34 protein-coding genes and 1 pseudogene (1 of these 35 cut by a window edge) are annotated in these 41,373 nt (G+C 68.5%); 20 read left to right on the forward strand and 15 right to left on the reverse strand.

Annotated features, from left to right (window positions below):
* Positions 1–292, reverse strand: the beginning of a protein-coding gene (locus tag ACZ7L6_RS33505) for a TetR/AcrR family transcriptional regulator (RefSeq protein WP_471930468.1). 356 nt of this gene lie to the left of the window's left edge; only the first 292 of its 648 coding nucleotides appear in the window; its start codon is at positions 290–292; the stop codon falls past the left edge of the window.
* Positions 293–390: 98 nt separating this feature from the next.
* Here ACZ7L6_RS33505 and ACZ7L6_RS33510 point away from each other — a divergent pair, with 98 nt between their 5' ends.
* Positions 391–1,044: a CatB-related O-acetyltransferase gene (locus ACZ7L6_RS33510; RefSeq protein WP_471930470.1), complete on the forward strand. Its 654-nt coding sequence runs from the start codon at positions 391–393 to the stop codon at positions 1,042–1,044.
* A 419-nt stretch (positions 1,045–1,463) separates the two neighbouring features.
* Here ACZ7L6_RS33510 and ACZ7L6_RS33515 read toward each other — a convergent pair whose 3' ends face one another.
* Both ACZ7L6_RS33515 and ACZ7L6_RS33520 read right to left on the reverse strand, forming a co-directional pair.
* Complete coding sequence (locus tag ACZ7L6_RS33515; protein ID WP_471930472.1) at positions 1,464–3,071, reverse strand: sodium/solute symporter; 1,608 nt, start codon at positions 3,069–3,071, stop codon at positions 1,464–1,466.
* Positions 3,071–3,562, reverse strand: a complete 492-nt coding sequence (locus ACZ7L6_RS33520) for a DUF485 domain-containing protein (protein ID WP_471930474.1) — start codon at positions 3,560–3,562, stop codon at positions 3,071–3,073. The genes ACZ7L6_RS33515 and ACZ7L6_RS33520 overlap by 1 nt, the downstream gene beginning before the upstream one ends.
* A 568-nt stretch (positions 3,563–4,130) precedes the next feature.
* Here ACZ7L6_RS33520 and ACZ7L6_RS33525 point away from each other — a divergent pair.
* Positions 4,131–4,268 carry a hypothetical protein gene (locus ACZ7L6_RS33525; RefSeq protein ID WP_471930476.1) on the forward strand — a complete coding sequence of 46 codons (138 nt, stop codon included), beginning with the start codon at positions 4,131–4,133 and terminating at the stop codon, positions 4,266–4,268.
* Between the two features lie 189 nt (positions 4,269–4,457).
* Here ACZ7L6_RS33525 and ACZ7L6_RS33530 read toward each other — a convergent pair whose 3' ends face one another.
* From ACZ7L6_RS33530 to ACZ7L6_RS33545, 4 genes are read right to left on the reverse strand one after another with little or no spacing between them, the layout of a single operon-like run.
* Complete coding sequence (locus ACZ7L6_RS33530) at positions 4,458–5,294, reverse strand: carbohydrate ABC transporter permease (protein WP_471930478.1); 837 nt, start codon at positions 5,292–5,294, stop codon at positions 4,458–4,460.
* Entirely contained in the window at positions 5,291–6,268 is a 978-nt protein-coding gene (locus ACZ7L6_RS33535) for a carbohydrate ABC transporter permease (RefSeq protein ID WP_471930480.1), read from the reverse strand. The genes ACZ7L6_RS33530 and ACZ7L6_RS33535 overlap by 4 nt, the downstream gene beginning before the upstream one ends.
* 2 nt (positions 6,269–6,270) lie before the next feature.
* Positions 6,271–7,572, reverse strand: a complete 1,302-nt coding sequence (locus ACZ7L6_RS33540) for an ABC transporter substrate-binding protein (protein WP_471930482.1) — start codon at positions 7,570–7,572, stop codon at positions 6,271–6,273.
* A 17-nt stretch (positions 7,573–7,589) separates the two neighbouring features.
* Entirely contained in the window at positions 7,590–8,810 is a 1,221-nt protein-coding gene (locus tag ACZ7L6_RS33545; RefSeq protein ID WP_471930484.1) for an aminotransferase class V-fold PLP-dependent enzyme, read from the reverse strand.
* Between the two features lie 225 nt (positions 8,811–9,035).
* Between ACZ7L6_RS33545 and ACZ7L6_RS33550 the strand changes: the two genes are divergently transcribed.
* The 4 genes from ACZ7L6_RS33550 to ACZ7L6_RS33565 all read left to right on the forward strand — a co-directional run bounded on the left by ACZ7L6_RS33550 (position 9,036) and on the right by ACZ7L6_RS33565 (position 11,766).
* On the forward strand, positions 9,036–9,737 hold the full coding sequence (locus ACZ7L6_RS33550) for a FadR/GntR family transcriptional regulator (RefSeq protein WP_471930486.1): 702 nt from the start codon (positions 9,036–9,038) through the stop codon (positions 9,735–9,737).
* Positions 9,738–10,033: 296 nt separating this feature from the next.
* Positions 10,034–10,165 (forward strand): hypothetical protein, encoded by a 132-nt coding sequence (locus ACZ7L6_RS33555; protein WP_471930488.1) that lies wholly within the window; start codon positions 10,034–10,036, stop codon positions 10,163–10,165.
* Complete coding sequence (locus tag ACZ7L6_RS33560) at positions 10,162–10,989, forward strand: class I SAM-dependent methyltransferase (RefSeq protein WP_471930490.1); 828 nt, start codon at positions 10,162–10,164, stop codon at positions 10,987–10,989. The genes ACZ7L6_RS33555 and ACZ7L6_RS33560 overlap by 4 nt, the downstream gene beginning before the upstream one ends.
* Before the next feature lie 150 nt (positions 10,990–11,139).
* A complete protein-coding gene (locus ACZ7L6_RS33565; RefSeq protein ID WP_471930492.1) occupies positions 11,140–11,766 on the forward strand; it encodes a glyoxalase in 627 nt (208 codons plus the stop codon).
* Between the two features lie 508 nt (positions 11,767–12,274).
* Here the strand turns inward: ACZ7L6_RS33565 and ACZ7L6_RS33570 are convergent.
* The gene (locus ACZ7L6_RS33570) at positions 12,275–13,699 is read right to left on the reverse strand and encodes a Gfo/Idh/MocA family protein (RefSeq protein ID WP_471930494.1); all 1,425 of its coding nucleotides are present in this window, start codon (positions 13,697–13,699) and stop codon (positions 12,275–12,277) included.
* A 738-nt stretch (positions 13,700–14,437) separates the two neighbouring features.
* Between ACZ7L6_RS33570 and ACZ7L6_RS33575 the strand changes: the two genes are divergently transcribed.
* A complete protein-coding gene (locus tag ACZ7L6_RS33575; RefSeq protein ID WP_471930496.1) occupies positions 14,438–14,605 on the forward strand; it encodes a hypothetical protein in 168 nt (55 codons plus the stop codon).
* 1,123 nt (positions 14,606–15,728) lie between these two features.
* Positions 15,729–16,223: a hypothetical protein gene (locus tag ACZ7L6_RS33580; RefSeq protein ID WP_471930498.1), complete on the forward strand. Its 495-nt coding sequence runs from the start codon at positions 15,729–15,731 to the stop codon at positions 16,221–16,223.
* 471 nt (positions 16,224–16,694) lie between these two features.
* On the opposite strand, the gene ACZ7L6_RS33585 is transcribed toward ACZ7L6_RS33580, so the two are convergent.
* The gene (locus ACZ7L6_RS33585; protein WP_471930500.1) at positions 16,695–17,282 is read right to left on the reverse strand and encodes a hypothetical protein; all 588 of its coding nucleotides are present in this window, start codon (positions 17,280–17,282) and stop codon (positions 16,695–16,697) included.
* A 736-nt stretch (positions 17,283–18,018) separates the two neighbouring features.
* Here ACZ7L6_RS33585 and ACZ7L6_RS33590 point away from each other — a divergent pair.
* Positions 18,019–18,774 (forward strand): annotated as a pseudogene (locus ACZ7L6_RS33590) (IS5 family transposase).
* Between the two features lie 132 nt (positions 18,775–18,906).
* On the opposite strand, the gene ACZ7L6_RS33595 reads toward ACZ7L6_RS33590, so the two are convergent.
* The 4 genes from ACZ7L6_RS33595 to ACZ7L6_RS33610 all read right to left on the reverse strand — a co-directional run bounded on the left by ACZ7L6_RS33595 (position 18,907) and on the right by ACZ7L6_RS33610 (position 27,268).
* Positions 18,907–19,740: a hypothetical protein gene (locus ACZ7L6_RS33595; protein WP_471930502.1), complete on the reverse strand. Its 834-nt coding sequence runs from the start codon at positions 19,738–19,740 to the stop codon at positions 18,907–18,909.
* Positions 19,741–19,917: 177 nt separating this feature from the next.
* On the reverse strand, positions 19,918–24,795 hold the full coding sequence (locus ACZ7L6_RS33600; protein WP_471930504.1) for a hypothetical protein: 4,878 nt from the start codon (positions 24,793–24,795) through the stop codon (positions 19,918–19,920).
* A 23-nt stretch (positions 24,796–24,818) separates the two neighbouring features.
* Positions 24,819–26,228 carry an esterase/lipase family protein gene (locus tag ACZ7L6_RS33605; protein WP_471930506.1) on the reverse strand — a complete coding sequence of 470 codons (1,410 nt, stop codon included), beginning with the start codon at positions 26,226–26,228 and terminating at the stop codon, positions 24,819–24,821.
* Positions 26,229–26,926: 698 nt separating this feature from the next.
* A complete protein-coding gene (locus tag ACZ7L6_RS33610; RefSeq protein ID WP_471930508.1) occupies positions 26,927–27,268 on the reverse strand; it encodes a hypothetical protein in 342 nt (113 codons plus the stop codon).
* Positions 27,269–27,475: 207 nt separating this feature from the next.
* Here ACZ7L6_RS33610 and ACZ7L6_RS33615 point away from each other — a divergent pair, with 207 nt between their 5' ends.
* The 7 genes from ACZ7L6_RS33615 to ACZ7L6_RS33645 are packed head-to-tail and all read left to right on the forward strand — an operon-like array spanning position 27,476 to position 33,175.
* Positions 27,476–27,922, forward strand: a complete 447-nt coding sequence (locus ACZ7L6_RS33615; RefSeq protein ID WP_471930510.1) for a hypothetical protein — start codon at positions 27,476–27,478, stop codon at positions 27,920–27,922.
* Complete coding sequence (locus tag ACZ7L6_RS33620; RefSeq protein ID WP_471930512.1) at positions 27,919–28,818, forward strand: hypothetical protein; 900 nt, start codon at positions 27,919–27,921, stop codon at positions 28,816–28,818. Before ACZ7L6_RS33615 ends, ACZ7L6_RS33620 begins: the two co-directional genes overlap by 4 nt.
* Positions 28,818–29,846, forward strand: coding sequence for a hypothetical protein (locus tag ACZ7L6_RS33625; RefSeq protein WP_471930514.1), 1,029 nt, complete (start codon positions 28,818–28,820; stop codon positions 29,844–29,846). Before ACZ7L6_RS33620 ends, ACZ7L6_RS33625 begins: the two co-directional genes overlap by 1 nt.
* Complete coding sequence (locus ACZ7L6_RS33630; protein WP_471930516.1) at positions 29,818–30,180, forward strand: hypothetical protein; 363 nt, start codon at positions 29,818–29,820, stop codon at positions 30,178–30,180. The genes ACZ7L6_RS33625 and ACZ7L6_RS33630 overlap by 29 nt, the downstream gene beginning before the upstream one ends.
* Before the next feature lie 7 nt (positions 30,181–30,187).
* A complete protein-coding gene (locus tag ACZ7L6_RS33635; protein ID WP_471930518.1) occupies positions 30,188–30,520 on the forward strand; it encodes a hypothetical protein in 333 nt (110 codons plus the stop codon).
* Positions 30,517–31,638, forward strand: a complete 1,122-nt coding sequence (locus ACZ7L6_RS33640) for a hypothetical protein (RefSeq protein WP_471930520.1) — start codon at positions 30,517–30,519, stop codon at positions 31,636–31,638. The genes ACZ7L6_RS33635 and ACZ7L6_RS33640 overlap by 4 nt, the downstream gene beginning before the upstream one ends.
* 4 nt (positions 31,639–31,642) lie before the next feature.
* The gene (locus tag ACZ7L6_RS33645; RefSeq protein ID WP_471930522.1) at positions 31,643–33,175 is read left to right on the forward strand and encodes a hypothetical protein; all 1,533 of its coding nucleotides are present in this window, start codon (positions 31,643–31,645) and stop codon (positions 33,173–33,175) included.
* Positions 33,176–33,788: 613 nt separating this feature from the next.
* Here the strand turns inward: ACZ7L6_RS33645 and ACZ7L6_RS33650 are convergent.
* Both ACZ7L6_RS33650 and ACZ7L6_RS33655 read right to left on the reverse strand, forming a co-directional pair.
* Complete coding sequence (locus ACZ7L6_RS33650; protein ID WP_471930524.1) at positions 33,789–36,239, reverse strand: ABC transporter permease; 2,451 nt, start codon at positions 36,237–36,239, stop codon at positions 33,789–33,791.
* The gene (locus ACZ7L6_RS33655; protein WP_471930526.1) at positions 36,236–36,928 is read right to left on the reverse strand and encodes an ABC transporter ATP-binding protein; all 693 of its coding nucleotides are present in this window, start codon (positions 36,926–36,928) and stop codon (positions 36,236–36,238) included. The genes ACZ7L6_RS33650 and ACZ7L6_RS33655 overlap by 4 nt, the downstream gene beginning before the upstream one ends.
* A 220-nt stretch (positions 36,929–37,148) precedes the next feature.
* Here ACZ7L6_RS33655 and ACZ7L6_RS33660 point away from each other — a divergent pair, with 220 nt between their 5' ends.
* From ACZ7L6_RS33660 to ACZ7L6_RS33675, 4 genes are all read left to right on the forward strand, one after another.
* A complete protein-coding gene (locus ACZ7L6_RS33660; RefSeq protein WP_471930528.1) occupies positions 37,149–38,447 on the forward strand; it encodes a sensor histidine kinase in 1,299 nt (432 codons plus the stop codon).
* Positions 38,444–39,133: a response regulator gene (locus ACZ7L6_RS33665; RefSeq protein WP_471930530.1), complete on the forward strand. Its 690-nt coding sequence runs from the start codon at positions 38,444–38,446 to the stop codon at positions 39,131–39,133. Before ACZ7L6_RS33660 ends, ACZ7L6_RS33665 begins: the two co-directional genes overlap by 4 nt.
* Positions 39,134–39,262: 129 nt before the next feature.
* Positions 39,263–39,973 carry an MOSC domain-containing protein gene (locus ACZ7L6_RS33670; protein WP_471930532.1) on the forward strand — a complete coding sequence of 237 codons (711 nt, stop codon included), beginning with the start codon at positions 39,263–39,265 and terminating at the stop codon, positions 39,971–39,973.
* Positions 39,974–40,689: 716 nt separating this feature from the next.
* Positions 40,690–41,226, forward strand: coding sequence for a hypothetical protein (locus ACZ7L6_RS33675; RefSeq protein WP_471930534.1), 537 nt, complete (start codon positions 40,690–40,692; stop codon positions 41,224–41,226).
* Positions 41,227–41,373 lie beyond the last annotated feature (147 nt).

A 41,373-nucleotide genomic window follows, 5' to 3' on the forward strand; every position in this document is an offset into this window, starting at 1 on the left:
TCTCCTGATTGAGGGCCGTCAGATCGCCGCGCAGTGAGCCGGTGTCCGGCGGCTGCCAGTCGATCTCACCGGCGGCGTGGATGACGTCGACGAGCAGGCCGCCGACATCGCGCCAACGCCGGTAGACCGTCGCGCGGTGCACTCCAGCCCGCGTAGCGACACCCTCCATCGTGAGTCCTTCGTGACCGCGTTCGGCGAGTTCGGCGCGCACCGCATCGAGAACCTGGGCGCGGATGCGGGCGGTGCGACCGCCCGGACGGCGGTCCGACGTCGTCTCCAGTGGGTCTGTCATCGGCAATCAGTATCCGGTTGATCAAGACGGCAGGGCTGTGCCAGCATCTTAACGCGACAGTTGTCGCTCTAAGTCCACAGAGAGGAACTGCCGCCGCGATGCCGCCCGTTCCCGCTGACCCCACCGTGCTCCACCCGATGCCCGAGCACCCGCGCGTGGTTCTGCTCAAGCCGTTGGTGAAGTCGCCGCTGATCGAGGTCGGTGACTTCTCCTACTACGACGATCCGAACGACCCGACCGCGTTCGAGACGCGCAACGTGCTCTACCACTACGGCCCAGAGCGGCTCGTCATCGGCAAGTACTGCGCGCTGGGGACCGGCACCCGGTTCATCATGAACGGCGCCAACCACCGCATGGACGGGCCTTCCACCTTCCCGTTCCCCACCATGGGCGGCTCCTGGGCGGAGCACTTCGACCTGATCACCGACCTGCCCGACCGGGGTGACACGGTCGTCGGCAACGACGTGTGGTTCGGCCACGGCGCCACGGTCATGCCCGGCGTACGCATCGGTCACGGCGCGATCATCGCCGCCGGCGCCGTGGTCACGGGCGACGTCCCCGACTACGGCATCGTCGGCGGCAACCCCGCCCGGCTCATCCGCACTCGCTACGACGCTGCGGACATCACCCGGCTCCTCGCCGTGGCGTGGTGGGACTGGCCCGTGGAGCACATCACCAGGCATGTACGGACGATCATGTCGGGGACGGTCGCCGGCCTGGAGGAGGCCGCCGCGCAGATCGACCAACCTTGACACCGCGTCCTGACCACACCTCCCGCGCCAGAAACGAGTGATGGCCCATGCCCCGTCGCAGCGCACATATCGCGATGGTCGGCGTCCCCATGCCGGGCGCCGACGCCTACCGGGGCAGGTTCGCGCGGTGGCTCGCCGACTGGGGTGCGACCTGAGAGTGTGTCAGGCTCCAGGGGAGGGGGAGCTTGGATCCGCAGCATCAGACTTCACGTTGTGATGGGACGCTGAGCTGAGCTTCTGGCAGGTTCGAGGCAGCAGATGGCGGGTTCCCGCCGTTACCGGTTCGGCCTTGCTGGCGCACGACTGGCCGGCGTACGCGGCCCTCGCCGACGCGGTGGGGGAGCGGACCCAACGGACAGGCGGACGGGGCGCCGACCGGCGCCCCGTCCGCCTGTCCCCATACTGCAGGGCAGGACCGGTCAGTGTCTCTCGGGCGCCGGAGCCCCCGCCAGGATCGTCGGCTCCACCGCCTCGTAACGGCGCAGCTGCATCGAGGGGTCGTGCTGGGGCAGGATCGTGCCCAGCCAGCCCGCGAGGAAGCCCACCGGGACCGACACGAGGCCTGTCGTGGTGAACGGGAACCAGGCGAAATCGCTGTCCGGGAAGACCGACTGCGGTGAGCCGGAGACCAAAGTGGTGCCGGTCATCAGGACGAGCACGCTCACGGTGCCCGCGATGAGCGTGCTCAGCAGGCCCGTACGGGTGTAGCGCCGCCAGAAAAGGCTGTAGACAAGGGCCGGGCCCACGGCGGACGCGCCGACGCAGAAGGAGAGAGTGACCATCACCTGACCGTTGAACTCCCGGGCGTACGCGGCTGCGACGATCGCGGTGAGGCCGACGCCGAGTGCGGCGGCTCGTGCGATGGTCATCTCCGTGGAGTCCGGCAGGGTGGTCCGGCGCAGGCCCTGAGCGATCAGGTCGTGCGCCAGAGTGTTGGCGCAGGCGAGGGTGATCCCGGCGACCGAGGCGAGCAGGGTGAGGAAGCTCGCCGTGGTCACCATCGTGAACACGAGGGTCTCACCCATGGACGGATCGGGGCCCAAGACGGCCTGGCTGACCATCAGGAACGCCGTCTCGCCCTGTGGGTCTGCCGCGACGAGCTGTGTGTGGCCGACGAGCGCCGCCGCGCCGAAGCCGATCACCGAGATCAGCAGGCACATGACGACGACGGTGGAGACCGCCCAGGACATCGAGCGCCGCACCCCGGACGCGCTGCGGGAGCTGAACATGCGCATCGTGATGTGGGGCAGGACCGCTGCCCCGAGTACGATGGTCAGCTCCGCGCTGATCATGTCCAGTCCGTCGCCGCCGAACTGGAGCCCGGAGGAGAGGTAGGCGTCGCCCGCCCCGCTGCCCTTCTTGGCCGCGTCCAGGAGCGCGGACAGGCTGAAGTCGTAGCGATCCAGGATGAGCACGCAGATGGTGACGGTCGCGAGCAGAAGGACGACGGTCTTGACGATCTGGATGAAGGCGGTGCCCTTCATTCCGCCGATGGCGGCGTACACGATCATCAGTCCGCCGAGGCACACGATGAAGCCGGTCTTGAAACTGTCCGAGTCGAAGCCGAGAACGACGGCCAGCAGATCGCCGGCGCCCGACAGCTGGAAGATCACCAGCGGCAACAGCGCGGTGAGGGTGACCACGGATATCGTGATGCGGACCGCGGGGTCGGACGCACGGCGGGCGAGGACGTCGCCCATGGTGAACCGGCCGGCGTTGCGCAGCGGTTCGGCCAGCAGGAACATCATCAGGACGAGCGAGAGCACGGTGCTCAGGGCGAGCACCACGCCGTCGTATCCGACGAGGGAGACGACGCCGATGGTGCCGAGTACGGTCGCGGCGGAGATGTAGTCGCCGGAGATGGCGAGCCCGCTCTGCATGGGGGAGAGCGAGCGGTAGCCGGTGTAGAACTCGCCGAGGTCGTCATGTTCGGGCGCGGTCATCACACACAGCAGCAGCGTGACGGTGGTGACGGTGATGAACGCGACCAGCGACATGGTCTGGGAGTCGGAACTGAAACCGTTCATCACCAGGCACCCCCTGTGGGGTTGGTGGGACGCTGCCATCCGGTCCTGCCTGGCCGGCCGGGTTGACCTTGTCGGGTCGTGTGGGCAGGCTGCGCGATCCGGTCCCCCTGCGCCGCGCGGTGGGTCTCGGCCGCCTCTTCGGCGTGCTGCCGGATGGTCGCCGCGAGCGGGTCGACGCGGCGGCGTGCGATCCGTTCGTACACGGCGATCGCCCCCAGCACGACCGGCAGTTGGCACAGGCCGAGGGTCAGTCCGGTGGTGAGACCGCCGTCGCCGCTGCCGCTGGTCATCAGTCCGGGCGCGTACGCGGAGAGGATGAGGAAGAGCGTGAAGTAGCCGAGTGCCGTGAGGGTGGCCACCCGGCGCAGTCTGCGGTAGGCCGCGCGGAGCCTGTTCAGGTCGCCGCCCGGGGCGGGGGTCGCCTGCGGGTGCTGGTGCCACAGTGGACCGGGGTCCTGCGGCGGATCGGGGAAGTACTGCTCGTAGGACATGGGGTGCGGCTCCTTGCGGCCCTCGAGGCCTCGCGGCCTTGAGGGTGCCCCTGCGCCCGCCGGGCGCAGGGAGATGTGTCACGGTCGGAGCGCGTATGTTACTGGTCGGTAGTAGTGTGGCGTAAGGGGTTACCGACTGTTCGGTATGCCAGTTTCGCAACGGTCAGGTCACGGCAGATCACGGCAGGTCACACCATGTTTGCGGTAGTGGTGCCGATGCTGGGCCCGACAGTGCCCTGATGACCGTCGAACCCTCATGGCGCCGGGAACACCAGGAGCAAGCGCGGACAGCACGGCTGCGCCGACGCACAACGAAGGATCACGGCCTGGCGCCAGGGCACGGTGAAGAGGGTCCATCGCGCCCGCTCAGGGTCAATGCCGCATGGCTCCACCACGACGTGACACCGGCGGAGGTGCGCGAGCGGTACCCCTCGTCTGCCCGCCGGACGATGGCGGCGCCGGGGGCGACCTTGTCCATGGCTGGTCGTCCAGTGCTCACGGGTCAGAAGCCGGTACCGCTGCCGCAGCCTCGACCACGAACGAGGCGAACTGCCTACCGGCCGCACCCTTGATCACAGTCACCGCGCACGGGATCGCGGGCAGCGCACGCGACCACTTCACGGCCACGTCACCGACGTTGGGAAGCCGCGACCTCCCGCCGGCGGTGATCCGCCATCCGGCGTCCGCGGTGAAGCGGATCGCCTGACAACGCCGTTGGAGCGCATTCCGCTCCGGCAACGACGCTCCGCGCCGCAATCCCGGGATGCGCTTCACCACTGCCCGCAAGGGCGGCGCACTGCGCAAGATCAGAGGTGGACGCCATCGGCGCTGCCGACAATCACCCTCACTTCACGCTTCACGAGGGGGAAGATGTCAACTGAGCCGGGGGCCTCGCTCAGCCCTTCACCGCCCCCGACGTGAGGCCCTGAACGATGTGGCGGCTGGCGAAGGCGAACAGGAGCATGGTGGGCAGGATGGTGAGGACAGCCGCCGCGGACATCGAGCCCCAATCGATGTTGAAGCTGGAGATGAAGCCGTTCAGGGCTGTGGGAACGGTCTTGTTGCTGTCGCTGTTCATGAGCGTCACCGACAGGAAGAGTTCGTTCCAGCAGTTGACGAAGTTGAAGATGAACGCGGCGATGATGCCTGGGCGCATCACCGGCAGCAGGACCCGGAAGAGGGCTGCGAACCGGGACAGGCCGTCGATCATGGCGGCCTCCTCCAGGGCGTCCGGGATGTTCTCGAAGAAGCCGCGCAGCATCACGGTGCAGAACGGGATGCACACCGCGATGTAGACGAGGATCAGGCCGAGGCGGTTGTCGACCAGCCGCAGGTCGGTCATCAGCAGGTACAGCGGTCCCAGGGCGATGAACGACGGGATCATCTGGGTGACCAGCGCGGCCATCAGCAGAGCGGACTTGGTGCGGAACTCGAAGCGGGCCAGTACGTATGCCGAGAGCATCGAGATCGCCGTGGCCGTCGCGCCGGCCACGGTGGAGACGATGAGGCTGTTGGTGAGGTAGGTCCCGAAGTCGGCCGTCCCGAACAGGCCGCTGTAGTTCTCCAGGGAGAACCGCTCCGGCCAGTAGGCGAGCGGGAAGTGGAAGATGTCGCCGGGTGCTTTGAGCGAGGTGATGGTGATCCAGTAGAGCGGAAAGGCGGTGAAGAGCAGCCACACGCCGAGGAAGGTGAACTTCACGGCCCGGCCGGCCGCGGACTCCTTGCCGATCACGACCTCACCCCCTTCTTCTCGCGCGTGGCCATGAGGAAGAACACCGCGAACACCAGCAGCGCGGCCACCACGAGGAGGCCGAGCGCGGAGGCTCTGCCGTAGTCGCCCTGCTGAGTGATCTTGATCATCCAGGTGGTCACGATGTGCGTCTCGTTGTTCGGCCCGCCGCCGGTCATGCCGAAGATCAGGTCGGGGAAGTTGAAGATCCAGATCACCCGCAGCAGCACGGTCAGTGCCAGTGTGGTGCGGATGTACGGGATGGTGATCTGGAAGAGCGTGCGTGCCTTGCCCGCGCCGTCCAGCGCGGCCGCCTCGTAGAGCTCGTCGGGGATCGACTGGAGCGCGGCCAGGATCATGATCGCGAAGAAGGTGACGCCGTACCAGATGTTGGCGATGAGCACGGCCACCATCGCCGTGTTCGGATCCGCCAGCCAGGCGATCGGCTCGTCGATCAGACCGGCCTTCTGCAGCAGGTCGTTGACGACACCGAACTCGCTGTTGAACAGCCAGCGGAAGAGGATGCCGATGAGGAACCCGGAGATCGCCCAGGGGAAGAAGATCAGCGCCTGGTAGAGGCCCCGGAGGCGGAAGCGGCGGCGCAGCCAGAGCGCGAGCGCGAAGCCGATGACCAACTGGGGCACGATCGAGCCGATCACCCAGACCGCGGTGTTGCCCAGGACGGTGCCCCATGCGGGGTCGGCGAACACGTCGCGGAAGTTCTTCAGGCCGACCCAGGAGGTGTCGGTCAGGTCGGTCAACTTCCAGTTGCGGAAGGCCATCTGGCCGCCCGCGATCATGGGGTAGTACGTGAAGACCGCCACGAAGACGGCAGCCGGCGCCATGAACGCGGCGATCTGAAGACCGCGCCGCGTGGTGAACTCCCGTCGGCGGCCGTGGGGGAGACCCCGCTTGCGGGAGGCCTCCCCACTGCCCGGTGTGGTCGTCTTCGTCGCCGTTGTGGACGTGACGGACATGTCTACGGCTCCTGCTGCCACTTCTCGGTCCAGTAGGCGTCCCAGCCCGCGAGCAGCTTCTTGGGCGTCGTCTTGCCGAGGATCAGCTTCTGCACGTCGGCGTCCGCCTTCTGCTGCCACTCGGCCCACCAGGTGACGCCGCGCGGCTGGGTGACGACCAGGTACTTGTCCGGCTGCTCGGTCATGGTGACGTAGCTCGCCCAAGGGCCGGTCTTGTAGAAGGGGTCGCTGGTCGCGGACTTGAGGATGGGCACCAGGCTGTTCTTCTTGGTGAACGTCGTCGATGCGGCGCCCTGGGAGAGGAACTGGACCAGCTTGACGGCCTCGGCCTTGCGCTTGCTGCCCTGGGCGACACCCCATCCGGCGGTGGCCAGCGGCTGCACGGTCTTGCCGCCGGGCCCGGCCACGAGTGGCGCGGTGTCCCACTGGTCCTTCGAGATGGACTTGGACTCCGAGACGGTGGCGATCACTTCGGGGTCCTGGAGCAGGAATGCCGTGGAGCCGTTGGAGAACGCCTCGACCATCTCCGGGTAGCCCCAGGCGACGGACGACTTGGGGGAGGCCTGCTTGAAGAGCTTGAGGTAGTTCTCCATGGCTTCCTCCGCCTCGGGAGCGGAGAAGATCGTACGGCCGTTCTTGAGCTTGAAGCCGTTCGCCGGGTCGACCTGGTCGGCGAGGTAGGCCTCGATGGCGGCGGTGGCGTTGCTGTTGGAGTTGGCGCCGCCGCGGAAGGCGTAGCCGTAACGGCGTGCGGCCGGGTCGTGGATGGCGGAGGCCTGCTCCAGCAGCTCCTGCCACGTGGCCGGCGGCTTGTCGAAGCCCGCCTTCTTGATCAGGTCGGTGCGGTAGAAGAGGCTCAGGCCGTAGAAGCCGTACGGGACGAAGTACGTGCGGCCCTTGGCGTCCTGCGAGGCGTTGACGGCGTTCTCCGTCATCGCCTGCCAGCCCTTCCAGCCGCCGAGGTCCTTCTTCATGTCGTAGAGCCAGCCGTTGTTCGACCAGGGCCCCACCGTGATGTCGCGGACCTCCAGGACGTCCACCCCGCTGCCGGACTGGAGCATCTGCTGGAGTTTTTGGTCGGCCTGCTCGGTGGGCGGGGAGACCAGGTTGACCTTGATCTTGGGGTTCTGCTGCTCGAAGTCGGCTATGAGGTCCTTGAGCAGGTCGGTGCGGGTCGGGTTCGTCAGACTCTCGACCATGTTGAGGGTCACTGTTCCGCTCGCCTCGGGGCTCATGGTGGAACAGCCGGTCAGGACCATCGCGGCGGCGGTGCCGAGCGCGAGAGCTGCCGTCCTTCTTCTCATTGTGCTGACCTCTTCCTTCAGTTTTCTCGTGCCCACCGGCCGAGGACGGGGACGCATTCCTCGGCGAAGTACTCGTAGTCGGCGGCGGTGTTGTAGACGTGGGCGGACAGGCGCAGGTAGCCGATGCCGTCGAAGCTGGTGAAGGCCGCCTCCACGCCCAGTTCGAGGGCCACCCGGTCGCGCAGTGCGTCGGCCTCGATCCGGTCGGCGGCGAGTCCGTCGGGCAGGCGCACCAGGCGCATGCCGGGGACGGGCATGCCGACATCGACGGCCGTGTCCGCGCTGGTGAGTTCGGCCGTTGCGGCGCCGATGACACGGGCGCCGTAGTCGGCCAGCTCGTCCATGTAACGGCGTGCGGCGGACCAGCCCCACGTGCGCTCGACGAAGGCGAGGGACGTCGGTGCGGCGAGGTAGGCGGTGGCGTCGACGGTGCCCTGCTGGTCGAACCGGTCGGGATACGGATCGGCCGCGGCCCAGGAGTCGATGAGGGGATAGAGCCGCTCGCGCAGCGGGCCGCGGGCGACCAGCGCCGCGGCGCCGCGCGGGGCGCAGCCCCACTTGTGCAGGTTGCCGGTCCAGACGTCGCAGGTCGCGTCGGCGAGCGGCGCCTCGAGGAGACCGGGCGCGTGCGCGCCGTCGACGAGGACGGGGATGCCGCGTCGGCGAGCCTCGGCCCCGATGCGCTCGACCGGCAGCCGGCGTGCGGTCGCCGAGGTGATCTGATCGACGACGACGAGCTCGGTGGCGTCGCCGAGTTCGGCCGCCACGGCCTCGTACGCCTGGTCCTCGTCCGCGTCCAGCGGTACCCGGGCGGTACGGACCCGGCCGCCCCAGCGCCGCGCCAGCCGCTCGGCACCCATCGTCACGGCCCCGTAGCCGTGGTCGGTGACGACGATCTCCCCGTCGGGACGCAGGGTGAGGGCGGCGTACACGACGCTCGCGCCGGCGCTGGCGTTCGGCACCAGGGCCAGGTCGCCGGCACTGACCCGCAGGAAGTCGGCGAGCTCGACACGGGTGGCGGCGAGCCGCCGGGGCAGCGCCGGGAACCACACGACAGGCGAGCGTTCCATCTCCACGCGCAGCAGCTCCTGCCGCTCCTGAGCCACCAGCGGAACCGCCCCGAAGGAGCCGTGGTTCAGGTGCTTTAGGGCAGGATCCAGCGACCACGCCCGGTCGGCGGGCCGGCCGTCCGCCAGCAGCAAAGGGCGCGGCGCGGTGGTCACCTCGGTCTCGCTCACAGGACTCCACATCCGGGAAGGGCGGGCCGAAGAAGCTCAGACTCCGCCAGACACATCTGATGACTCGGCATCCTGCACACCTTCCTTGGCGGAAACAAGGGTCGTACAGTGAAAGTCATCAGATGACTTACCTGTGACACGCATCCGACACATCTGAGACTCGCTACAGTGCCCCGAGGGGACGGCGGCATGATCGCCGACCCGCCAGGGGAGGAAGAGGGACAGATGTCCGCAGTCGAGAAGGCGTTCCACGGCCTACGGCACATGATCGGGACGGGCCGCCTCGGTCCGGGCGAGCGCATTCCGCCCGAGGGGGAGCTCTGCGAGGAACTGGGCGTCTCAAGGGGGTCGCTGCGCGAGGCCGTACGGATGCTCGCCGCCCTGGGCGTCATCGAGCCGCGGCATGGCTCTGGCACGTACGTCTCCCAGCTGAGGCCCGAGGACGTGATCGGCAGCCTCTCCCTGACCCTCGAACTCCTCCCGCTCTCGGGCCTGTTGGAGGTCTACGAGATCCGGCGCGTCCTGGAGGCCCACGTGGCCGCGCAGGCTGCGGCGCGCTGCACCCCGGAGACCGTGCGCACGCTGTTCTCCCTCATCGAGGACATGGAGGCCACGAGCGACCCCACCAAAGCCTCCGAACTCGACCACCGCTTCCACGCCGAGATCGCCCGCGTCGGCGGCAACCCCACCCTGGCCACCCTCTTGGCGGTCTTCCGCGCCCGCTCCCGCAAGTACCAGGTCTTCACCCTCCCGGAAGGCCCTGACCTGCGCAGGAAGAGCGACGATGACCATCGCGTCCTGGCCACCGCCATCGCCGACCGCGACCCCGTCGCCGCGGCCGGTGCGGCCCAGGCGCATGTCGCCCAGACGGAGCGGTGGCTGCGCGCGTTCATGCCGCCGGTGGAGGAGACCGACGGGTCGGACTGAGTGTCATGGCCGGGCGGCCGGCACCGAGATCCACGGCTCACGCGGAGGCGGGTCACGAACCCAGGCAAAGGTGTGAGGCCGAGGCGGCCCCCTCGGCCGCCGCGGGTTCGGGTTGGCTCCCGGTGCCGGTCGGCGGCGTTGGATGGCCATGGCCTGGCTGCGGTGGCGGACAGGGGCCGATCGGCTCATGGTCGGCGCGCCTCGGCCGTGACGGTGTGTGCCGGTGGAGGATCGGTGGGGCGGCGGCTCAGGAGCGGCCGCCCCCCAAACCGCCCACCGCGTGAAGAGGCCCGGCCATGAACCCGTTGGACGACGATCCCCTCGCCGCTCAGGCTCAGGCGCTCGCCGACCGGCACTCTGTCGGGTTCGGGCAGCCGGTGTTCTCATGGCGCGGCGACACGCTCGACACCACCATGGGGGCGAGGTGAGTGCCGCGCCGCGCGGGGACGCGTCGGGCGGCGGCCGTTACGGCGAGGCCGTGTTCCGTCCGGAGCAGGCGGGGGAGAGCGAGCGCATCGACTTCGGTGCCCTCGCCTACGACGACATCACCATGGCACGGCTGCGGGCACTGGGCGTCGGCCCGGGGTGGCGGTGCCTCGACGTGGGCGCCGGCACGGGCACGGTCTCCCGTCGGCTGCTGGACGAGGCCGGGGTGGCCGGCGTGCTCGCCGTGGACCGCGACGTACGCTTCCTCAGCGCACGGCCCACGCCGGGCCTTGAAGTGCTGGAGACCGACATCACGGTCCCGAACGCCCTGTCCGGCCGCTACCGGCTGGTCCACGCGCGCTTCGTGCTCATGCACCTGCCCGAGCACGACCGCCTGATCACCACGCTGGCCGAACTCGTCGCGCCCGGCGGCGTGTTGGTGCTCAGCGACGCGGTCGACCTGACGAGCGACCGGACACCGAGCACGCCGTACACCGCTGTGATGCGTGCGATGTGGCAGGGGCTGCGGGCCACGATCGGCACCGATGTCTCCTGGGTGCCGTCGTACCCCGACCTGCTGCGCCGCGCCGGGCTCGTACCCGTGGCCGCCGAGATCCATGTGCCGCCGCTGCTGCCGGGCAGCGCCCTCAGTCGCTTCTGGGCCGACACATGGCAACGGAGCAGAGCGGCGATGCTCGCCACGGGCCTGGTCGACGACGCGGCCGTCGACGAGGCGGTCCGGTACCTGGGCTCCGACGAATGCGCGGCGCTGTCGGCCGGCATGCTCACCGCCTGGGGCTGGAAGCCCGGGGAGGCCGTCCGCTGATGCGCCCTCACGGACGGAGCACCTGCCCGAGCGGCACGATCGGCCAGGTCCGCCGCGGGCATCCCGGAACTCCGCCCCCTGCGATCGTCGCGTCGATTCCGGTCAGGAATCGAGAAGCGCAGATCCGGGAGCCGCCATAGCGTCTTCGTCATGACCTCCATCGCATTCGTGACGCTCGAGGTGGCCGACCCGGCCGCCGCCCACCGCTTCTACACCACGGCCTTCGGCCTGGGCAGCCAGGTGCGCCTACAGGACTCACCGGCCCCGACGACCGGCTTCCGCGGGTTCACGCTGTCGCTCGTGGTGTCCCAGCCGGCCGACGTCGACGCCCTCATCGACGCAGCCGTGGACGCCGGCGCCGCGACCCTGAAACCCGCCGCCAAGTCGTTGTGGGGTTACGGGGGCGTCGTGCAGGCTCCGGACGGGACGGTCTGGCAGGTCGCGTCGTCATCGAAGAAGGACACCGGCCCGGCGACCCGGCAGATCGACGAGATCGTGCTCCTGCTCGGCGTCGAGGATGTGAAGGCCAGCAAGCAGTTCTACGTCGAGCGTGGCCTCGCCGTGCGGAAGAGCTTCGGCGGCAAGTACGTCGAGTTCGACACCGGGTCGGGCCCGGTCAAGCTGGCGTTGTACAAGCGCCGTGGCCTGGCCAAGGTGGCCGGCGTCTCGCCCGAAGGCACCGGATCGCATCGCCTCACGATCGGCAGCGATGCCGGGCCGTTCACCGACCCGGACGGGTTCGCCTGGACGACTGCATCGCAGACGGCCTTGCTGTGAACCGTGCGATGCCGGCCCATGCCGACATCGACGGGAGCAGCCGCCCCGGCTGAAGGCCTGCTCCATTCGGTTCCTGGGCGGGGAAGCACCTCCAGCAGCCGGAGCAGCTGCGCAACTTCGCACCGCTGCTCATCGAGTGCGTGGGCCGCCTCCGAGTTGCGGCGGACATAGCCGCTGCTGCGAAGAGTTCGCCGCCGATCTCGTCACCGAACCCTGGGAATGACGTCGCGAGACCCACCGGGCCCCCGGCCCGGAACAGTCTGAACGCGCTCCGCGCACAGCGCTGTTGTTCCGGATCCGTCTCGCACAGGGAGTGCAGTTTACGAACTCCAGGGGCCCCTGGTGGAACAGCTCGGTGGGAGAGGCGCCGACCCGCACGTCTCGAGGGCTGGTGAAGTGCGACATGGTATCCCCGAGGCGCGGCGTGGTCGGAGAACACCTGACTGGTGATTGTCTGTTGCCCCAGCGGTGATTCTCTGCGACACGGGGGTGCGGGCGGCGCGTCGGGTCAGCCGACGGGCGGCATGTCCGTGGGGCTGGAGTCGAGGCCGGGCCGTTTACCCGACCAGGCGCCGCGGGTGAAGTCCGGGATCTCGACCGGGCGGCCGTTCCTTGCCAGGGATGCGGCGCTCAGCGGCACCGCCGAGCACCAGGCGGCGGAGTCGTACACGTCGATGTCGGGCACCAACCCGGCGCGCATCGACTGAACGGTGCGCCACTGCAGGACGTAGTCCATGCCGCCGTGCCCGCCGTTGTTCGCGGCGTCGTCGCCGACCTTCTGCCAGAGCCAGTGGTCGTACTCCTTGCGGTAGTCGGCGAAGTCGCGCCAGGCGTGGCCGCCGTGGTCAGGTTCGAGGTAGACACGCGCGCCGGTCGGGGCCGGCCCGGCGTAGTCCTCCACGATTCCGCGGCTGCCGGCAAGGGTGTTGATCCTGCTGTACGGCCTGGGCGAACTCACTTCGTGCTCGGCCCGGATGACCCTGCCCTTCTCGGTCTCGATGAGGCAGGTGACCAGGTCACCGTTGATGTATGTCTCCTTCCAGGACGGATGGTCCCGGGGCACGAAGCGCTCGCGGTAGTCGGCCAGTCCCTTCGGGGCGGTCGCGATGGCGCGCAGGGTGGACATCCGGTCGCCGCGGTTGATGTCCATGGCTGCCGCGATCGGGGCCAGTCCGTGCATGGGGTAGAGGGACGCGGTGCTGCGGGTGTGCCACAGCCGCCGCCAGGAGTCGGTGTAGTACGTGTCGGAGAAGAGGAGTTCACGCAAGTCGTGGCAGTAGCCGCCGTGTCCGTTGGTGATGTCTCCGAACAGGCCGGCGTGTGCCATCTTCAGCATGGCCAGTTCGTTGCGGCCGTAACTGCAGTTTTCGGACAGGAGAAGGTGCTTACGGGTGCGTTCGGAGGTGTCGACCAGGTCCCACAGCTGGCGCAGTTCGGTGGCGATGGGGAGTTCCACCACCGCGTGCCTGCCGCTCAGCAGCGCTGCTCTGCCGTGCTCGTAGTGGAACTCCCATGGCGTGGCGACATACACCAGGTCGATGTCGTCGCGGCGGAGCATCCGGGCGTAGGAATCGGCCGCCCCGCCGTACTCGGCGGGGCGGGGCTCGCCCTTGCTCACCAGCCGCTCGGCGGCGCGCCGCGCGCGGTCGGCGCGGATGTCGCAGACGGCGGTCACGGTGCAGCCGGGCACCGCCGCCCAGCCCGTGATCATGCCTGCGCCACGGTTTCCCAGGCCGATGACTCCGACGCGGACGGTGCTGTGGACCTCGAACGGCACGCCGATCATCGACTTCTGGCCGGGACGGCGGCGAGGCGCCTGTTCGGTTGCGGCCGATGCGGCCGGGGCCGCCGCGGTCATCCCGGCTGCGAGCGCGCCGGTGGCGATGGCTCCGCCCAGGAGCAGTCGGCGTGAGACAGCGGGTGTTTCGGACATGACGGCAACACTCCTCGGTGAGGTGGCTTGCATCACTGCCGGGGCACTGTCGGAACTGTCAGGGCATGACTCTGCGGGCTTGGGCGGGCCATGTCAATACGTGCTCGATTGGAAGTGGTTTCGCGCAGGATCAAGCATGAAGGGGTGAGCCGAAGCCACGCTGGTGTAGCGCAAGCAGTGCCCGATGGTGGAGGACAGATTGCATTCGGGAATGGTGACGGTGTAGGGCGATGTCGAGGTCTTGGTCGGGGTGGGGCCTGGCAGCACCCCCGGATTCCGGGTACGGCGAGCGATGTGCCCGCGCGGTCGGCGGGTACCGGCACGGCGTAGTAGCGCAACCGGCCGTCAGCGCTCTGTGTAGCCACCGTCACCGATCATGCGCCGTCGGTGCGCTGCGCACGGCCGTAGCCGCCTCCGGTGTGGACTGCGCACCCTTGGCGGGGCCGGGCGGGTCGACTTCCGGTGCCATCGCAACGGTGGCGGCTGCCGGTGCTCTGCTCCATCCGAGGGTGCGTCAGCCCGACGGCGCCCGCGTTCGTGAGGTGCTCACCCGGGGACGGCAGCAGGGCGAGATTGTTCCGCTGTCCACCCTCACCCACGAGTTGGACGGCGGAGCGCGGTGGCCGTATGTCGGTGATTGGGAGCGGGGCACTACCGATCTGGTGCAGCTCGTGCGGGCGGGGCTATGCGATGCCCTGTGTCTCGGTCTGCGGGGGATCGCGCGTGCCTTGGTGTGCCATGGGGCCGCACAGCCACCTCCGCGCCTACGACGCTGGGGCGGGCGGTGCCGTCGTCTACGGGGCTGCGGAGCGTGCCGCGGTCCTGACCGAAGTCGGTGTGTTCCTCGCCGAGCGGGTGGCCGGGCGGGACCTGTTGCCAGGGGGCCAGTCGTCCGGGCCGTGCTGATGCGCGCGGTCAGGCAGCCGGCGCCGGGCCCGGTCCGGGGAGCCTTTGCGCCTCGGCTGGCCTGGCCGCCGGCTGGCCTTGGTCATCAGAGGGGTTCGGCCCACAGGAGGGCGAGGGGCGATCAGGCCGGCGCCGATGCCGTAGCAGGCGCCGCGCAGCATGTCGTGTGGGCCAGGGCGGTGCGTCGGCGCCGGACGATCCAGTGCCAGGTGGCGGTGGTCCGTTTCTCAAGCAGCGGCGGGGGATCGCCAACCGCTACGAGAGGTCCGCCACGATCTACCTCGCCGGGCTCCACCTGGCAGGCATCTTCCTTTGGTCCGCGCGATGACGAGGAGCCAGCGCCGGTCAGAGGCCACCGTTTTCCGGAACGAGCGACTCGCGCCGATCACACAGCACCAGACGGATTAGTCGGCTCTCACATAGTGAGCCATCCGCACTACAGCGCTCGCAGTTGCCCTCGCTGTGGTCAGCGAAGGCATCAGTGACAGCATGGAGGCGCGCGTGCTCGGCATCCGTCCAGTTGCCGCCGGGTTTCCACGGCCGCGGAAACGCGTGGAAGGCCAAAGACCCCCACAGGCCGCTGCGGAGTCGTGGGGTGCCCAGTACAGCGCTGCGGTGATTACGGCGTGATCACCGCTCCGGGGTCTGGCCAGAGATGCCGTTGAGGGAGGGCGGGCCGCAAGGCCATGCTGCTCCGTCTGCACTCGTTACGAACTCTCGTGGTTCGCCTGGAGCACGTCTCCAGCAAGGGAGCCGCGGTTTCGCCACGGTTGTTCATCCATAGCGCTCGCGCTGCTCGGCTTGCGCAACGTACCCAGGACCGTTCAGGGACATCGCAGACAGGTGTGTGCCCAGTTCACTTCCTGCCGCTACAGCCCGCCTGCACCAGGCGAGGGACTCCGCCCATCTGCTCTTGTCTGCGAGTCGCTGAGCTGCTCAGATCAGGGCGCAGGCCTCGCCGGCTGCAGCGGTCTGATCCGCCCCGATGGTCGGGGGAGGGCCAAGGAGCCGAACTCCAGTGCAGTGCAGTCATCCATCGTCGACGGAGTGATTACGACATAATCACCGACGTCCCGATCCTTGCTACCTAGCTGGTCGTGGCTCCAACTCCTATCCTCCTGCGATGGACTGGGGCTCAATTGTCAGCACCGTGACGGGTGCAGTCATCGGAGTAGGAGCCACTTCGCTGGCCGACCGATCGAGATGGCGTCGCGACCAGGCCGATCGCCGTACTGATGTAAAGCGCGAGCTATACGCCGCCTACCTCGCGGCCGTGGCACGAACATGGAACGAGATCCAGGCCGTGGTCCTCAAGGGCACCGAGCCGTGGCCTGAGCGTGCACGCCTGGCAGCCCACGCCTACCGAAGCGGCGGCATGTACGAACTGCGGTACCAAATCTCCATCACCGCCCCACCAGAGATCGTCGTCCTGTCCGATCAAGTCCTGCGCGGTATACGTGACCTCGTGGAAGACCTGGCGGCTGGACGGACCTTCGGCAGCTGGGATGAGCTCAGGAGTCCCAATGGCGCATTGTTCGATGCGTTCGACACCATGCGGGGCAGAATGCGCTTTGACCTCGACCCAACGTCGCGCCCTCTACCTCCTTCCGGCTCTTGACTCTGGAGTTCGGCGCGGCGCTCCTTGAGGGGGCGGCAGCCCGGTCGGGGAGTCGGGCACGGCCATATTCGATCCGGTCAGCCGGCGGCGGCGCAGGTCAAGGGGGAGCGCGACAAGGAGCCGAAGCCTGAGTAGAGGCCGTCCCTGACGGAGCGATTACGTCGTAATCGCTCCAGGGCGGCTGGGCTTGACTCGCTCCGTCCAATGGCCGCACCTCAGGCATCCGGTCGCTGGGTGATTATGGAGTGATCACCCAGCGAGGGCCAGGCCACAGTGATGGGGTGGGGAGGGTTGGGCGCTGGGACGGTCTGGTGCTCCGTCAGCACCGGCAGGGCCCAATGGCCTGTTGGTAGCGACCGAGCATGAGGAACTGGTCCGTTGCCAGGTCCATCTGGCCACGAGCCGCGGGGAGCTCCGGCGGGAACGGCTCCAGGACGGTGCGCTGCTGGTCGGGCGTCGGGGTCGGCGCGCTCACAGTTCGGGGTGCTCGAGGTCGGAGACGTTGCCGAACATGCCGTCGATCGCGTGGGTGACCTCCGGCCGGTGCTCGGGCCGTGTGGAGCTGAGGACCGCCCCTTTGAGGCTGACCAGGTCGATGTCCTCGAACAGTTCGGTGATGTCGGCGATCGTCTGGGAGTCCAGGATGGTGCCGGTGTCCGGGCGTTCGCTGTCCAGGTAGCAGCCCATGGCGTCGGCCTGGTCGGCGAACTGGTGGGCGCGGGCTGGGGTGATCTCGATGCTGAGGCAGTGCTCCAGGCCCGAGCCGAGGACGCCGGTCGGGCTGATGTGGATACGGATGCTCGCGTCCGGGCCGGGTTCGCCGGCCAGTCCGGTGAGGGCTTCGGCGAGGGTCTCGATCGCCTTGTTGTGGTCCGTCTCCATAGAAGCGGCGTCCGTGTCCGCGTCGTTCTCCGGAGTGTCCAGTACCGGGACCTCCCACAGGACTTCTAGGGTGTCGGCCTGGAGTCGGAGCCCGCCGTCGGCGTTGTCCGGGAGGGCGAGGTTTCCGGTGACGCGCGGTAGGTCGCCGGGCAGGCATTCGGTGAGCAGTGTCCGCACGAGGTCCGGCAGAGTGGTGGTGTAGGTGACCCTCCTCCACGGTGCAGTCGGTTGAGGGAGGAGATCAGCCACTGGCGGCCCTCCGAGATCACGACAGGCATTCGCTCCACTAAAGCCAACGCCGGGCGGTCTCCAGCGAACTCGCTTCCGTGAACTCTGCCTGCGAGTTCGACCAGGCTGACAGAAGCGGCCACAAGCCCCGTCATACCCGGCAGCCACCGGGTAGGCCTCGTCCGCTGCCAGCGATGAGGGCTTGGTAATGGTGGCGGCTGGGTGACAAGGCCGAGCATCAGCTGCAAGGAGACTTCCGGAACGAGTCGCCTCGTCCCTGAGCCTGCCCGCGCCGACAAGGAGACGAAAGAGATTTCCTTGGTCTGACGAGCGACGTGCAGCTCCACCCGGAGAGGGTGATTACGGCGTAATCACTCCTTGCACGGCGCTGCCCCGTACAGCGACAGCGGCCATCGGATCTCCTCGGCCCGGCGCCTGTGTACATCAACGGTTGTCCGGCGCCATGTTGTGGAAGGCGGACCCGTACACCCCCGAAACGTAGAAAGATCTGGCTTCCCGCGAACGCGTCGCGGGAAGCCAGGCCCGGCTGTGTCGTTCCTGATTCATGGGCGCGTTACTGATCGTTTCAGAATGAGTTGAGTCGCGGGCCTTGTGCCCAGCGATCTTGGTCGGCAGGTTGTCCCGGGTACGAGCTGATCTTGTTCTTGACGGCCTGTGGGAGTGAGTGGCTCCGCTGCTGCCGTCGGCTCCCGAACGGCGCCGCCGCTACGCCGGGCGGCTGCGGGTTCCCGACCGGGCGGCACTCGCCGTTGTCATGTACGTACTGCGGACTGGTGTCGCGTGGCGCGATGTCCCGCAGAGAGCGTGGGCTGCTCCGGATTGACGGCCTGGCGTCGGCTGCGGGACTGGACCGAGGTCGGCGCCTGGCCACGCCTGCACGCCGCCCTGCTGGCCGAGCTGCGCCGCGCCGACCTGTTGGACCTGGACGACGGGTCCGTGGACGGGTCGCACGTCCGGGCCCTCAAAGGGGGGATCACGTCGGTCCCTCGCCCGTCGTCCGCGCCCGTTCCGGCTCCAAGCACCATCTGATCGTCGGCCGCAACGGAACCCCGCTTGCCGTGACGCCGACCGGCGGGAACCGACACGACGTCACCCGACTCCTGCCACTGCTGGACGCCCTCCCATCGATTCGAGGTCGGCGGGGACGCCCCCGTCGCAGGCCCCGGCGTCTGTATGCGGACCGCGGCTACAACTTCGACAAGTACCGCCGCCTGCTGTGGAAGCGTGGCATCAAGCCGCAGATCGCGCGGCGCGGCGTCGCCCACGGTTCCGGACTGGGCAAGGTGCGCTGGGCCGTCGAGCGCGCCTTGCCTGGCTGCACCAGTTCAAACGGCTCCGCATCCGATACGAACGACGCGTCGATCTCCATCAGGGCCTGCTCGAACTGGCCTGCCGCTTCATATGCCTCCGCCGCCTGTGAACCTCATTCTCAAACGATCAGTAAGACCACCCGCCCCGGACGTGTGCGAGGTCCCGCAGCGGCCACGGGCTACCTGGCTAGCTGTTCCCTTGAAGACACGACTGAGGTCGAGGCGCCTCATGTGGGCGCGGCTCAGGGCAGGCTGTCGAACTTGCCCAGGAAGGCGCCGACCACCGCCGCGACGGCCCCGCCGGCGAAGAGGAGGCCGATACCGAGGGTGAAAACAACCAGGATGGCGTCCCGGATCCGCCGGCCCCGCGACTTCAGCGGAAGTACGCGGCCGGGGTCGCGTGGGTCGTACGCCGCCTCGATGCTCCAGGTCGGAATGGAGTGCTGCACGGTGCGGACCACGCCGCCCGGATCCGTGTACGCGTACTGGCCGGGCTGGTCCTGGAGCCGGATGGCGGTCGTCCGGACGCCGTGCTTCCGCAGGTACCGCTCCTCGACCGGTTCGTAGGCAAGGAATGCACCGAACGTGAGGATCAGGATCCCGAAGGAGCTGAACGGGATGATGAAGATCATGGCGGCTGGGCTTCCCATGAAGCCCACGAGCAGGCATGAGCCGATGGCCGCCAGGGTCGCGACGAGCGCGCCGCGCTTCATCCCGCGAAGCCAGTTCCGGTAGCTCGGCTGGTACAGGCGCTCGCCCGAGACGAGGTCCGCGCCGTCGATCGCCTCCGTCTCCGCGGTCCGCCCTGGCAGGGCCGCGTTCACGGCGTCGGCGAAGGCGACGGCGGCGGCGGCGTCCACCACGTCCCAGACCCGGTGGATGTGCGTCTTATCCGTGGTCGGCCCGGCGGTCAGCTCGATCGTGACGGACTGCCCCTCGGCGAGCACACGGCTGATGGCCTTCAGCGGGATGAGCGTCTGCTCGTGCGGACGGCGCACGAGCAGCGCATCGTTCTCCACGAGCGCGACGGTTTCCCTGCCGGCGTGGAGAACGGGTATGTGAGAAGTGATCGACATGTGCGTGATCGTAGGGGTGGAGGTCGGCGCCCGGGAGCCCTCGGGTGCACCGTTCGGGTTCGGCGGCTCGCACCCGGGACACCATGCCGACCCAGAACGCCGAGCACGAGACCCGCGACTCAACTCATTCGGAAACGATCAGTTAGTGGGCTCGGATGTGGTGGGTTCCGCTGGCGCTCAGGTTTGCACGGCCCGCAGAAGTCCGATGAGTTGGTCCGCGGCGTCGAGGTGATGGGCCAGGGCGTCCGAGACCGCACCGCACAGGCGGCTTCGCTCGTCGTCGGCTGCGGCCAGTGCCGACACGGCCACGGGAATCGCCTCGTCGGACCGTCCCGTCAGGGTCAGGCCGATCGCCAGGGCGACGTCGGCGAGACGCCGCCCCGGATCGTGCTCCGGTGCTCCCCAGCGGCACAGTCTCGCCAGAGCGACCAGACGCTCTGGGTCCGCCGATCGCCAGGCGTCCTTGAGCAGGGGCGTGCCGGAGGCCGGATTCTCGAGGATCCCGAACGCGACGGACGACTCGCCGCGCCGGGTGAACACCAAAATGGCCAGGGCCAGGCCTGCTTCCTCGTCGTCCTGGTGTTCCAGGGCGTCGGTGACTTCCGGAGTGAGGAGCTCGTCGTGGTGGTCGGCCAGGAACGCCTGTGGGTCGTCCGCTGTCAGCCAGTCGTCGATCAGAGCCTCCGCGAGGAACGGCGCGCACGCGGCCTCCACACCGCGCTCGGCCGCGTCGGCACGCAGGGCCAACAGCAAGTCGGCTCTCTCGTCGTCTTCGGGGCCTTCGCGCAGCTCCTCGATCAGGATGTCCGTGGCCGGGTCGAGGAGCCGCGGGTTGGCCAGCATGACGCTGCGGTCCCGCTCCACGCTCTCCGCGTTCCACCAGGCGACGACCGCGTGCTCGAGCGAAGGATCGATCTTCAGCCAGTCCGGCAACGGGCCTGCGTTCCGTTCCCAGAGCAGGTCGAAGCGTGCGGTGTCACGGACGCGCTGGCTCCTCGCGAGGCCGTGTACCAGTCTGGTCAGCGCCGCGTTGCCGCTACACGTCTCCAGGCCCTCGAGGAAGGCCGCAACCTGACGGTCGAGCTGCTCCGGCGGATAGATGCGGTGGAGGGCGAGCTCCACAGTGGTCTCGGGTGATGCGGCAGGATCGGCGAGCACTGCGTCCCACAGCGCATCGCCGGCGGCGTTCAGCGCCGCGGCGAGTCGCGCGACCGCCGTATCGTCCTTCGTCACCTGGTCACGCAATGCGTCGATGCCGCTGCGCAGCAACTCGGCCGATTCGGGCCCGCGACCGAGCTCCCCCAAGGCGTGTCCCAATCTGACTTCCAGCATTGGCATCAACCAGGCGGGGGGCTGTGAACCGCGTTCGGCGAGCAATGAGAGCGCCCGTTCAGCCTGTTCGACCGCAGAGGCATAGTGGCCTGCATCGATGTACAAAGCGATCAGGCAGTTGAGGGCGCTGGCGAGTACGACGCGGCCGATCGGGATGTTGGTCTGCTCTTCGAGCAGTTCGATCGCTCTGCCCACGCAGTCCCCTGCTTCGTTGAAGCGCTCCACGCTGATGTTGGCAGCTGCCAGGTTCGTAAGACATATTCCGCGCAGCAGTGGAACACCGGGCCGGGCGGGATTTACGGACTCCAGGAGGCCCAGGGCCTCCGAAGCAAAGGCGATCGCTTCAAGAGCACGTGTCGTGCAGAAGAAGCCCGCAAGATCCGCCAGCGAAGCCGCCAGTGTCAACGAGAAGGTCTCAGCGCCTGAGAGCGACCTTCCGCTCAAGGACCGGAGCTCCCTCACCGCCAAGTGCATCGCGACGGCCGCGTCGTCGTACTTGTCCGCCGTAATGAGCAGGGCGCAGAGGCTCCGCAGCGCGTCGATCCGGACCTCGCGGATCACGCTGTCCTGACTCGCTTCCAGAAGTCCGACGGCCTCGCGCTGACGCTCGATGAGTTCTGCCAGGTCGGCCGCAGGGTCCCCGGCACGCTCCTTGACCGTCTGGACGATGACCTGACCAAGCAGGGCGGCCGCCGGGGGATACGACGCCGCGAAGGGCCGTAGCCGCTGCTCGGCCTCATCCAGGTCCGCAAGTGTCCGCGACCGGTCGGACACAATGCCCGCGCGCGTGAGAAGGACCAGACACAGGCCGAAGGCAGCCTCCGGACTTCGGTCCGCGAGATCGACGACGAGCGCGACGGCCGCATCGAGAAGCTCCAGCGGACGCGGGGCGCTCGCAGCGACCCCCATCCACGGCCGTTGCCCGTCGATGAGGGCGCAGAGGCGCAAGCACTCGGCGAGGTCGATGTCGAAGGCCGTACCACTCGCCCCCTTCTCGCGGTGGACGTCCAGGATGCGGTCGACGACGGTGTGACGAGCAGGAGTGAGGCCGGCTTCGGCCTGCGGCGCTATAAGTCCGAAGTACTCGATGGTTGCCCGTACGCGAAGGCTGTCGATCAGGACCGCTGTGTCGGTCTCCCGACCGTCACGACGCTGGTCCAGTGCCGAAAGCGCCAGTCGGCTGTAGCGATCTGCCTCCGCATAATCCGCGCTCAGGAGCGCTGTACGTGCGGCGAGTCCCGCGGAACTGGCCAACGAGTCGGCCATTTCCGGCCTGTTACTGATCTCGGCTTCGATCAGGTTGACGGCTTCGACGGCCAACGTCCGTGCACCGTCGGCGTATCCCTGACGCAACAGCGTCGATGCCTGAGCGGTGAGCCCGCCGCAGAGTGCCAGGACGGCGATCGAGTCGTCTCCGGCTTCCCGGGCGGTGTCCCGGGCCACCGCCACGGCCTCCGCCGCCATTTCCTCGGCCGTGTCGAGGTCACCCGCGTATGTCAGAACGAGCGCCTGGGTGAACAGAGCCATCGCCACATCCAGCGGATCGCCCAGTTCCCGGCGCAGGGCCACCAGCTCTTCGGCGAGGGCGACCTGCACCTGGGGCGGCTCAGAAGACCAGAAGGGCGATGGGAGGATCTGGTCCATCGCTTCGGCCAAGTCGGGGAGGAAGGCGTCGCGATCCCGCTCCGCGAAGCTTCGCAGCAGATCGATTCCGTGAGTCCCCGCATCAGCGAGATGGCGCCAGGCATGCCGCCACAGATAGGTGTGCTCTCGCGGAGCCAACCCTGTGTCGAGCAGCTCTTCGTAAAGCCGGGCGACGGCATCGGCGATCGTCCGGCGTGCCTCCCTGACCTGGGCGCCGGGTTCCACATTTCGGCCGACGTGTGGGCGCAGGTGCTCCACGAGCCGTTGGTGAGCCACGCGGTAAACGGCCTGGTCGCCTTCGGCTCCGCTCACCACATGTCTGCCGAGCAGCACCAGCAGGTTGTAGGCATCGGCACGGTTGTAATGGGTGCCGGTCGGCGAGAGCGCTGTGGCGATCGCGGGCCACACGTCGTCGGCGGGCATGCCGCGCCCGTATGCGTAGGAGAGCGCGTGGAGGAGTTCACGGGCGGCGGTGGGGTGCGGTTGTCCCTGCACGGTGAGGACCGTGCCTAGCAGGTCGTTCTCCAGGGCGGCCTGCACCGTGGACGCGATGCGGAGCTGCCACCCGTCGTCCGACGTGTCCACGGGGTTGTTGCGCAGCTGCGAGGTCACGAGCCGGGCCAGCAGGAAGGGCCCCTCACGGGCGGGGTCGGCTTCGCGGGCCGATCGCACGATCTCGTCCGCGACCAGAGTGGCGTCCATTAGGGGCGATGTGCCCTCCAGCCGCCGTACCACGTAGCGGTGCACGTCGCGCAGAGTGCCCTCGGGGTCCTGAGAGAGATCCACCGTCTCGGCAGAGGTGCCGAGGAGGGCCAGCAGGCCGGGCTCATCTGCGGCGCCTGGGACCTCCCGGGTGCCGATCAGCACCTGGGCCTCCTTGGCCAGGGGCTCGACTACGCGTGTGGCGATCTCCCGAGATTCAGCCGGACCAGCCTCGTCGAGTCCATCCACGACCACCAGGAGCGGACGGCCCTCCTCCGCTCGCCGTTTGTAGGCGAGTGCCAGCACGTCGTAGAAACTGGCGCCGTCGTGCAGAGCGAGTTCGGCGACGAGGAAGTCGACGGCACCCTTGAGGTCAAGACCCCGCGCGTGGAGATGGACGTCCACACTGTACTTGCCGGGGTCGGTATCCAGAGCGACCCTCCCTTGCGCGAGGAGGCGTCGGCGCTCGTCGGGAACCGAGAGGCTCACGATGCGGCCGACGATGGCCGACTTACCCGATCCCGGGGGGCCGGTGACCGTGTACAGGCCTCGCTGACTGCGGCGTATCCATGCCGCGATGCCGGCCAGAATCGCGTCGCGGCCGGTGAAGTAGCTCTCCTCGGTCGAGGTTCCGCGGGCGGCCTGCAGCAGGTGTTCCACCACTGCGTGGCTGGCTCGCGGACGGTGCAGAGGGTTCCGGAGCATCGGCAGAGAATTGCCGACGGTGGCCTTGTGAGGTGAGTGCCGTTCCTCCGACCACTCCTTCACCAGCGCGTCAAGCAGGTCGTCACCACGGATCCTGGCCTGGTAAATGCTCCACTGCAGGCGCAGTTTCGGGTCGTCTGGGCCCTTGGTCAGAAGACGGGTGAGCTCGCGGGCCATCGCTCCGCTGCGCGCGGGTTCGTCGCCACGGGCGGCGGCCACGACTCCAAACCAGACGGCCTTGATATCGGCCCGGCCGGCGAGGACGGCGTTCGCCATAGTGATCGCACCGGGGACGCCCCTGCCCGAAAGACAGGTGTCGAGGATCACCAGCACCTGGTTCGCGCCCGTGCCCGCGGCCCGCTCTCCGAGCCATTCCGGTGTGGTCACCTCACCGTCGGCCACGTCCGTCGTACGTCCCATCAATCGGAGCTGCCCGTTGGGTCCCTCAACTCCGTGGCCGGTCCACAACACGACGAGGGTGCCGCCAGCCAGCGCGCCGGAGGCCAGGGCCGCCTCCAGCTCATTGAGCAGTTCACCGCGCCGGAGATCCTTCAGGGAGAGCGGGTCGAGGTCGTACTCGGCGCGCAGAAGGCCGACGAGATGTTCGGTGTCCGTGACGGCCCTCGGCAAGGGGCGCAAGCCGGCGTAGTCACCGTTTGCCACGGCGACCACCAGCTCGAGGGGACCGCGGGACGTCATCGTGCGCCCTCGCGGTCTCCGGGGTCCTCCACGGCCCCGTCCCACACCAGGAAGGGGCGGGTGACCGGCGGAGGACCGCCCGGCACCGGGCTGTGGACACGGGCCGTGTAGCCGCCCGGCGGCAACGGCTCCAGAACGGCACGGCCGTCGGGCCGGACCATGGTCGGGGCTCCGACTGGCTCGCCTTGCTCGTCGAGGACGGTGACCCGCAGACGACGATCGGCCAGGTCGGGAATGACGAGTTCAGGCGAAGTGCCTGGCGGCCACCACTCGTTCATCGACACCCCGAAGGCTTCGGGGTCGGCCCCTTCCCAGATCACGTCTTCGCGGGTGAGGATGCCGTCGAGGAGGTCGAGGGCCGATCGCGTCACCTGCAGTTCCCCATGGTGATCCGCCACCTCGTGCACCTCTTGGCCCCGCCCTGCCGCCGGTTCGGCCGAGAGACGGGGGACCGTGCCGTCACCGCCCTGAGCCTGACCGTCGATCAGTTCGGACAGCACCACGCTGCGTGCGGAGATCCGGGCCGTCGTCTTCGTGGGCTGACGGATGCCCACGATCTTGTGGAGGGTGTACGACGATCCGCTGGCGCCTCTGATCGACGCATGGAACTGGGCCGCGTCGGCCAACCTCGCCGTGTCGATCCCGGGCACATCGGACCCGACGAGCTGCCGGCGCTCGCCGTCGGCACCCTCAACGCACTTGTAGGTGGGTAGAAGTTGATACAGCGACGGCAAACTGTCCGCCAAAGCCCTCAAGCGCGATTCGAAGACGCCGAAAGGGGTCTCGATTCCGTTGGAGAGCGTGTCCAATGCCTTCACTGAGCCCCGGTGCGGAGTGCCGATCGTGATGAGACTTCGCGTGATCTCGGCACCCCCCTCGCACTCGAGGAACCAGCGGGCCACCAGGCCACCCATGGAATGACAGACGAGGATCAGCTTGGCGTCCTGGCAACCGGGTTGACCGCGCCATCTGGCCAGAGCATCACCAGCAGTCTTCGCCAGCAACCGACCATTGTGGCGATTGGAAAGCCGCCAATCGTAAGGAAAAGCAACGAGGTTGGGAATGCGGTCGGGATCGCGCTCGTCCGACTCAACGAGCCCGAACCGCGCCTGGCGCAGGAACCTCAACAGGCTCGAATAGCCGGAGATCGGGCTCCACAACCCAGGGATGACATGCAGCGCGGGAAGCAGGCCGACCGCTCGGACTCCGTCCGACGGCGCTTCGTCGCCGATGCCGTCGGGCAGGGCAAGTGAGCCGATGTGCCGTCCCAGAGTACGCAGCGCGAGAACGAGTGAACGGGCTCGGAGAGACCACACCAATCTGCCGTGAGCGTCCATGAGTTCGCTACCCATGATGCCTGGGACGACCACGACGACATCGCGAACCTGCGTTTCCTCAACGCTCACAGCAGTCCCCCCCAACGGTTACCGGCCGTCTGCTGCCCGTGGCCTACTCAGAATGTGATACTGCAGCCACAACGCGTCCAGTAGTCGTTCCCCCAACTCAATGGGACATGTGCGGACGCGGCCCGAGCGAGCGCTCCACGTCTGCGCCAGGTGCGCGAGGAGACCCCCCGTGGGCTGGAGATGAGCGTGCGCGGGGCCTTGGCTGTGATGGCACGTCTTCTCATCGTGGTTCCCGTCAAGAGATATGACTTCCATGAGGACCTCCTACGGTCCGACGAGGGAGGCGCACGACGAGGGCCGCGACGGCAGTGCGGCAACCTACGGAAAGCGGCTGACGAGGTTGACGGAAGGTGGCCGACGCCGCAGGTTGCGACCCCGGCCTGGCGGCGTTGCTGCGCACGTGTCAGCACATGGCTGGGGCTCATCACACACCATGGTGCGGAAGCCATGCGGGCACCGCACTCCGGCAGGGCCAATGGGAGCATGCCCGGCGTGCCGACTGCGCCGTATGCCTCCCCGGCCCGGTGTGCTGGTGACCACGAGCAACTGGTCGCTGGTCAGGTCCATCAGGGGACCTGGGCGTCGGTTCCTTCAACGCGCCGGGCGGCAGCGAACTCTTCCGCCGGCCACGAGCCGCGGGAGCCTCCGGCGGGCAACCGCTCCAGGACGGTGCGGGACTGCCCGGTTCGTCGTGTCCGTCACCCCTCGCCACCGTTCACGCGCTCGTGGATCTCGATCAGCATGCCGATGACGTCGGGGCTCGCCGCCATGCCGACCCACTGCCCGAGTGCGGTGAAGACCGGGACAGTATCGGTGTCGGCGTCGAACGCACGACGTAGTCGCCGTACCAGTCGAGGAACCATCTCCTCCAGCGCCCGGGCCGGTGCGGGGCCAGGAGCTCCAGGTCGTCGACGGTGAGCCGAGCGGGCTCCGCCGGATTGTCGAGTTGGGTTGCGGCCGTCGGCGGTGCCGTGGACGGTCTTCTCCTGGGTGCCCGGGTCCTTGTAGGTGACCGGCCAGTCGTCGGAGGCGCTCTTCACGCGGGCACAGAAGTCGTTCTGGACCCAGATTGTCGCTGCTTTCTTGGCGTGTCTCACATTCCTAAACTCCCGTTGATCGGACGTGGGGTTAGCAGTTGATGAGGGTCGTGTCGCGGACGTACCGTCCCGCCGCGTGTTGGTGCACTTCTTCTCTGCCGAGGGCTGGCAGTCCTGGGGGCTCGTGGCGAGCCGTTGATCCCTGAGCGGATGCCGGTGCTGTTCGACGACGACTTCCTGTTCGAGGACGCGGGCGGTCCGCGGGCGACGCGGGCGGTGAACTCCTGGCTTCGTACGCTGCCGTCGAGCGGGGCGCCGTCGGCGAACTCGTGGCGGGCGTACGCGTTGGCGGCCCGGGACTGGCTTACGCATCTGCAGCGGCACCGTGTCGCGGTGTTCCGTACGCGGCAGGAGCTGGTGGCCGCGCTCGGTACGTACACGGACCGTCGGCTGTCGGGGCCGTTGGACGAGCGGCTGGAGTTCTCGTCGTGGGGGTTGCAGGTCACGGCGCTGAGCCGGTTCTACGACTGGGCCGAGAGCGAGGGCCTGGCCGCGGCGGTGCCGTTCACAGTGGCCACCGGCAAGCGGATGGTGCAGGGCCGCCTGGTGGAGACCCGACACAACGGGCCCGGCTGCGGCGGCCGAAGCCGCACGTGAGAGTGCAGTACCTGGAGTCCAATTTCGCCGATCTGTTCCGCTACGGCCTGGCCGGGCTAGGCCCGAACGGTCTGGAGGATGCGACGTTCCGCGGCCGGTTCCCGGGCCGGAACGCGGCGATGGGCGGCCTGGTGCTGGGCACCGGGATGCGGAGCCGGGAGTTCACCCACCTGCTGGTCCACGAGGTTCCGCCGCTGCCCGCACCGAGGTGCCGATCCCGTGGACGGTCCCGGAGCCGGCGGTCAAGGGGGCGGAAGTTCCGCACGACGTGGATCGACTACGCCTCGCTGGCAGCGGTGCACTCCTACATCGCCTTGGACAGGGAGATGTCGCGAGGATCGTGGCGGCCGCGGAGACCGCTGGTGGTGGAGGAGGCGGACTTCTACGGCGGCCGGGTCAACGGTCGGCGCACACGCTGGGCGGCGCTTCGGCCGGAGGAACGGCTGCGGCTGATCGGCCCGGAAGGCGGCTCGCTGCTGCTGGCGCTGAGCTACGACGGTCGGCCGTTCGTGGACTGGGGCACGCTGTTTCGCCGCACGGCTCGCCGGATCCGTGAGCGCTTCGAGCCGCGGTTCCCGGATGTCGCGCCGCACCGGTGCCGGCACACCTTCGCCATGGCGACCTTGGAGAAGTTGGTCGAGGGCCACTACCGGCAGGCCGCCCAGCTCGCCGCGGCGACCGGAGATGCGTCCGGGCTCGCGCTCTACCTGCTGAAAGCCGACCCGCTGCTGATCCTGCGGGACCTGCTGGGGCACTCCAGCGTGGTCACCACGGAGGTTTACCTCAAGCGCCTGGATGTCCACCGGATCTACCGCGCGGCCTGGGAACGGACCCGCGCAGTCATCGATGCGGCCGCGCTCGCCGAGGCCGACGCCGAGTTCGCCGAGGAGTTCTGATGCCGGCCGAAGTCCTGCGCGATCCGCTCGCGCTGAAGCTGTCCCTGCCTGGCGGGACGTCGACGGTCATCGTCATCGGTGACCTGCCCAACCCGAAGCTGGCGGCCGACTTGACCGAGGGCCTTGCCGCCTCGATCCATCCCCACGGACCGCTCGCCAAGCTGACCACGGTGAAGAGCTTCACCTACACCCTGCGCCGGATGGTTCGCGAACTGACCGAGGACGGCTTCACCGGGTCGGCGGCCGAGCTGACCCGAGCCATGCTCGGGGCGTTCTGGCTGCGCTCGCACTACCTGATCGAATACCGCACCCGCACGATCCTGCGCGCCTTCGACACCCGGCATCAGGTGCTGGCGGAACCGGTGCGGCAGATGGTGTTCGGCAAGGACTACACGCGCCCCACCCTCAACGGACCGCTTCCGCCCTACGCGCCGGCCGAATGGAACCGGCTGATCGACCTCTGCAAGCAGGAGGCGCGCCGCCTGGGGGAGGCACAGCGGGCGATGATCGCGCTCGCCGAGGGCGGGCAGGATCCGGCAGTCGGGGGCTGGAACGAGGTGAACGGGGCCTGGCTGATGCTGCGGATGGGGCCGGTGACGCGGACGGAGGTCGCCGCTCACCTGGGCTTGACGCCGAGGACGTTCACCGGGCGGCACCGGGGCATCGAGCGAGCCAGGGCGGCGCTGTTCCCCGTCCCACAAGGACGCGATTCCCTACATGCTGCTGCTGGCGGCCTGGACCGGCATCGTCCCGGACGGGCTGACCGGCCTGCAGGTGTCCGGGATCCACTGGACCGGGAGGCAGGCAACGCTGCTGTCCTACACCAAGGGCCGCACGTCGGACGAGAGCCTGGTGTTGTCGCCGCGGGCGTCGCGGCTGCTGGAGCAGTGGCTGCAGCACAGCGCCCTGCTGCGCAGGCATGCCCCGGCCGAGCTGGCCGAGCACGTGTGGCTGGTGACGCGGCAAGGCAGGCTGGCCCGCGCGGCCTTCGAGGAGTACATGATGCGCGGCTGGGTCAAGGCCCATGATCTGCGCGGGGACGACGGCGGCATGTTGCGCATCGACCGCCGGCGGCTGCGGACGACGTTCATCGCGCAGCGGGGTCAGCGCCAGTGGTCCCTGCGGGCGACGGTCGATCCGAACCACTCACCTCAGGTCGAGGGCGATCACTACCTGTCGGCCGCGACCCCGGCGCAAAGAGCGGTGGTCGAGGAGATCGCCCAGGACGCACAGAGCGATCTTCTGCGGCGCGCGAATACGCCGCTGGTCGTCGACGAGGCGGCCAGCGCCGCCGGGCTGCCGGAGGAAGCACGCCGCCTCGGCCTGGCCGAGGGCGCCTTGAGCGAGCTTGCTGTCAGGTGAGCGAGACGTGTTCAGCGGGGCCTGCGCCGATCACTTCGCCGGCCTGCACGGACCGAAGGGTCAGCCGTGTCCGGCCCGGCCCTGGGTCTGTCTGCTCTGCCCGCTGGCGCTGTTCGCCCCGCGTCACCTGCCGAATCTGCTGCGGCTGAGAGCCTTCTTCGCGCGGCAGTTCCGCCAGATGCCGCGCGAGCAGTTCGCCGCCGTCTTCGCTCCTTATGCCCGCCGCCTGTCGGCGGACATCCTGCCGCGGTTCGAGAACGCCGCCATCGCGGCGGCACAGCGCGATGTCGGTGACGAGGACACCGAGCTGCCGCTGCGAGCCGAGGAGACCACGTCGTGAGCCTGCTTCCTGTCTCCACGCCGCCTGCGGTCCCATCGGTGTTCGCTGGCGCCGACATTGCCGCCACTGCCCGCCTGAACTGGCTGGGCGGCTGCCCGAGGCCGCGCTTTGAGGATGACGTGTGGTCGTTCGTCGGCTGGGCTGATGCACCGGTGCAGATGAAGGTGACGGAGAAGAACGTGCTGTTCGACCGGATCACCCACCGGCCCTGGCGCGTGGTCGCCAAGGAACTCGCCCTGGCCTGGATCGCCACCCAGGACGAGCGCGTCCTCGCCTTGCCGAGGGCCCGCCGGCTCCCGCGCCACCCCCGCACCATCTATGCCCGCGTCTACCACCTCACCTTCTGGCTGAACTGGCTGCACGAGCGCCGCATCACCACGCTCGCCGCAGTTACCCAGGACCACTGCGAGGCGTTCCTGCGCGAGTACGGGGTCGTCAGGGACAAGGAGACCGGTGCTGTGCTGCGGAACAAGGCTGGCGGCTCGCTGCGGACGGTGGTCTCCGCCATGCAGGACATCACCGACTACGGCGAGCTGCTGTCGGCCGACCGGCACCGGCCTGGTTTCCGGCCCTGGGGTGCACGATCGCCCCGCGTCGTGACCGGGGCACCGTCCCGGCCGCAGGTGGTGATCAAGACGGAGCCCTTGGGTGACGAGGTCCTGCGGCCGCTGCTGACGGCGTGCTTGCACTTGGTCGACGTGCTCGGACCGTACATTGTGGACTTGCGGACCCAGCTGCGGACCGAGCGCGAGTCCTGGCGCAACGTCGAGTGGTCGAGGCATCTGCGGGACGGTGACCGGCTTGCCGCGCTGGTCGAGGAACATCTGCGGACGGGGCAGCCGCTGCCTCGGATTGAGGACTTCCAGGTGACCAAGCGCCTCCGCTTGGGGTGGGATCCGAAGGATCCGTTGCTGACAGCCAACTTCCAGCACCTACTACGGCCGACGGGACACCGGGACATTCACAAGGCTCTCTTCGCCCAGGCCCGGCCGCTGCTGGAGGAGGCGGTCGCCGAGGTCGGCACCGAGTACCTGTGGTGTCGCGACCCTGCCGACGCCTCGCGCGGACACCGGCGAGTTGATTCCGTGGTCGTTGCCCCTGTCGAACAGGTCCTCTGATGCCTTGATCCGGATCGTTGGTCACGCCTGCACGGTCGCCACCTCCGCGTTGACGGGGATGCGGTCCAGCGAACTGATGGAGCTGACGGTCGGCTGCCGCCGCACGGACGACGCCGAAGGCACCGGCCTGGCCCGGCACCGCCTGGTCAGCAAGGTCGTCAAAGGGCGTCTATGGGGCGGCGAGGTCGATGAGTGGGTCGTCATCGAGGAAGTCGTCCGTGTCATCGCCCTGGCCGAGCAGCTCACCGGCTCCGGGCCTGGACAGCCGTTGTTCGGCGCGTTCAACGGCTTTGAGTCCAACGGGGCCATGACCTGGCTGCGGCAGTGGGTCGCCTCGCCCGCCGGGCGCCGCATGGGCCTGGAGCCGATCCCCGACGAGCCGGTGCACCCCCGCCGCCTGCGGCGGACGCTGTCTGTCGAGATGGCCGCCCGCCCGGGGGGACTGCTGGCCACCAAGGTCCACTTCAAGCATCTGCAGGTGGCAACCAGCGAGGGATACGCCGGCCGGCCGGGCGGCGCCCAGGCCGTGTTCCACCACGAGTGGAAGAAGGAGGAGGCGAAGGAGAAACTCAAGCGGACCGTCGCGGCATACCGGCAGTTCGAGCAGGGCCAGATGCCCGCCGGCCCGGGAGCCGACGCCCTGCTGGCTTCCTTCCGCGCCGTCGAGAAGGAGCTGGCCGACCAGGAGCCGGGCCCGGCGAAGGTGGTCACCGACCGGCAGATCGAGCTGCTGCTCAAGAAGAAGGCGTCCGTCCTGCACCTCTCCGCGGCGAACTACTGCTGGTTCGAGGACCCGGCCAAGGCGCTGTGTCTCAAGCTCGCCGGCACCAAATCCGCCGCAGCTCCGCTGACCGGTCTGTGCGACAGCTCCCGCTGCCGGCAGGCCACCACCCACATCGTTCACCGCTCCGTCTGGCAGACCACAGCCGACAACGGCATCGTCCTGCTGGCCAGCCCTCGATCCCACCCGCGGAGAAGGACCGGCTGCGGGCCGAGCACGAGCGGTCCATGCGAGTTCTCAAAGGGATCGACACGGCAGCCGGAAAGGCCTGATGACATGGCACTGAGCCACCAGCAGCGCGAGCAGACCGAGCGGCGCATCCGTGCGGCCATCGACCGGCTGCTGGCCGGGCAGATCCCGCCCGGCGGCGCCTGCGACGTCAAGACGCTCGCCTGTGAGGCGGGCCTCTCCCGCGCGTCCCTCTACCGGACCTGGGGCCACCTCAAGGACGAGTTCGAGCAATGCCGAACCGCCGCATGGGCCGCCGGACATCAGCCCGATCCCCGCGAAGCCCGGATCGCGCGGCTGCGGGACCTCAACCAGCAGCTCACCAGCAAGCTCGCCCGCACTCATACCGAGTTCAACCAGCTCAAGGAGCGCCACCAGCTGCTGTTGTCCGTCCTGGCAGCCAAAGACGACGAGCTCCAGCGCCTCCGCCGAGAGCTGAGCACGCCCAGCCGCGAGTCCCCTGCGCTGATCCCCAACGAAGAGCAGAGAGACGGCGCCAAAAGCGTCGTTCCCCTGCCTCGCCGCTGAGTATGTGGAATAGCTATAGGACCTGACGCCGGTATCGGACTCTGGTGTCGCAGATGAAGCGCTGGGCAGGGAACCGGTGGAGTGTGGGCGCCGAGGCAGCGACTCAACGCGTACGGACCGACGGAGACGACGATGTCCCAAGCGTTGGTAGAGGCGGAACTGCCGATCCGTATGGCTTTCATAGCGCCCACGTCGGCCGCACTCGCGAGCCGGCTCGCCGATCGGGAACGCCACCAGCCGAGGGGCAGACCTGTGCTGCAGCGTATGCGCAGGCAGAGGACGAGTGAGCCGTGGTGCGACGTTTCACTGATGCCGAGGTAGCCATGCGTCTCTGATGTGCCCTACCGCGGGCCGGGGGAGAGGTCTCGGGGGACTTCTGCGGATGAGCAGGGGCCGGATCTGTGCCGGGAAGACCGGGTCGGAGCTGCTGCCCCACACCCGGTCTCGCCGCCGATACCCCGCATCGCTTCCCGCTGTCGGCCCCGTCCAGGCCTTCCGAGTCCCTCTCAAGAGGATCTGTCTGGACGGGGGCATTCGGCACCTGTGCCTGTACGGGCGGCCCGACCCCGCGGGCCTGGCGGATCGGCCCCAGCGGCTCGCGCTCCGGCGGACGCTACTCGGTGCGCAGCGCCGTGGCTGTAGGGGCCCTGGCGGCCCAGCCGGCCGGGATCAGTGCGCCCAGCATCGCGATCACGACCCCGCCGAGCCCCAGCAGGAGCAGCTGGAAAGGCCCGTATACATCGAGGACCGGCGACGGCAGGCTGGTGCCTACGGCACGCCCCATAACCGGCATGACGACGTGGTGCAGGGCGTACCCCGCCGGCACGCCGAGCAGCCCGCCGGTCACGCCGATCACGGCCATCGAGGCGAGCACGAGGCTCATGGTCTGCCGCGGCGTCATGCCGATCGCCTTGCAGACGCCCAGGTCGTGGATGCGTTCTCGGGTGTCGAGGACCACGGAGTTGAGTACGCCGAGACCGGCCACGGTGATCAGCATGAGGGTGAGCAGCACCGCCATCGCGGACATGATGAGGATGACGCCCTCCTGCCCCGAGGAGGCGTTGGTGGTGGCGTCGCCCCCCAGCGGCTGTACGACTGCGGCGACCTTCTGGGCGTATTCGTCGGCGGAGACGCCGGACTTGGTCTCGACGAGGAAGGTACTGGGCTCGGCCGACGCGAAGTTGGCCATGTCCGCGTGGATCTCCAGCTGGCTGCCCGACGTGTCGAAGGATTCGCCCACGATCCGCAGGGTCGCGGTGTCCTTCTCGTAGGTCACCCGCACCGTCTCACCGATCTTGGTGCTGGTCCTTTCCAGGAAGCGGGAGGGCACCACGACCTGCCCCTTGCCGGTGATCCAGTGCCCGGAAATCATCTCGTAGCTGCCGGAGCGCGAATCGCCCTCGTAGAGGCTGGCCTGGATCGATCCTGAGACCCCGGCCACGGCGACCTCGGTCTGGGCCTTGCCGTAGTACGACTCCGTGCCCGGCTGTGACGTGACGACGGATCGCACCGTCGCCGGGTCGGCGACCTTGGGCTTTTTGGACGTGCTCGCCGCGCTGTTCTCCACGGGAGGCGGGCCTGAATCGCTGCCGCCAGGGGGAGGCGGGTCTTCCGCGTCGCCCCCCACAGGAGGCGGCGGTGGGGGAGCGACTTCGATCGCCTTGGTCGTCGTGACCGTGACCGCGGCACGGTTCTCGGGGTTCTGGGAGGTGCCGATCGCGTTCAGGGACGAGGTCAGCCCCACAGCGAACGTCGCTGCGACCGTACCGGACGCCACCGCGAGCAGCATCGCGAGAGTGCGTACCGGATGTGTGAAGGGGGTGGCGAGACCGTAGGTTACCGGCCGCGGCAGCGGGAGCAGCCCCATCGCCCGATGCGCCCGCTGGCCGCGCCCAGTGCGCGGCGACCGGCCGACCGCGATGGCCTCGACCGTACGCAGCCTTCCGGCTCGCAGCGCGGGAATCAGCGCTGCGAGCCCCACCACGACCAGGGCGGCGGCCGGTACGGCGACGTCCACCCACCAGGCCACCGAGAGCGATACGCCGCCGTACACCGACTCGGTGTCGGACAGCAGGGGCACGGCAAGGAGATTCCCCAGGACGACACCCAGGACGATGCCGACGACGGCCGGGATCAGCGCCTGGGTCATGTAGGCGCGTACGACCTCGCTTGGGGTGAAGCCGATGGCCTTGAGGATGCCGATTCTGCGCAGGCTGGTGCCGACCGCACCGCTGATCACACTGCTGACGATGATCACCGACATCACGATGCCGAGCACGCCGAAAGCCATCACGAACGGGACGGTCGCCGCCGCACCCTGATCAGCGGCGCGTTTGGTGTCCAGCCAGGACTGAGTACCCAGCAGCGCCCCGGACCCCACGGAGGCGGTGAGCTTCTTCTGGTCGGCGATGATCTGCTGCTTCGTGCTCGCGGAGTCGAAGCGGTAGAGCATCTGACTTGTGACCGGGCTGCCCTCCGGCGCCAGCGCGTCGACCTGCGCGGGAGTCGCCCAGGAGTCGGCGGTCTTGCTGGCCGACACAGCGAAGCCGACGATCGAAAGGGTCGGGGCGCCCTCGGCGTCCGACGCCTTCAGGGCGGCGCCGATCTCGACGGCGGGCCCTTCGAACGATGCGGCGAGCACGATCTCGCCCCGCTTCTGCGCCCACCGGCCGGACTTCAGATCCACCCGGTCCACGTCGCCGTCCGGACCGGGCCGCCCGACCAGGGTCAGCGTTGGCAATGGGAAGCCCGCCCGGTCCACCGGGCGGAACGCCGTGGACGGGTACGGCCCCGCGCTCGCGGCGACGCCGGGCAACTTCCCGGTCTTTGCCAGCTGCGCGGCACTCGCCTTGGCCGGATCGAACTGGGCGGTGATGTGCGCACCCTGCTGCTTTCCGAAAGCGTGGTCGAAGGGCGCGGCCGCGGCGACCATCAGCGACCCGGCGACGACGGCCGACGCCACAGCCATCATCGTGGCCACGGCGATCACCACTGTCTGCACCCGCCGTCGGTCGACGCCGGAGCGTACGACCCGGCCCATCGCGCCGGTGCCAAACAGGCTCATCGGACGGCCTGCGCGTAGGAGTCGAGGGCGACGTGACCGTCGACCAGGTGAATGGTGCGGCTCGCGCACGCTTCCGCCAGCGTCAGGTCGTGCGTCACCAGCACGATGGTCTGTCCGGCCCGATGCAGATCCATCAGCAGATTGCGGACGTCGTGGCCCGAGGCGGTGTCGAGCGCACCGGTGGGCTCGTCGGCGAGCAGCAGCGCGGGTCGGTTGACCAAGGCCCGTGCGACCGCGACCCGTTGACGTTCTCCTCCGGACAGTCGGCCCGGGTAGGCGCGGGCATGCTTGTGGATGCCAAGCATCTCCATCAGCTCGCCCGCACGGGCCGCAGCCTTGCGCCGACTGGTCCCAGTCAGCTGGGCCGGGAGCTGGATGTTGTCGGTAACGGTGAGGTCGTCGAGAAGATTGAAAAACTGGAAGGCCATGCCGATGTGCTCGCGACGGAACTTGGCGAGGGCGTGCTCGCTCAACTGGTCGATCCGTCGCCCGGCCACGATCACGGCGCCATCGGTCGGCTTGTCCAGGCCGGCGACGAGGTTCAGCAGCGTGGACTTGCCGCTGCCGGAAGGGCCCGTCACGGCAAGGGCCTCACCCTTGGCGACGCTGAACGCGAGCGGTCCGAGCGCCGGCGCGCCGGCGCTGTCGTAGCGTTTCGCCACACCCTCCAGTTCGATCACTTGATGCATACCAGTTGTCCGTCCTTGCGGTCGCGAGAGGCACATGCCGTTGCCGGTCCTGCGAACCGAGAGGTGCCGCCTATGGGGCGCGTCGGCCGCCGAACCAACATCAGGTCCTTCCTGCGGAGGGTTCGCCCGCGGAGTCATACCTGAGAAGTAGGCCTTGTAGGCAATGTCCTGGCCGGACAGACGGACGCGGGCCAGGCGGAGAGCACAGCACAATGCACGGGTGGAGACGGAAGACCGGCGCAACTGGCATCAGCAACTCGTCGACGCGCTACGCCCGGAGGCGAAGGCGGCCCCGCTGTCCCGGCGAGCGGTGCGCGCCGATGTGGTGCTGGCGGTCGTACTGACCGTCATTGCCCTGTTCGTGGCGGTGCGCTATCCCGGCGACGGGCCGGTGAACATCAACCCCCCTGCGGTGGACGTCGGGACTGGGGTCCCGGCCCCACCCCCGCCGCCCGACCCTGGACAGGTGCCCGTGGAGGAAGAACCCTCCTCCGTGCCCTGGGCCCTGGTCGCACTGTCGACGCTGCCGCTGGCAGCCCGGCGCCGGTATCCGCTGACCTTGTTCATGGTGGTGCTGGGCGCAGCGCTGGCCATCGGCAGCTCCGCCTCCTGGATCACCGTCCTGGCCTGTGTCATCGGCGCCTACAGCGCCGTCGTACACAGCCGTTACCGGATAGCGGCGATCGCCGTCCTGGTGATCGCCGCCGCGCTGTCCGGTTTCGCTTTCCGCAACGCGGAACCCGTGCTCCCCGGATGGTCCAGCCCGGGATTCGTGCTGCTGGTGGCAGGGATGCTGGCCAGCCTCGTCCGCTTTCTGCAACTGCGGCTGGCCTCCAGCCGGGTCCGGGTGACGGAACTTCGGACCGCTCAGGAGGAGGCCACGCGCCGCGCCGTCGAGGAGGAGCGTGCCCGCATTGCCGCCGAACTGCACGACGTTGTGACCCACAATGTTAGCGTGATGGTGATCCAGGCAGGTGCGGCCCGCAAAGTGATGGACATGGCGCCCGAGCGGTCGAAGGAGGCACTGCTGGCTGTCGAGGCGGGCGGTCGGGCCGCCATGGCCGAACTCCGGCAGGTGATGGGCCTGTTGGCCGCACCGGACCACGAGAGGCCGGACAGCCTGGAGCCCCAGCCCGGGCTCGCGCAGCTCGACGCCCTCATCGCACGAGTACGCGGCGCTGGTACGCCCGTGAGTGTCGGAGTGTCGCTGCCGCCGGATCCGCTGCCACCAGGGGTGGACCTCGCGGCGTACCGCGTCGTACAGGAGGCGCTGACCAACACGATCAAACATGCGCGCGGCGCGCAGGCATCCGTCGCCATCAGTTACACCGACGCCTGTCTGGAGATCGAGATCACGGACACCGGCGGTGCCAAGGATTCCCCACCGGTGCAGAGCAACGGCCGTGGCCACATGGGGCTGCGCGAGCGGTTGGCCGTCTACAAGGGCGAGCTGACGGCCGGACCGACGCCGACCGGCGGCTACCGGGTGACGGCCCGCATCCCACGGAGCGCGGTATGACTGCGGACCGGCCACCTCTGCGCGCCGTCATCGCCGACGACCAAGCCCTCGTACGCACCGGTTTCAAGATGATCCTGGCCGCGGACGACATCGAAGTGACGGCCGAGGCCGCCGACGGGGCCGAGGCTGTCGCAGCGGTTCGCCGTACCCGGCCCGACGTCGTCCTCATGGACATCCGGATGCCGGAGATGGACGGCATCGAGGCCACCAGGCGCATCATCAGCGACGCCGACCCGGCCGGAACCCGCGTCATCATCCTCACCACATACGACCTCGACCACTACGTCTACGCCGCGCTCACGGCCGGCGCCAGCGGCTTCCTGCTCAAGGACGTCACCCCCGAACACCTGGTCTCCGCCCTGCGCCTGGTGCAGACCGGCGACGCTCTCCTCGCGCCCACGATCACCCGTCGGCTGATCGAGCGCTTCGCCCCTCACGACGAACCGCAGACCATGGCCCCGCACCGCGATCTGTCCGGCCTGACCCCACGCGAGCTCGAGGTGCTCCGCCTACTCGCGACGGGCCTCAGTAATGCCGAACTCGCCTCCCGGCTGTTCCTCAGCCCAACCACAGTCAAGAGCCACGTCGGCCGCATCCTGTCGAAACTGGACCTGCGCGACCGTGTCCAGGCCGTCGTCTTCGCCTACGAGACGGGGCTGATCGCCCCGGGCGAGGTGCCTAAATGATTGATTTCCAAGGTCAGTGGTCGTAGCCGGCCAGTGACCTGATGGCTGATTGGTCGACGTGTGCCAGATGGCGGCGGCTAGGCCGTGTATCGAAAGTGAGTACGCCCTCACTCTTGTAGCCTCATCCGGATGATGATCGAGGCGGGCGTGATCGAACGGATCTGGCGGTATCCGATCAAGTCGACAGGGGGCGAGTTGCTCCACCGGGCGGAGGTTGAGGCGAGGGGGTTTGTCGGCGACCGTCTCTTCGCGGTGCGCGACGCTCAGGGCAAGTTCGGCTCGGGGAAGAACACTCGTCGCTTCCGCAGGATGCCGGGCCTGCTGCATCTGCGTTCCCGCTACGTGGACCACGCTGGTGAGCCTGAACTGCTGGACCCGCGAGGCGCAGTGGTACCGAACCCGAGTGCCTATCTTCGTCGCTACCTCGGTCGCGAGGACATCGAGGTAGCTCGCGAAGGGGCAATCTCCCACTTCGACCAGCTGCCCATCAGCGTGTTGACCACGGCCACCCTTGACTGGGTGCGTTCGGCGGTACCCGATGTTCCCGTCGATGAGCGACGCTTCCGGCCGAACCTCCTGGTACGCACGCCACCAGGCACTCCTCCGTTCGTGGAGGATGAGTGGTTGGGGAGCAAGGCTCGGATCGGCGACGCGGTGTGCATTGAGTTCGTGCGATCGAGTGAGCGATGCGTGATGACGAACGAGGCCCAGCAGGACCTTCCCCACTCCCCGCTTGTATTACGGGCCATCACAAAAGCGCACGACATGCGGCTGGATGGGCTTGCCACGGTCGTGTCGCCAGGACAGGTGCGGGCCGGAGACCCCCTCGTTCTGCTCTAGTCCATCGAAAGTGAATCTCGCACGTGAGATGATCTTGGTTCGCGCCGCGCGGAGCTTAAGGACGGGCAATGGGCGGTGCTGAAGCCGTTACTGCCGAAGGGCGAGCAGCCAGGACGGCGGCGATATCGACCAGGCGGCAACTGATCGACGGCATACGCTTCCGAGTCCGCACCGGACACGGACCGGCCAACTGCCCCCAGTGCGCAGCCAGATGTGCGTCAGCCGTGATGCCGTCACGCCGTCACCCCCAGGGGCGCATTCCGGGGCGCGACGTCGACGCCTGTCAACCGAGACACCCGAGCGGAATCCCAGCCAGGCCACTGTCTCAATGCAGATGTCGGATGTGGCCACCGGCACCATCCGCACCAGCGTGACATTCATCAAGGGCATCAAGGCGCTGGCATGTAGCCCCGACGGGCGCACCCTTGCCATGAACAGCGAAGACACGACGGTAGAACTGCGGGAGATGGTGTTGCCGAGCCCCTGCCCAAGCGATCAGCGACCTCTGTCGTGCCGTTCACCGGAACCTCACCAGGCAAGAACACATGCGCTTCAAGCTGGATTACTCATCTATGAACGTGTGCAGGCTTTGACTGAGAGTTCGCCCGGTGAAGGTGTGTCTGATCCCAGGTCAGGTTCGGCAATGACCGTCCGCCTGATCGGGGACGCGACGGGGTGGGTAGAACGTTCAGAAACCAACGAGAGGGGCGCACCGAGTGGACGCCAGCGTTGCAGCGATTCTGGGTGCAGCGATTGGTGCCGTCGGCGGTGTAGGCGGCGGACTGCTCACCCTCAGCACGCAGCTGCGAAGTCTCGATGCTCAGCATCGCGCGGAGGAGAAGCGTTGGCTCGCGGATTTGCGCCGCGAGACCTATACAGGCTTTGTCACCTGCGCGAAGCAACTTTCCAATGCCGTCTGGAAGGCGTCCGATCTGCTTCATGGCGAAGGCGGTGTCGAAGATTGGGAGAGTGCCCGCGCCAGTGTGCACGACGCCTGGACTCAGTTCAGCGCCGCGTCGGCGGCGGTCACGATGGCTGGCCCGCACACGGTGGCTGCGGCCGCTGAGGATCTGCGAGAAGCTCTGAGGCAGTGGGAGCTGTTGACTGGCACCTGGCTTCGAGCCGCGATCCAGCAGGGTACTGGGAGTCTCGCGGAGCACGACCGGCAATTCATGGCTCGGTTCGAGGCCAAGAAGCCCCTGGAGGTCGCGTTCCAGGTAGCCGCACGGCGGGCGTTGGGAACCGAGACCTGAGTCGCCAGAAGCTGAGGGGGCGGCTCGCAGCGACAGCAGAGCCCGGACGTGGTTACTGAGCCTCTTTCATCCTGAGTTCGCGCAGATCAGGAGGGCGTGCACTGCTCGGACGATGCGGCCGAGGCGGTTGGTTGAACAACGTGCCCG

Source organism: Streptomyces sp. NPDC107522 (genome assembly GCF_055657525.1).

Coding starts and splice junctions, on each gene's coding strand:
- ACZ7L6_RS33510 (WP_471930470.1), top strand. CDS start 391: ATGCCGCCCGTTCCCGCTGACCCCACCGTGCTCCACCCGATGCCCGAG.
- ACZ7L6_RS33515 (WP_471930472.1), bottom strand. CDS start 3,071: ATGAACGGTTTCAGTTCCGACTCCCAGACCATGTCGCTGGTCGCGTTC.
- ACZ7L6_RS33520 (WP_471930474.1), bottom strand. CDS start 3,562: ATGTCCTACGAGCAGTACTTCCCCGATCCGCCGCAGGACCCCGGTCCA.
- ACZ7L6_RS33535 (WP_471930480.1), bottom strand. CDS start 6,268: ATGTCCGTCACGTCCACAACGGCGACGAAGACGACCACACCGGGCAGT.
- ACZ7L6_RS33540 (WP_471930482.1), bottom strand. CDS start 7,572: ATGAGAAGAAGGACGGCAGCTCTCGCGCTCGGCACCGCCGCCGCGATG.
- ACZ7L6_RS33550 (WP_471930486.1), top strand. CDS start 9,036: ATGTCCGCAGTCGAGAAGGCGTTCCACGGCCTACGGCACATGATCGGG.
- ACZ7L6_RS33555 (WP_471930488.1), top strand. CDS start 10,034: ATGAACCCGTTGGACGACGATCCCCTCGCCGCTCAGGCTCAGGCGCTC.
- ACZ7L6_RS33565 (WP_471930492.1), top strand. CDS start 11,140: ATGACCTCCATCGCATTCGTGACGCTCGAGGTGGCCGACCCGGCCGCC.
- ACZ7L6_RS33570 (WP_471930494.1), bottom strand. CDS start 13,699: ATGTCCGAAACACCCGCTGTCTCACGCCGACTGCTCCTGGGCGGAGCC.
- ACZ7L6_RS33575 (WP_471930496.1), top strand. CDS start 14,438: ATGGGGCCGCACAGCCACCTCCGCGCCTACGACGCTGGGGCGGGCGGT.
- ACZ7L6_RS33580 (WP_471930498.1), top strand. CDS start 15,729: ATGGACTGGGGCTCAATTGTCAGCACCGTGACGGGTGCAGTCATCGGA.
- ACZ7L6_RS33595 (WP_471930502.1), bottom strand. CDS start 19,740: ATGTCGATCACTTCTCACATACCCGTTCTCCACGCCGGCAGGGAAACC.
- ACZ7L6_RS33615 (WP_471930510.1), top strand. CDS start 27,476: ATGCCGGTGCTGTTCGACGACGACTTCCTGTTCGAGGACGCGGGCGGT.
- ACZ7L6_RS33625 (WP_471930514.1), top strand. CDS start 28,818: ATGCCGGCCGAAGTCCTGCGCGATCCGCTCGCGCTGAAGCTGTCCCTG.
- ACZ7L6_RS33630 (WP_471930516.1), top strand. CDS start 29,818: ATGATGCGCGGCTGGGTCAAGGCCCATGATCTGCGCGGGGACGACGGC.
- ACZ7L6_RS33650 (WP_471930524.1), bottom strand. CDS start 36,239: ATGAGCCTGTTTGGCACCGGCGCGATGGGCCGGGTCGTACGCTCCGGC.
- ACZ7L6_RS33655 (WP_471930526.1), bottom strand. CDS start 36,928: ATGCATCAAGTGATCGAACTGGAGGGTGTGGCGAAACGCTACGACAGC.
- ACZ7L6_RS33665 (WP_471930530.1), top strand. CDS start 38,444: ATGACTGCGGACCGGCCACCTCTGCGCGCCGTCATCGCCGACGACCAA.
- ACZ7L6_RS33670 (WP_471930532.1), top strand. CDS start 39,263: ATGATGATCGAGGCGGGCGTGATCGAACGGATCTGGCGGTATCCGATC.